Genomic DNA, 57671 nt, shown 5'->3' with positions numbered 1-57671 from the left:
TGCCGCGCGCCATGGCGCTGGTCGGGCAGTTTCCGCAGCGCTTTGCCGGGCTGAACCGCGCAGGGGCACCAGCGGCGGCTGTGCTGCTGTCGGGCGGGCTGGCGGCGGCGCTGGTGCTGATGAACACCGACCGCAGCCTCTCTGGCCTGTTTGAATTCACCATCCTGGTGGCAACCGCGGCGATGCTGGTCGGCTATATGGCGGTTGGGCTGGCCGGGCTGAAACTGCTCTCCGGCCCGATGCGCTTCGTGGGCCTGGCCGGCACGCTCTATTCGCTGTTCGCGCTCTATGCCTCCGGGCTGGAAGCCACCTTGTGGTGTTTCGCGCTTATCGCCGCCGGTTGGCCAGGGCTGCTCTACGCCCGCGCAAAACCGTAAAGCCGGTCTGACAAGATGGCCTTGGCCGCATTGTGGCCGGGCGCGCCGGTGACGCCGCCGCCGGGATGGGCACCGCTGCCGCACAGATACAGGCCCTTCACCGGCATGCGGTGATTGCCGTGGCCCAGCACCGGGCGCGCCGCCCACAACTGATCCAGGCTCATGCGGCCGTGGAAGATATCGCCGCCGATCAGCCCGAACTTGCGTTCCAGATCGAGCGGCGAATGGATCTGCCGCGCGATGATGCTGCGTTTGAAATTGGGGGCATGCGCCGTGACGGTATCGATGATCAGATCGGCCACTTTTTCGCGCACATCGTCCCAGCTCTGGCCGTCGGGCAATCTGGGCGCGAATTGCTGGCAGAACAGGCTGGCGACATGGCGGCCGGGCGGCGCCAGCGTGTCATCCAGCGTCGATGGGATCAGCATCTCCACGATCGGCTTGGCCGACCAGCCATAGGCCTTGGCGCCGGTATAGGCCCGGTCCATGTAATCAAGGCTGGGCGCGATGATGATGCCGGCGCCGTGGTGCGGGCCATGGCCCTTCAGCACGCTGAATTCCGGCAGTTCCGATAGCGCCACGTTCATGCGGAACGTGCCCGATCCGGTGGCATAACCATCCATGGAGCGCGCAAACTCGGCCGGCAGTTCGGCGCGGTCCACCAGCTGGCGGAACAGCAGCGCCGGGCCGGCATTGCTGGCGACGATGGGCGCTTCCAGCACGCGGCCATCCTCCAGCGTGACGCCCTTCGCCTTGCCATTCACGATGTTCACGCGGGCCACACGCTCTTCCAGGCCGATGGAAACGCCCTTTTCGCACGCTGCTGCGGCCATGGCTTTCGTGATGGCGCCCATGCCGCCGATGGCATGGCCCCAGGCACCCTTCACCCCGTTCACCTGGCCAAACACATGGTGCAGCAGCACATAGGCCGAACCCGGCGTATCGGGGCTGGCGAAATGGCCAACGATGGAGTCGAAGCCCAGTACCGCCTTGATCGGATCGCTTTCGAACCAGCCATCCAGAAATTCGCGCGCGCTGCGGGTGAAAAGGGTGAACAGGTCGTGCTGTTCGCCCTTGCTCAACCCCAGCATCGGCCAGCCCTGCGTGGCCAGCGCCGCCATGCCCTTCAGGCCCGATCCGGGCGGGATCTTCAGCGCCAGGCGCCGCATCTGATCGGCCAGCACCTCGAGCCGGGCATCATAGGCGCCAAGCGCTTCGGCATCCTTCGCCGAAAACCGCGCCACTTCCTTCTCGGTCACGCCGGGGCCGGTTTTCAGATAATCATTGGCCAGCGGCAGGAAATTGTTCAGCGGCCGGTTAACAATGGTCAGGCCATGCTCGCCCAGGTTCATGTCGGATGCGACCCGGTCCTGCAGCAGCGAGACCGTGTAGCTGGCGGTGCTGTTGCGGAATCCCGGCGCGAACTCCTCGGTCACGCAGGCGCCGCCCACGATATCGCGCGCCTCGCAGATATGCACCTTCAGCCCGGCGCGGGCGAGATAGAAGGCCGTGACCAGGCCATTATGGCCCCCGCCGATGATGATCGCGTCATACTGCATGGGCAGATGCCATGCCCGGCTGCCGGCAGCGGGTCAATTCGCGCCATCATTATGCCCTCCCCACATAGGGGAGGGCGGTGCCTCCCCCCGTTGCAACCTGCGCCGCATCCGCTATGCCGGGGGCAAGAAACAGGCGGGGAGGCCGGGGTTTTGGGCGCGGATGTTGAGACTGTCGAAGACGTGATCGATCCCAAGCGGGATCGGCTGGTGATCGTGGCCAGCTCGCTGGGCACCGTGTTCGAATGGTATGATTTCTTCCTCTACGGCATCCTCGCCAGCCTGCTGGGCAAATTGTTCTTTGCCACTGGCAACCCCACAACCGAGCTTCTTTTCAGCCTGTTCGCCTTTGCCATCGGCTTCTTCTTCCGGCCGCTGGGCGCGCTGGTGTTCGGCTGGTTCGGGGACAAGGTGGGCCGCAAATATACGTTCCTGATCACCATCGCGATGATGGGCGGCGCGACCGCCTGCATCGGCTTGCTGCCCACCTTCGAACAGGCCGGCATCGCCGCGCCGATCATGCTGCTGGCGCTGCGCACGCTGCAGGGCCTGGCGCTGGGCGGCGAATATGGCGGCGCGGCAATCTATGTTGCCGAACATGCCCCGCCCGGCAAGCGCGGGGCCTACACCAGCTGGATCCAGGCGGCGGCGGCCGGCGGCTTCATGCTCACGCTCGGCGTGGTTCTGGGCACCAAGGCGTTGATCGCGGAACCCGAATTTGTTGCCTGGGGCTGGCGGGTGCCGTTCCTGATGTCGATCCTGCTGCTGGGCATTTCGCTGTGGGTGCGACTCAAACTGTCGGAAAGCCCGGTGTTCCAGAAGATGAAATCAGCCGGGACCACGTCGAAAAACCCCTTCAAGGATGCACTGTCGGCCCCCGGCAACAAGGGCCGGCTGCTGGTGGCGCTCGCTGTTTCGGCCGGTTTCACGGTGATTTTCTATACCAGCCAATTCGGTACGCTGTATTTCCTGCAGAACACCGCGCGCCTGCCGGAGCGAGAGGCGCTGCTCTATCTCGCCTTTGGCGTGCTGGTCTCGGCCCCGGCCTATATCTATTTCGGCGGGCTTTCCGATCGTTTCGGGCGCAAGCAGGTGCTCAGCGTCGGCTTTGCCATCACGCTGGCGGCGCTGTTCCCAATCTTCCAACTGATGGCCAGCGGCGCCAATCCGGCGCTGTATCAAGCCATGGCGACGGCGCCCGTCACTGTCGAGCTTCCGGCGTGCGAATACAATATCTTCCTCAAGCAGGAAGCCGAATGCGGCAAGGCACTGGAATGGCTGACAAAACGCGGTGTGTCTTATGAAAAGACTGACGCGCCGGTGCTGGCGATGAATGTGGCCGGCGTCCGGCTGGAAGGCTTTGACAAGGACGCCTGGGGCGTCGCGCTCAACGCCGCTGGCTGGCCCGAAAAGGCCGATCCCGATCGCATCGTTGCCTGGAAACTGCTGCTGGCGGTGATGGCAATCGGGCTGCTTTCGGGGTGGACTTATGCGCCAATCGCCGCCGTGCTGGTCGAAATGTTCCCGGCCCGGGTGCGCTATACTAGCATGTCGGTGCCCTATCACATCGGCACTGGGTATTTCGGCGGCTTCCTGCCGGTGATTTCCCAGTACATCGTGGTTTCAACCGGCGATGTGTTTGCCGGCCTGTGGTACACGATCGTGGTGGTGGCGGTGGGCCTGGTGGTGATGCTGCTGTTCCTCAAGGATTCGCGCCACATCAACATCAATGATTGAGGAGCGAAGGCCGATGACCGGACCGCTGGCGGGCATCCGCATCGTCGATTGCTCGCAGATCGTCTCGGGCCCGATGGCTTGCCAGATGCTGGGCGATCAGGGCGCCGAAGTCATCAAGGTCGAAAGTCCCGGCGGCGATCCGGTGCGCAGCCTGGGCCCGCGCAAGGCCGATCTTTCCAGCATGTTCATTGCCGTCAACCGCGGCAAGCAGGGCCTGTGCCTTGATCTGAAATCGCCCGATGGCATCGCCGTGCTTGAAACGCTTGTGAAAACGGCGGACGTGCTGGTGGAAAACTTCCGCCCTGGCGTGCTGGCGCGGCTTGGGCTGGATTGGGAACGGTTGCACGCCCTCAATTCGCGCCTGATCTATTGCAGCATCACCGGCTTTGGCCCCGATGGCCCGTATCAGAATGTGCGCGTTTATGATCCGGTGATCCAGGCGGTTTCCGGCATCGCAGCGAGCCAGGTGGACAAGGAAGGCACGCCCGGCCTCGTGCGCCATCTGGTGGCGGACAAGGTAACGGCGTTGACAGCGGCGCAGGCCATCACGGCAGCCCTGTTCCGCCGCGAGCGGTCAGGCGGGCAGGGCGAGCGTATCGAAGTCGCCATGCTCGATGCCGCCATCGCCTTCAACTGGCCGGAAGGCATGTACAATTACAGCTTCATCGATGATGCGCCGGCGGCCTGGCCCGAATATGGCGCGCAGATGCGGCTGTGGAAGGCAGCCGATGGGCAGGTGGCGATCGGCGCCCTGCAGGATGCCGAATTCGTTGCGCTCACCCGCAGCCTTGGCCGCGAGGATCTGGCCGCCGATGAACGCTTCCGCTCCTCCGCCGGGCGCATCAAGCATCAGCGCGAATGGGCGCCGCAGGTCTCCGCCGAAATCGCCCGCCGCAGCCGTGCCGAATTGATGGAGGGTTTCGTCGAACAGGGCGCTGTCGGCGGCCCGGTTGTTCATCTCGCCGATGTGCCGGATGATGCGCAGGTCCAGCACAACGGCATCTGTATCGAAGTGGCGCACAGCGACGCCGTGGGCCGCGTGCGCCAGGCCCGGCCACCGGCCCGTTTTGGCCAGCCGCTTGATCCGGTGGGCTCGGCGCCGCATCTGGGTGAACATAGCCGGCAAATCCTTGCCGCGCTGGGCTATGACGCTGCCGCCATTGCCACACTTGTGGATAAGGGCGTCCTAAAGGGCTGAAGCCCCTATCGCGGCCGGCACGGCTCTTGCACCATCTGCGACAAGGTTGACGTGGGCTTGCGCTGATTCCGCCATTGCGTCTCCAACAGGTGCTACCCATATCAGCAGGAACAAAGTGAGGCTCAGGGCCCCACGACGGAGATGACATGACCAACCAGACCCTGCCCGTGTTGCCGCTGCGCGATATCGTGGTGTTCCCGCAGATGATCGTGCCGCTGTTCGTGGGCCGCGAAAAATCGGTGGCCGCGCTCGAAGCCGCCATGAACGACGGCCGCACCGTTTTCCTGCTCAGCCAGAAGAACCCCGGCGATGAAGATCCCGGTGCTGATGAACTGTATGACGTCGGCACGCTCGCCAATGTGCTGCAGCTGCTGAAACTGCCCGACGGCACAGTTAAGGTGCTTGTGGAAGGCCAGGGCCGCGCGTCGTTGGTCAAGCTGGATGCCAGTGGCCCCTATCTGATGGCCGAAGTTGAAGACCGGCCGGACGTGGAGCGCAACGAAACCGAGGTCGCCGCCCTGCTGCGTTCGGCGCAGAACCAGTTCGAACAGTTCATCAAGCTGAACCGCAAGGTCGCTCCGGAAGTCGCCAGCCAGATTTCGGCCGTTGAAGAACCGGGCCGCTTTGCCGACACTGTTGCCGCCAACCTGGGCCTGAAGATTGCTGACAAGCAGGCGCTGCTGGCCGAGCCCGATGTGGGCCTGCGGCTGGAAAAGATCTTCGCCTTCATGGAAGGCGAGATGGGCGTGCTGCAGGTGGAAAAGAAGATCCGCAACCGCGTGAAGCGGCAGATGGAGAAGACCCAGCGCGAATATTATCTGAACGAACAGATGAAGGCGATCCAGCGCGAGCTGGGCGATGCCGACGAGGAAAAGGACGAGCTCGCCGAGCTGGAAGAGAAGATCAAGACGGTCAAACTCTCCAAGGAAGCCCGTGAAAAGGCGCTGGGCGAACTGAAGAAGCTGAAGGCGATGGCGCCGCAGTCCGCCGAAGCAACGGTGGTTCGCAACTATCTCGACACGCTGCTCGGCCTGCCGTGGGGCAAGCGCAGCAAGGTGAAGAAGGACATCATCGCAGCGCAGGCCGTGCTCGACGCCGATCATTTCGGCCTGGAAAAGGTGAAGGACCGGATCATCGAGTATCTGGCCGTGCAGGCGCGTACCAACAAGCTGAAGGGGCCGATCCTGTGCCTCGTTGGCCCGCCCGGCGTCGGCAAGACCAGCCTTGGCCGCAGCATCGCCAAGGCGACGGGGCGTGAATTCATCCGCCACAGCCTGGGCGGCGTGCGCGATGAAGCCGAAATCCGCGGCCACCGCCGCACCTACATCGGCTCCATGCCTGGCAAGATCATCCAGAACCTGAAAAAGGCTGGCACCTCCAACCCGCTGTTCCTGCTCGATGAAATCGACAAGCTGGGCCAGGATTTCCGCGGCGATCCCTCAAGCGCGCTGCTGGAAGTGCTCGATCCGGAACAGAACAAGGCGTTCAACGACCATTATCTGGAGGTCGATTACGACCTGTCGGACGTGATGTTCGTGACCACCGCCAACAGCTACAACATGCCCCAGCCGCTGCTGGACCGCATGGAGATCATCAGTCTGTCGGGTTACACCGAGGATGAAAAGCTGGAGATCGCCAAGCGCCACCTGATCGAGAAGCAGTATGAAGCGCACGGGCTGAAGAAGGATGAGTTCACGGTCACCGACGACGCGATCCGTGATCTGATCCGTTATTACACCCGTGAAGCCGGCGTGCGCAAACTGGAGCGCGAGATCGCCAAGCTGGCCCGCAAGGCCCTGCGCCGCATCCTGGAAGGCAAGGACACCAGCGTTACCGTGAGTTCGGAAAACCTCGCCGATTTCTCTGGCGTGCGCAAATTCCGCTATGGCCTCGCTGACACTGAAGACCAGATCGGCGCTGTCACCGGCCTGGCGTGGACGGAAGTGGGCGGCGATCTGCTCACCATCGAAGCTGTCACCAGCCCCGGCAAGGGCAACATCAAGACCACCGGCAAGCTTGGCAGCGTGATGACCGAATCGATTTCGGCGGCACTCAGCTTCGTGCGCGCCCGCGCCACGCACTATGGCATCAAGCCGAGCGTGTTTGAAAAGAAGGACATTCACGTGCACGTGCCAGAAGGCGCGACGCCCAAGGATGGCCCGTCGGCCGGTATCGCCATGGTCACTGCCATCATCTCCACGCTCACCGGCGTGGCCGTGAAGCGCGATGTGGCGATGACCGGCGAAGTGACGCTGCGCGGCCGCGTGCTGCCCATCGGCGGCCTGAAGGAAAAGCTGCTGGCGGCGCTGCGTGGCGGCATCACCATGGTGCTGATCCCGGCCGAGAACGAGAAGGACCTGGCCGACATTCCCGACAATGTGAAGCAGGGGATGACGATCGTGCCGGTTTCCCACGTTGATGAAGTGCTGGCGCTGGCGTTGATCCAGCCGCTGGTGCCGATCGAATGGACCGAGGCCGATGAAAAGGCCGCCATGCCACCGGCAGCGGTGGCCACCGAGCCGGCGGTGCGGCACTAAAAATCTTGCGGTGAACGGGCGGGCGGGGCTTTACAGCGCCGCCCGTCTCGCCTAATCCGCCCGCTCGCCAAGCAAGTGGGCGCGTAGCTCAGCGGTAGAGCACTGCTTTCACACGGCAGGGGTCACAGGTTCAATCCCTGTCGCGCCCACCACTTGCATCCCCCCTTGATCTCGATCCTGATCACGCTAACCAGGCGTGCCGTTGCCGCCATCGTTGCGACGGACCGGTGCTTGCCGCACGTCCAGCCTGCGGTGCAGCAAGCAGGCCGAGCACTGCACGACGCGCTGACCAGCATCGGCATGGTTCGCCGGCTGGCTAATGGGCGGCACGCAGTCTGGATTGGCCGTTTTCTCAGGCAGATCCCTAAATTTTCCCGTCGCCCCGGAGCAAGTCTGGGGTGACGATAACGAAAGCGGTTGGCCCGCTCAGGCCGGGAAGCGACAGGCCTGATCGCGCCCCACGATGTGCAGATCAGCAAACCAGCTCCGCGTGGCTCCGCCGGTCTGATCCGTGTCCACCGCCACCGCGATGGAGGTGGCCTTGGCCGTCGTGCCGGGGAAGGCGCGGGCATAATCGCCGGCCAGATCGGCGCGCTGCTCCACCCAGCGGCCGGCATTCGCGGCGCCGCTTTGCGCCACCACCATGCGGGCGCGATCGGTATAGGCGTTGGGCGCAGTGGTGCCGATGGGGTGCACATTGTCCCACACATAATTTACCGCCGCATCGGGGATGGGACCGGGGAACAGCCGGCGGGCAAGGCCAAGCTTCATCTTGGTGCCAAGGCCCAATTGCCCATCGGGAATATCGAAGCCCACATACACACGGGCAGCATAATCATCGCCGGCCCTGGTCTTCATGTTGGCGCCCGCCACCGGCGCTGCGATGCGCCAGCGCCAGCACAGGATCGGCGTTGCATTGAGATCAACCGTGATTGGCCGGGCGAGCAACGCCATGCTGGCTTCGGCACTGCCTTCGATGGCCATGACGCCATCGATGCGGGTGACGCGGTAGCGGGTGGGCGGCACCTTTTTGGAAACGAGAGCGACCTGCCAAGGCGGCGGCACCGGGCCTTCGGCGCTGAACTGGCCCACCACGACCGCGGCAATCAGGGCGGCGATCATAGCTTGAACGCCGCCCATGCGGCCGCCGTGCGTTGGATGACGGTGACGATGCACAGGCCAGCATAGATGAAAGCGATGGCGGGAAAATGCGCTGGCCACAGGCAGAACAGGATGAAGACGATGATGGTCTCTGTCCCTTCGGCCAGGCCGGTGTTGTAGAAGAAGCTCTTTCGGCCGTGGGCGTTGGTTTCCAGGCCGCGCTTGGCCGCGATGGCGGCAAAGGCCAGGAAGCTGATGCCGGTGAGGCCGAAGCAACTGGCCAGCACAAGCGCCGGAATCAAATTGGCTGGCGCAGCAAGGCCAAAGCCCAGCGGCACGGCGAGATAGAAGACGAAATCGCCGACGATATCGAGATAGCCGCCAAAATCGGAAAGCCGCGTCGCGCGGGCCACAGCGCCGTCCAGCCCATCCAGCAGCCGGTTTGCGATCACCAACACCAGTCCTGCACCGGTGTGGCCCCCCGCCAGCGCAATGCCGGCAGCCACCGCCAGCACAATGCCAGCCGCCGTCACCAGATTGGCACTGATGCCCCACCGCGCGAGCCAATGGCCCAGCCGCTTCAAGGGCGGATCGATCAGCGGGCGGAGGCGAGCGTCAAGCAAGCGGAGCCACCAGGCCGATCATCGCGCCGGTCATCAATGTCGCCAGATTGCCGGCAATCCAGCTCTTGATGCCCAACCCTGCCGCTTCCGCCCGGCGCTGTGGGCACAGGCTGGCGATGGTGGAAACCAGCAGGCCAATGCTGGCCAGATTGGCAAAGCCGGCCAGCGCATAGGTGACGATCAGGGCGCTGCGCGGGTCGAGTGTGCCAGCGGGCAGTGCCGCCAGATCCAGATAAGCGACATATTCGTTGAGGATGGCCTTGGTGCCCATCAGTGCGCCCGCCGCCGGGGCCTGATCCCACGGCACGCCGATGGCCCACATCAGGGGCGAGAAAATCCAGCCGAACATGCGCTTCAGGGTGAGGGCGGCGCCTTCGACTTGCGGCGCCAGCGCCAGGATCTGATCGGCCAGGTTTACCAGCGCGAAGATGGTGATGATGATCCCGATCACCGCCAGCATCAGCTGCACGCCTTCCATGGCGCCGCGCACCACGGCGTCCATGGCGCCGTCATAGGCGAGGTCAGGCTCGGCCGGTTCAGTGGATTGCGGCTGGCCCGGCACCATCAGCCGGGCGACTATCAAGGCGGCAGGCAGCGAAATCAGGCTGGCCACGATCAGGTGCCCGGCGGCGTTGGGGATGACCTTGCCCAACGTGCTGGCATAGAGCACCAGGATCGCGCCCGAAATCGTCGCCATGATCATCGCCATGATGGCGAACAGATCGGATCGGCTCATGGTGGCAAACCAGGCGCGCAGCACCAGCGGCGATTCAACGACACCCAAAAACAAGGTGCCCCCGCCGCCAAGCCCGACGACGCCCGACACGCCCAGCGTGCGCCGTAGTGCCCAGGACAGCCCGCGCACCAATGCCTTCAAGATGCCCCAGTGCCAGAGCAAAGCCGACAGCGCCGAGAAGACGATGATCAGCGGCAGGATCTGGAAGGCGATGATCAGCGGTGGGCTGGCGCCTTGCGCCAAGGCAAATGGCAGCGGCGCGCCGCCCAGATAGCCGAACATGTAGGAGGAACCGACCAACGTGGCCTTCTCAATGGCGGCAACGCCCTGATTGACGACGCCAACGGCCGCCCACACCGCCGGCACCCGCACCACGACCACGGCAATCGCCAGTTGCAGCAGCAGCGCCCCGCCCAGCCAGCGCCAGCCAGGGCGATTGGCGCGGTCTTCGCTGAACGCCCAAGCCAGCAGCAAAATGGCCGCCAGCCCGATCAGACCCTGAAATTGTTGCATCGCGGCTGGCATATCAGAACTTGTACGCGATACCGAACTGGAACTGCCGCGGCGGGCCGGCGTTGCGTTGCACGAAGGGTGCGCCGCCGCCGAACTGCACCTGGTTCGATGTGGTGGCCGGGTTGGCAAAGCCGGACTGGTTGTTGGCGTTGAACAGGTTGAAGACGTCGGCCGAAAGCTCGATGCGCTTCAGCAGCAGATAGCGGACGCCGAGATCGACCGTGGCTGACCACGGCAGTCGCGCCGAGTTGCGGGAGGCGCCGGGGAAACGGTCGGAGTTGCCGACGAAGTTTTCTCCGAACGAGGCGCCGTCTCCGTTCAGATCCTGGGTGCCGAAAATCCGTGCATCGGGCACCAGATTGACCGGCTGGCCCGACTGGAACAGGCCGGCGGCCGTCAACGTCAGGCCCTCGATCGGATAGAGATAGCCCACCGCCGAAATCACGTGCCGTCGATCGTTTGCCGACGGGCCATACTCGGTGCTGAAATCATTGGCATTGGCAGCGCGGAAGTTGATGTCGTCGGTGTCGTTCTTCAGCCGCGACAGCGTGTAGCTGAGGCGGAAGCCATAATCATCGGCGCCGCGCTCCTTCACGGCCTGCAGGATGAGCGCCATATATTCAGAGCGGCCTTCGGTTTCCGAAACCGTGATCTGCCGCGCCCCGCCCGCGACCAGCGCGACCGGCCGGCTGGCATCAGCGGCAGCCTGGCTGCGCACGAGGCCCAGCGTCTGCGCCAGCGCTGCCCGCGTTGCATTGTCGGGCGCGGCCTGCAGCAGGGCGATATTGGCCGACGTGAGCGCGGCGGCGTTGGGCGTGAAGGCCGCCGGCGCATTCAGATCGCGCAGGCGCATCAGATTGTGGCTGCGGCTGTAGATGGCATCCACACTCAGCGTAAGCGAAGATGTCGCCTGATATTGATAGCCGCCACTCAATTGAAGGCTCCACGGGCTGTCATAGCCAGTGGGCGACAGGATGCGGGCTTCGCCCAGTGTGGCGGTGTCGCGCAGCGCCTGCACCTGCGTCGGGGTAGGGCAGGCAGCGACTGTCGCGCATGGCGGCGACGCGGTGAGATTGCCGGCGAAGGTAACATCGCTGAGGTCCACGCCGGCGGGGATGAGGCCGCGCGATTGCAACTGGCTCAACTGGTTCAGGAATCCGGTTGCAGTGGTGTTGCGCTGCAAGGCGTCGGAGATGACTGCATAGCCAAGCTTGCCGGTGAAGATACCGGCCCCGAAGCGCACCGACGAGCGGGCATCCGGCCGCCAGTTCAGCGCCAGCCGCGGTGCGATATTGTCGAAGTCACCGCCACCGGCACCCTTGGCGGTGAGGCTGTCATAATCCCAGCGCACGCCCAGCGTGGCGGTGAAGCGCGGGCTGATCTGCCATTCGTCTTCCAGATAGAAGGCCAGCAAGGTCTGATCGGTGCCGAAGGATTGCGGTCGCAATTCAACGGCATAATTGGCCACCACCGGGTTCAGCGCCAGCACGTCAGAGGCGGTCAGTCCCAGCCCGCGGCCGCCTGCGCGCAGCGCAGCTAGTTGCGGCGCGGTCAGATCGACGACGAAATTGCCATCCTGATTGCCGCCGCCCAACAGGGTGAAGTTGCTGTGGATGACGTCGGCGCCCAGCCGCAGCCTATGCGCGCCCAGTTTGCGTTGCAGGCGGTGGGTGGTCTGGATCGTCTCTTCCAGGCTGTCGAACAGATAACCGGGGTGGCCGACGACGCCGGCGGTCAGGCCCGACGGATCGCGGATCACCACCTGCGGCCCCGGGCCGGCCAGCGCTTCGCCATAATCCCAGCGGAAGTGCGCATATTGCACCGCCCCATCATAGCTCCAATCGTCGCCGGCATAGCTTGCCGTGGCAGCAAACAGCGTCGAATGGCGATCCTGGTTGGAGCCGGCCGAGGGCAAGCTGTTGTTGCCGCCGCCCAGCCCGCCGCCGGGCCGTTCGATAGTGACGCGGCCGATATTGGCGCGCAGGCCCAGGGTCCAGTCATCGGTCAGCCGATGATCGAGCCGCAGCGAAGCGAGGTGGAACTGGTTGTTGCCGGTCACCGTGTCGGTGATGCCGAGCAGCGGCGCATCGACGACCTGGGTGTTGCGATCACGGGTGAACTCGTAGTTGATGTAGAAGAAGGTCTTGTCCTTTGCGATCGCCCCGCCCAGCGCGAAACCGGCCTGATAACGTTCGAAACTTTCACCTACCGCGTTGCCCGACAGGTCGCGGCGCGGGAAGGGTGAGGCGGCGTCCAGCGGCCGGCCGGGGCGGACCAGCGCATAGGCTTCGCCGTGCAGCACGTTGGTGCCCGATGGCGTCGTATAGTTTACGATGCCGTTGGCGGTGCGCCCGTAGGCAACCGAATAGCTGTTGGCGAGCACGGTGACGCTGCGGGTGAAGCCCAGCGGCACCGGGAACTTGATGCCGCCCAGGAAATTCTCGTTATTGTCGAGGCCGTCGATCAGATAATTGCTGTCCAAGCCATTGCTGCCGTTGATCGAGATCGACGGCGCTTCCGGGAAGAAGCCGGTGCTGGCCACCACGTTCGGCAGCCGGATCAGCGAACCGATCACGTCGCGGCCTTCGATGGGCAGGGCAGTCAACTGCTCACGGCCCAGCGAGGCGGAGACTTCGGCGTTGAGGGCGTTGAGGCCCAGCACGGTGCGGGTGCCGGTCACCGTGACGGTCTGGCCAACGGGGGTCAGCCGCAGGGTGATGCTGCTGGAAAAATTGCTGCGCAAGGTGAGCGCCTGCTGTTCGGCAGCATCATAGGCGGCGCTGGCAGCGGTGCTGATGCGGAACTGGCCGCTGGTGGTCAGGCCTTCCAGTCGCAGCAGGCCTTGCGAATCGGTGCGGGCCACGCGGCGGAAACCGGTGCCGGGATTTTCGATGACCACTTCAACATCGGCTGCCGGTGCGCCGCTTAACGCATCCACCACCGAAATCTGGATGCCGGCCTGTTGCGCCTGTGCCGGCATCGTCACCGTCGCTGCGCCCGCCAGAAAGACAGCCGCAGCCCGGTTCAAACCCTTCATTCCATTCCCCCAAGTGCTCCGCCACCCACGGGCGTGCAGGCAGTTTCATGACTGTTGCCATTCAAATACGCAACAGGCCGGCAATTGGTTACCCCCTCTCCACTACCGCAATCGCCATGCGTGATAGCGGCCCACCCACGTCAGCAGGCCCTGCGGCGCGTGCGCCTTCTTCCAGTTGCCGGCGGCAAACTTGTTGGCTTCGGCCATCGTAGGATAGGTGTGAATGGTACCTAGCAGCTTGTTGAGGCCCAGGCCGTGCTTCATCGCGAGCACATATTCGGCCAGCAGCTCGCCGGCATGGTCACCCACGATGGTGGCGCCCAGTATCTTGTCCTTGCCGGGCGGGGTGAGGACTTTCACGAAACCGGTGGTTGCGCTGTCGGCGATGGCGCGGTCCAGTTCGTGCAATTGGTAGGTTGTGACTTCCACCGCAACGCCCTTGGCCTTGGCCTCATCCTCTGAAAGCCCGACGCGGGCGATTTCGGGATCGAGGAAGGTCGTCCACGGAATGACGCGATAATCGGCCTTGAACCGGCGGAACTGGCCGAACAGCGCGTTCACGGCCGCATACCAGGCCTGATGCGAGGCGACATGGGTGAACTGGTAGGGGCCAGCCACATCCCCGCAGGCGTAGATGTTGGGATAGAGCGTCGCCAGATAATCGTCGGTCACCACTTTGCGGTCGGTTTCGATGCCCAGCTCTTCCAGGCCATAGCCGGTGAGGCGCGCCTTGCGGCCAACCGCGACGATCAGCGCGTCATAGGGCAGGGCGCGTTCCTGCCCGTCGTGGCTGACGATCAGCGTCTGCTCCCCCTCAACCCGCAGCGCAGCATGGCCGGTGAGCACCTCCACGCCGGAACCGATCAGTGATGCATGAGCGATGGCGGCGAAATCGTCATCCTCGCGCGGCAAGACGCGCGGTCCCATTTCGACCTGTTGCACCTGCGCGCCCAGCCGGGCCAGCGCCTGCGCTAGTTCACAACCGATCGGGCCGCCGCCGAGCACGATGATGCGTTTGGGAATGGCATCGAGCGCGGAGAAGGCGTCCCACAGCGTGTCGCTGGTCAGGTGATTGGTGGACTTCAGGCCGGGCAGCGGCGGCACCAGCGGTGCGGCGCCGGCCGCGATGACGATGCTGCGCGTGGTGAGGCGCTGGGTGGTGCCGTCGTGACGGATGATCTCCACCGTCCAGGGGTCAACGATACGGGCGTGACCCAATTCCATGTCCACCCCCAGCCCGGTGTAGCGCTCCACGCTGTCGTTGGGTTCGATGGTGGCAATTACATTCCTGATGCGGGCCATGACGGCGCGGAAATCAAACTGGGCTTCGTGCGGGGTCAGGCCATAGGCATCGGCGTGGCGCATCTGGTGGGCGATGCGGGCAGACTTGATCAAGGCTTTCGAGGGCACGCAGCCATAGTTGAGGCAATCGCCGCCCAGCTTGTGCGATTCAACCAGAGTTACCTTGGCCTTTACCGTGGCGGCGATATAGGCGCTCACCAGTCCCGCCGCGCCGCCGCCGATGACGACCATGTTGCGGTCAAACCGGCTTGGGCGGCTCCAGCGGGCATAGACGCGGCGGCGTTTCAGCGCGCTCATCACGGCTTTCCCGATCCACGGCAGCAGGCCCAGCGCAGCGAAACTGGCCAGCAGGCCGGGCGAGGCGACATCGCGCAAACTGGAAATGCCGGCCAGCTGCGTGCCGGCGTTCACATAGACCGCGGTGCCCAGCAACATGCCGATCTGGCTGACCCAGAAATAGGTGAGCGTGCGAATGGGGGTGAGGCCCATCAGCAGATTGACGACGAAGAAGGGAAACACCGGCACCAGCCGCAACGAGAAGAGGTAGAAGGCGCCATCGCGCTCAATCCCGGTGTTGATGGCGCCAAGCCGCGCCCCGAACTTGCCCTGCACCCAGTCGCGCAGCAGGTAACGGGACGTAAGGCAGGCCAAAGTCGCGCCGATGGTGGAGGCGAAGGAGACGATGAGCAGGCCCAGCCCCAAGCCGAAGATCGCCCCACCGGCCAGCGTCATGATCGCAGCGCCGGGGAAGGACAGGGCGGTGAGCGCCAAATAGGCTGCGAAATAGCCGCCGATCACCACAGCCGGGTTGGCGGCATAGAGCGCGGCGATATCGCCCTGCCGGGCTTTCAGCGCATCGAGCGTGAGATACTGGCCAAGGTCGAACTGAAACCATGCGAAGATCGCCGCCACGAACAGCAAGATGATGGGCAAACGTTTCATCGGGCGAGGTTCCGTTTCATCAGGCCAAGGTGGACGTAAAGCGCAGGGCACGCAAATCTGTTGTTCGCACGAGCGGCGGCAAAGGATGCAGTGTTTCCCTTTGCCGGCGCACTCCGCTATGCGCCGCCGGCATGTCCCCCGTTGTTGACCTTGCCCTGCCACCTGCCGAAGACTGGCAGGCCCAGGCCCGTGCTGCTCGGATCAGTACCGCCGATCTGTTGGCCCATGTAGGCCTAAAGGCGGCGGATTTTGCCGTGGGCGTGATCGCACAGCCGGATTTCCCGCTTTCCGTGCTGCCGCATTATTTGTCGCTGATCCGCCGCGGCGATCCGGCTGATCCGCTGCTGCTGCAAGTGCTGGCGCGCGGCGAGGAAGCCTTGCCGCAGCCGGGCCGCCTCACCGATCCTCTGGAGGAGGCCGATTATCGCGCCGCGCCCGGCGTCTTGCGCAAATATCGCAGCCGGGCGCTGCTGATCGCTTCGGGTGCCTGCGCCATCCACTGCCGTTACTGTTTTCGTCGACACACGGATTATGGCACCGTCATGCTAACCCGTTCGGGTGAGGCCGAAGCGCTGGCGCTGATTGCCGGCGATGCGGCCATTGAGGAAGTGATCTTGTCGGGGGGTGATCCGGTCAGCCTGACGGATGCCAGGCTGACCGCGCTGGTGTCGGCCATCGCTGCCATCCCGCACGTCACCACGGTGTGTCTGCACAGCCGGACGGTTCTGGCCATTCCGGACCGGGTAACACCGGCGCTGGTCGATCTGCTGGCCGGCATACGGCTGAACGTCGTGATCGTCACCCACAGCAATCATGAACGGGAAATCTCCCACGACGTGGCGGCAGCACTGGGCCGGCTGCGGGCGGCGGGGGTGACCCTGCTCAACCAGTCGGTGCTGCTGGCCCAAGTGAACGATGATGCGGCCACCATTGCCGCCCATTGTCGCCGGCTGTTCGCGGCCGGCGTGTTGCCTTATTATCTCCACCTCACCGATCCGGTGGATGGCGCCGCGCATTTCGATGTGGATGAAGCCCGTGCCCGCGTCATCGAAATTGAACTGCGGGCGGCGCTGCCCGGCTATCTGGTACCGCGTATCGTGCGCGAAGTGCCGGGTGAAGCGGGCAAGACGCTGCTGTGGGCGCTGCCCACATGAACGGGCGATAACAAGTCCGTTCAGACAGTTCACATGTGATCTGTGCGAATCAGTCTTCATCAACACCAGCCGGAGACGGTCCATGAAGACAACGCTGACCATCGCACTCCTCGCCATGCTCGGCCTGGGCATCGCCGCCCGGCGGCAGCGCATTGGCACGAACCTGTGCAGCAGGCCGGCTGGAACGGCGGCTATCAGGGCGGTTGGGACGATGGCTATCGCGGCGATACCCGGCGCAATGGCAACTGGAATGGCGGCTATAACGCCGGCCACCGCGGTGACTATTATGGCGACGGTTATTGCCGGCGCAGCAGCGGCGGCACCGGCACGGTTGTTGGTGCAATTGCTGGCGGCGTGATCGGCAATCAGGTGGCGCTGCGCAATGATTGCACTGAGGCCACCGTGGCTGGCGCCGTTGTGGGTGGCCTTTTGGGCCGCACCATCGATCGCGGCCGCACCGTTTGCCGCTGAAAAAGATTTCAAGGAGAGCGACCATGAACAGCCTGAAGATCAGTTCGTTTCTGATGTTCTTTGAAAATTCGCAAGATTTCGTTCCCAGACCGGCTCTTTTAGCCTTTGGAACCTAAAGGGGGTGAAAATCCGCGTCATCGGTTACGCAACACCAGCATGCCCAGCACGGCGGAAAACAAACTGCCGGCGATGATGCCCAGCTTGGCCGCTTCTTCCTGGGCGCTGCCGGTGCCGAAGGCCAACGCGGCGATGAACAGGCTCATGGTGAAGCCGATGCCGCACAGCAGGGACAGGCCCCAGATCTGGCGCGGGGAGGCATTGGCCGGCATGTCGACAGTGTTCAGTTTCACCAGCGCCATGATCGCACCGAAAATGCCGATCTGCTTGCCCAGCAGCAGCGCGGCGGCGATGCCCAGCACCAGCGGATCCAGCGCCGCCGCCAGTGTCAGATCGCGCAGATCCACCCCGGCGTTTGCAAAGCCGAAGATCGGCACGATGGCAAAGGCCACGATGGATGCCAGTGCGTGTTCGACGCGCAGCAACGGGCTGTCGCGGATTTCCGGAACCCCGGGGCTGGGATGAATGGGCAGCGCCAGGGCCGTGATGACGCCCGCCAGCGTGGCGTGGATGCCACTGGCGTGGACTGCCACCCAAAGCGCCGCCCCCACCAGCAGATAGGGCCAGACCACCTGCACCCGCCGCCAGTTCAGCAATGCCAGCAGGCCGCACAGCCCGCCGGCCGCTGCCAGTGCTGTCAGATCAACGCCCTCGGTGTAAACGGCGGCAATCACCACGATCGCCCCCAGATCGTCGATTACGGCGATGGCAGTGAGCAGCAGCTTAAGGCTGGCGGGCACCCGATTGCCGAGAAGGGCCATCACCCCCAGCGCAAAGGCTATATCGGTGGCAGTCGGGATGGCCCAGCCATTGAGGTTTGCCGGCGCGGCGTGGTTGATCGCCAGATAGACCAGCGCCGGCACCGCCATCCCGGCGGCTGCCGCCACGCCGGGCAGGATACGGTTGGGCCAGGTCGCCATTTCGCCATCGACGAACTCGCGCTTTATTTCGCAGCCGACGAGCAGAAAAAACACCGCCATCAGGCCATCGTTGATCCAGTGTAGCAGGCTCATGGGCCCCAGTTCGATGTGGAGCAGATGAAAATACTGCTCCGACAGAACGGAGTTGGCCGCAAACATCGCCGCTGCTGCCGCCATCATCAGCACTTGGCCGCCGCTGGCCTGGCTGGCCAGCAGTTCGCGGATCACCGTGAACCGGATACGGGGCAGGGGCGGGCGCATGGCCTTGGATTAACAGGCCAGGCCGGCTGGCGAAACCAAAACCGGTCAGCGGGTGTAGTTGGTGGCCACCCAGTCGCGGTAGCTGCCGTCGATCACCGCCCGCCACCAGCCTTCATTGGCCAAATACCAATGCAGGGTTTCGGCAAAGCCCTGATCAAAGGTCCGCGCCGGGGCATAGCCTAGTTCGGCGCGTGCCTTGGTTTCATCGATGGCATAGCGCCGATCATGGCCAGGACGATCGGTGACGAAGGTTTTCAGGCTGGCGGTGGGCAGGCCCTTGGCTGCCGGCGAGTCCGGGAAGCGCGCGGCAAGCCCCGGATCGGCCGCAAAGGCGGCGTCTACGGCAGCCCAGGGTCTGATCGATCAGGTGGTGGTGGCGCTGCCGTGGGCAGCCGAGCGCCGCTTGCAGGATGTGATGGCGCGTCTGGTGCTCACGCCCGTGAAGGTCCGTTTGGCGCCCGATCTGGTTAGCTTCACCTTTGCCCGCCGCCCGGTGGTGATCCTGGGCGACGTGCCGGTGATGACCCTGTTCGATCGGCCAATTTCCGGCCTGTCATCCATCATAAAAGCCATTGAAGACAAACTGTTGACAGCGCTCATCCTGGTTGCCGCCTCTCCGATCGTGGCACTGGCGGCTTTGGCTGTCCGGCTGGATTCTCCCGGGCCGATCCTGTTCCGGCAGCCGCGTGAAGGCTTCAACAACCGCAGTTTCCACTGTTTCAAGTTCCGCACGATGTATGACGAGCGGTTGGAGTACAGGGACATTACTCAGGCCAGCCGCGATGATCCACGCATCACCCGGGTGGGGCGTCTCCTGCGTCGCACGAGCATCGATGAACTGCCGCAGCTTTTCAATGTGTTGATGGGAGACATGTCGCTCGTGGGCCCGCGCCCCCATGCTGCGTCCACGCGGGCCGGAGGGCGGCTGTTTTCCGATGTCGTGCAAAGCTATGCTGCCCGCCACAAGGTGAAGCCCGGCATCACCGGCTTGGCCCAAGTGTGTGGCTGGCGCGGCGAAACCGATACCGAGGAAAAGCTGATCAAGCGGTTCTAGCATGATCTCTATTACATCGAGAACTGATCGATCTGGCTCGATCTCTATATATTGGTGCGTACCGTGGGTGCTGTTTTGCTGCCCAGGAATGCCTTCTGATGCGGTTGGCCGAGGGTGAGGTGCGGCCTGTCGCATGCCTGGCCTAGCCAGAGCGGACAGAATGTCGCATGGGAAGCAAAATTACCTTTCACTACTTGTCGGCGACATAATCTTACCCTAAGCGCGGCTTCTATCACAGTTTCCTGTCCGTTGGCCGGCCTTCGCCGTGCCAGCGGCAATGGTTGGGCAGAATGAACATGGTTGATCCCACCGCTGCTGCGCGTGTCCAGATGCTGGTCCCTGGTGTCAATCCGGTGCGCACCCGTGCCGATTGGGAGACCATGCGTGCCGACGTGCTGGCGGATCCGGGTGCGTTCCACGGTAAGATCGCTGTAGGAAACCTGCATTGGCTGGTCGATGTCGCGGGCCGACCGGCCTGGCTGAGCAAATCGGAGACGGGCTGGGCTGGCTGGGACGCCGAAAGCGCAGCGCCGGTCGCCGCCGACCTGCCCGCCGGTTTCGTGCCGTGGGCCCGCGCCTTCAACGCCGATGATGCGCCCAACTTCCGTTGGTTCGAAGGCGGGCGCACCAATGCCGCCTTCAACGAGCTCGATCGCCACGTGCTCTCAGGCCATGGCGCCGAAGCCGCCTTCATATTCGAGGGCGACCGCTGGGATCTCGCCGCCAACAACGGCCGCGGCGCGCCGGTCGATTGCGTCACCGTTTCGCGCCGCCAGTTGCTGCTGGAAGCCGCCAAGTGCGCCGTCGCCCTCCAGAAGCTCGGTCTCAAGGCCGGCGACCGCATCGCGCTCAACATGCCCAATGTTCCTGCCCAGCTTTACTGGACGGAAGCGGCCAAGCGCATTGGCGTCATCTACACGCCGGTGTTCGGCGGCTTTTCGGACAAGACATTGTCTGACCGCATCCACGATGCCGGCGCCCGTATCGTCATCACCGCAGACGGCGGCTATCGCAATGCCCAGATCGTGCCGTTCAAGACGGCTTACACCGATCCGGCGCTGGACAATTATGTGCCGGTCAACGTCGCGCTGCGGATGCTGGAGGACCGCCTGGGCGGCACCGATCTTAGCCTGACCGACAGCACCCGCACCGCCATGGCCGACATCGTCACGGCGGCGCTGAAGGGTGAAGTCACCGTCGAGCGTGGCGATGTCATGCGCGGTCTGGGCCGGGCGCTGGCCGAACTGGGCAAGGAAGGCCTGGTCGATGCCGCGCAGTCGGCGCGTATCCGCATCGCCATCGCCGAAACGCTGGTCAGCACCCCGCCGCGCGTCGATGCGGTGATCGTTGCCAATCATGCCCATGTGCCCGATATCGTCTGGCGTGATCGCGATGTGTGGGGCCATGATCTCACCAACGCCGCGCTGGTTGATATCCTGGCCGCCGCCGGCCTGCCCGACGAAGCCGCGCTGCACGCGCTCGACGATCAGGCGTTTGTCGCCGCCATCTGGAAGGCATCGAAGCCGCTGCCGGTTGATGCCGAATATCCGCTGTTCTTCATCTACACCTCGGGCTCCACCGGCAAGCCCAAGGGCGTCGTCCATGTTCATGGCGGCTATGCCAGCGGCATCATGGAGACCATGAAAGTGGCCTTCGATGCCCGCCCCGGCGATACCATCTTCGTCGTCGCCGATCCGGGCTGGATCACCGGCCAGAGCTACATGATCGCCGCCGCGCTGCTGAGCCGCGTCACCACCGTGCTGGCCGAAGGCTCGCCGGTGTTCCCGCACGCCGGCCGCTTTGCCGCCATGATCGAGAATCACGGCGTCACCATCTTCAAGGCCGGCGTCACCTTCCTCAAGGCGGTGATGACCGATCCGCAGAATCTGAAGGACATCCAGGCCTACGACCTCAGCGGCTTGCGCGTCGCCACCTTCTGTGCCGAGCCCTGCTCGCCGCCGGTGCAGGCCTTCGGCATGGAGAATATCACGCCGCAGTACATCAACAGCTATTGGGCGACCGAGCATGGCGGCATCGCCTGGACGCATTTCTATGGCAACGGTGATTTCCCGCTGGCGGCCGATGCGCGCACTTTCCCGCTGCCGTGGATCGTCGGCGATGTGTGGGTGGAAGACGAAACCGGCGAAAAGAATGCCCGCGTGCTGCTGACCCGTGAGGGCAGCGATGGCGTGACCTGGCGCAAGGCCGGCCGCGGCGAGAAGGGCGAGATCATCATCGCCGCGCCCTATCCCTATCTGGCGCGCACCGTGTGGGGCGATTCCGAGAACTTCCGCGTTGAAGATGGTGCCGTCGCCCCTGGCTGGGCCGGTGATGCCGGCCGCTGGCGCGATGGTTACTGGAGCCGCTGGCAGGGTGTGTGGGCCTATACCCAGGGCGATTTCGCCGTGCAGGGCGATGACGACGGCTTCTCGCTGCATGGCCGTTCGGACGACGTGATCAACGTTTCCGGTCACCGCATGGGTACCGAGGAAATCGAAGGCGCCATCCTGCGTGACAAGGCGCTGAACCCGGAAAGCCCGGTCGGCAACGTGCTCGTGGTCGGCGCGCCGCACCGCGAGAAGGGGCTGACCCCGCTCGCCTTCATCACCCCGGCGCCGGGCCAGATCATCACCCGTGATGACGAACGCCGGCTTTCCGATCTGGTGCGCACCGAAAAGGGCGCGGTGGCGGTGCCGGGCGATTTCCTGGTGGTGAGCCAGTTCCCGGAAACACGCAGTGGCAAGTACATGCGCCGCATGGTGCGCGCGCTGGTGGAAGGCACCCCCATCGGTGACGTCACCACGCTGAAGAACCCGGAGAGCCTTGACGAGCTCAAGCGCGTCATCACCGCCTGGGAGCGCAAGCAGCGCCTGTCCGAAGATCAGGATATCTTCGATCGCTATCGCTATTTCCGCATCCAGTACAACACGGTCGCGCCCGGCAAGAAGGTGGCGACGGTGTTCATCGCCAACCCGCCTGTCAACGCGCTCAACGAACGCGCCATCGACGAACTGGTGATCGTGGTGGAGCATCTGTCGCGCCGCGATGATGTGGCGGCGGTGGTGTTCACCGGCGACGGCACCGCCAGCTTCGTCGCGGGTGCCGACATTCGCCAGTTCCTGGAAGAAATCCACACGGTTGAAGAAGCCCGCGTGCTGCCGGCCAACGCCCAGCTGGCGTTCGGCAAGATCGAGCAAATGGGCAAGCCCTGCGTTGCGGCCATCCAGGGTGTGGCGCTGGGCGGCGGCATGGAGTTCGCGCTGGCCTGCCATTATCGCGTCGCCGAAAGCCACGCCCGTTTCGGCCAGCCGGAAATCCGCCTGCGCCTGCTGCCGGGCTATGGCGGTACTCAGCGCCTGCCGCGCCTGCTCACCGATCGGCGCGGGCCGGAAGGGATGCTGGACGCGCTCGATCTGATCCTCGGTGGCCGCAGCGTGGAAGCGCAGGCCGCGCTCGATATGGGTGCCATTGATGCAATCGCCGACGGTTCGAACGATGCGCTCAGCCTAGCTCATGCCGCCGTGCGTGAATTCGTGCGCCTTGGTGACACTAGCCACCTGGGCCGCGCCTGGGCGGAACGCCGCAAGGCTGCCAAGAGCGCCTGGCAACATGAAGGCCATGTCGATCTGGATCACGCGCTGGCCGATCCGTTTGTGCAGCGCATCCTGAAGCAGCTCGATTGGGCCGGCCGCGGCAAAGCCGGCGAGCGCGCCATCGATGCGATCCGCACGGGCTGGACGCAGGGCATGGCCGCCGGCCTCGCACGTGAAGCCGAATTGTTCAGCGAAGCCGTGGTCGATCCCGAAGGCGGCAAGACCGGCATTCGCCTGTTCATGGACAAGAAGGCACCGCCGCTGCCGGTGCGCCGCAACGGCGTGCACATTGAAGCTGAGTTCGACGCCAAGGCTGAGCGGCTGGAAGCGGCCGGCGACCTGCTGCCGGTGGGCGCGCCCTTCTTCCCCGGCGTCACCCCGATTCCGGGCCATCAATATGGCTTCGGCATCGCCCGCAGCCCAGATACCGGCGCGCCGCAGTTCGGTCCGCCGGAAACCCATGAAAAGCAGCTGATCGTGCCAACGCCGCAGCCAGAGCCGAACGAGGCGCTGGTCTATCTGCTCAGCAGCGAAGTGAACTTCAACGATATCTGGGCCTTGACCGGCATTCCCGTTTCCCCGTTCGACAATCACGAGGAAGATGTGCAGCTCACCGGTTCTGGCGGTCTGGCGCTGGTCGCGGCGTTGGGCAGCGAAGTGCGCGGGCAGGGCCGGCTGAAGGTGGGCGACATGGTGGCGGTCTATTCCGGCACCTCCGATCTGCTCTCGCCGCAGGCCGGGCGCGACCCGATGTATGCCGATTTCTCCATCCAGGGCTATGAAACCAAGTCGGGCAGCCACGCTCAGTTCCTCACCGTGCAGGCACCGCAGCTCCACCCGGTGCCCGGTGATCTGACGCTGGAACAGGCCGGCAGCTACATCCTCAACCTCGGCACCATCTGGCGCTGCCTTTATACCACGCTGGAAATCATCGGCGGCAAGACCATCTTCATCGAAGGGTCGGCCACCGGTACTGGGCTTGATGCGCTGAAATCGGCCAAGGCCAGCGGATTGCAGGTGACGGGCCTGGTTTCCAGCCCGGCCCGCGCCGAGTTCGTGAAGTCCAAGGGCGCCGTGGGCGCGCTGGATCGCACCGATCCGCGCTTCAAGTCGCTGTTCACCTCCGTGCCTGACGGCACCAAGGCCGATTGGGCGGCGTGGGAAGCGGCCGGCGAGGCGCTGGTGGCCGAATACAAGGCGCTCAACGGCGGCAAGCTGGCGGATTATGCGGTCAGCCACGCCGGTGAAACCGCTTTCCCGCGCAGCTTCCAGCTGCTGGGCGATGGTGGCGTGCTGGCCTTTTATGGCGCCTCGTCGGGCTATCACCTCAGCTTCATGGGCAAGAAGGGCGGTTCTGATCCGGTCACCATGCTGGCTCGCGCCGGCGCGCGTGGCGGTGAGGCGGTGCTGATCTTCTATGGCCCCGGCACCACGCAATTGGCGGACGAGACCGGCCTGGAGATGATCGAGGCGGCGCGCGGGCTGGGTTGCCGCATCGTCGTCGTCACCAACACAGATGGCCAGCGCGAGTTCATCCTGTCGCTGGGTTTTGAAGACGCGGTGGCCGGTGTGGTCAGCCTGGAAGGCATCAAGCGGCGGGAGGGCGCCAATTTCGATTGGCCCGACACCATGCCGCGCCTGCCGGTGGCGCGCGAGGATATCGAGAATTTCCGCGAAGCCGTGCGCCAGTTCCAGGACAAGACTCTGAAGCCCTTCGGCAATGCTGTTGGCAAGCTGCTGCGTTCGCCGGACAATCCGCGCGGCAACCCGGATATCGTGCTGGAACGCGCCGGCCAGGACACGCTGGGCGTGACCACGGCGCTGGTGAAGCCGTTCACGGGCCGGGTGGTCTATTGCGAAGACATGGCCGGGCAGCGTTACAACTTCTACGCCCCGCAGGTGTGGACGCGCCAGCGCCGCATCGTGATGCCGATGGCGGAAATCCGCGGCACCCACCTGTGCAACGCCTATGAAGTCACCCGCATGAACGACATGATCGCCGCCGGCATCCTGGACGTGACCGAGCCGACGGTGGTGCCTTGGGAATGCTTGCCGGAAGCACACCAGAGCATGTGGGACAATCGCCACACGGGGGCGACCTATATCGTTAACCACGCGCTGCCGGCGATGGGCCTGCGCGGCAAGGATGAGCTGTACGAAGCTTGGGCGTCGTTGAAGGGGCAGGGGGAATGAGCGCGATGACCAAGACCGAAACACAGGGCCGCCTTGCCGGCAAGGTGGCGCTGATCACCGGGGCCGCCGGCAATCTGGGCGGCAGCATCGTGCGCCGCTACCTGGCCGAAGGCGCCACCGTGGTGATGAGCGGCCGCGATGCCGCCCGCACGCAGGCCGCGCTGGATGCGGCTGTTGCCGATGTGGGCGGCACCGCCAGCATCGTGACGATGGACGGCGCCAACATCGAATCCGTGCGCGCCGGCATTGCCGAGGTGGTGGCTCGCCATGGCCGCATCGATGTGCTGGTCAACAACGCCGGTTCGGCGGGGCCGAAGCAGGTGCTGGGCGATCTGCCGCTGCTGCCCGAAGAGCTGGACGGCACGCCCGACAGCGAGACGGTGGGCGACGCTGCCCGCAACATCATGGTGGTGGCCTGGAACCTGGTGCGCGCTGCCGCTTCGGCGATGGGCGAGGGCGGCAGCATCATCAATGTTTCTACCATCTTCAGCCGCACCGATTATTTCGGCCGGGCGGCCTACACGGTGCCCAAGGCGGCGCTGAACATTCTTTCGAAGGGCCTTGCGCGCGAGCTTGGCACGCGCGGCATCCGGGTGAACCAACTGTATCCCGGCCCGATTGCTTCCGAACGCATCCGCACCGTGTTCGCTGCGATGGACAAGTTGAAGGGTGACGACGCCGGCAGCACGGCCAATCACTTCTTCAACCTGATGGCGCTGGAACGCAGCGTGGGCGATGAAGCCAAGGCCAAGACGTTCCCGACGCCGGCTGATATCGCCAACACTTGCGTGTTCCTGGGCAGCGATGAAAGCGCGGCGTTTGCGGCGCATGATTTTGAAGTGACGCATGGCATGGCGGTGCCGCTGGAATCCAGGAGCGAATTCCTGCACCGACCCGATCTGCGCGCCATCGATGGCGATGGCCACGGCATCCTGATCAGCGCCGGCAACCAGCTCGACGACGCGCTGGCCATGGCTGGGCTGTTTGCCGCGCAAGGCTCAAAGGTGCTGCTGGGCTTCCACGCCCAGGCGGCGCTTGATGATGCCGCTGATCGGCTGCCGGCCGGCGTGAAGGCGGTGCGCTTCCCGCGCCACGATCACATGGCGATGGATGCCGAACTGGCGCGCTTCACCGCGCACGTGGCGGCCATCGATGGGGCCATCATCCTGCCAACGCGCGGCCCGGGCTATTTCAACGGGGCGCTGAACGAAGCCAGCGATGCGGCGGTGGAACGCTTTGTCGATGATGAACTGGAAGGCGCCATCGCGGTGGCGCGCACGCTCGATCGCTATTGGCAGCAGGGCCAGGATCTGCCCGGTGATCCGCGCGTGCTGTTCATCACCAACCCGGATGATGGCGCCGGCAACGGCTGGGCCGATGTGGGCCGCGCTGCCATCGAGGAACTGCTGCGCGTGTGGCGCGACGAAGCCCGCGTCGCCGCCGCGCAGGGCAAGACGCCTCGCCCGGTGTGGGGCAACCAGATCGTTCGCTTTGGCAATACCGAGCCGGAGAACCGCGATTTCGCTGCCGGCCATGCCGCCCGTCTGCTGCTGGGCGCCCGCCAGATCGAACCGATCAACCTCTATATCCCGGCCAGCATCGCCAAGGCTACCGGCGCCCGCCGCGCGCTGGCTGGCATGGCGGAAAACATCACCGGGCTGCATTTGGGCAAGGTGGCGCTGATCACCGGTGGTTCGGCTGGCATCGGCGGCGCCCTGGCGCGTCTGCTGGCTCTGGCCGGGGCCAAAGTGATGATGGTTGCCCGCCGCGAATCCGAGCTCGATGCAGCGCGCGAGCGCATCGTGGGCGAATTGCAGGATATCGGCTTTGCCGGCGTGGAGCGCCGCGTGCGCACGCTGGCCGGCATCGATGTGGCCGACATGAAATCGCTGAAGCATGCCGTTGACGAAACGGTGCGCGCCTTTGGCCGCATCGATTATCTGATCAACAATGCCGGCGTGTCGGGCGCGGAGGAGATGGCGGTGGACATGGGGGTGGAGAATTTCCGCCACACCCAGTTTGCCAACCTCATTTCCAACTATGCCCTGATGCACATGGTGGTGCCGATGATGCGCAAGCAGGGTTCCGGCTATATTCTCAATGTTTCCAGTTATTTCGGCGGCGAGAAGTATCTGGCGGTGTCCTACCCCAACCGCACCGATTATGCGGTTTCCAAGTCGGGCCAGCGGGCGATGGTGGAATCCATGGCCCGCCACCTCGGCCCGGAAATCCAGATCAACGCCATCGCGCCTGGCCCGGTAGATGGTGATCGCCTTGCCGGCCTGGGCGGCAAACCCGGCCTGTTCGAGCGGCGCGGGCGGCTTATCCTAGAGAACAAGCGGCTGAACGCCGTCCACTCCGCCGTGATCAAGGCAGTGCGCGGCGGGGCGTCGGTGGCGCAGATCCTCTCGCGCCTGTCCCGCAACGACAGCGTGCAACTCTCCCACGATAAGTCCAACCCGCAGCCGCTGCGCGATCTGGCCTTGGCCTGCGCGCGCGAAGGCGATGAAAGCTGCTGCTGGGATCGTTTCATCCTCACGCCCGTGCTGGCGGCCAAGCTGCTGAAGCGGCTGCGGCTGGGCGGCTGGCTGATCGGCACCGACTGGCAGGCGCGCGATGAAGCCGGCTGGCTGGTTCGCGTGCCGCCCGACGACATGCCGTGGCTACCCGTCGCCCAGATCGGCCGCGAAGCCGCCAAGGTGCGCGGCGGCGTGCTTTCCCAGCTCCACCTCGGCAAGATGCCGACGGAGACGGAAGTGGCGCAGGCCACGGTGTTCTTCCTGGCTGACCGTGCGGTGTCGGGTGAAACCTTCATGCCGTCGGGCGGCCTCAACGTCGAACGCTCGGCCACCGAACGCGAATTGTTCGGCAGTCCCAAGGCCGAACGACTGGCCCAGATGGGTGGCAAGACGGTGTGGCTGGTGGGCGAGCATCTCGCCGATTACCTCGGTGCTGCGGCCCAAGGCTTCCTCGATTGCGACGTGGCGCGCGTGGTGCTGGTCACCGCCAGTGCCGCCGGTGCTGCTGCCATAAAGGGCCACATCGGCCAGGGGGCAGATAGGGTCGAAAGCTTGGTGATCGAAGGCGACATTGAAACCGCGATGGACGCGGCGCTGGCCAAGTGGGGTCACCCCGCCACCATCGTCTCGACGCCGCTGAAAGCGCTGCCGGATCAGTTGTTCGGTTCTGACAACCCGCTGGATGGCGATGGTTTTGCCGGCGTGGTGGAGCATAACCTGACCCACCATTTCCGCATCGCCCGCAAGGTTTCGCTGTTCGATAACTGCCAGTTGGTGCTGGTCTCGCCGGACGTGCCGATGGGTGAGGGGGCCAAGGGCGCCTTTGCGCTGGCCAACTTCGTCAAGACGACGCTGCACGCCTTTACGGCAACGATTGCCGTTGAGAATGAGCGTCTAGTGCACGAAGTGGCTGTAAATCAGATCAACCTCACCCGCCGCGTGCGATCCGAAGAGCCAAAGAACGCGGCCGAGCATGAGGAAGAGGTGCGCCGCTTTGCCCGTGCCGTGCTGCTGGCCGGGGCACCGCTGCCGGATGCCGAGGACAGCCGTTACCGCAGCCGCATCTATCGGGGCATGTCGCTGACGGTCTAAGCGGTCAGCCGCCGCTCGACATCGGCCCAAAGGCCGGCCAATGCGGTGGCGGCTGGGCTGCTGCGGCCGGCGAGCAGGGGCTGCCGTGTGGCGGTCATCGCTTCCACGGCGGCGGCATAGGGGATCACCGGCCACTCCGGATGGGCGGCCAGCGCTTCGCGGTGCAGCCCTTTGCGGCGATCGGCCATGGAAAACGCTGGCATCACCGGCGGCGGTGATTTCATTTCAGCAGCGAGGTGTTGCGTCAGCTGCTCCAGCGCCCGCGTGGAGAGCGGCGAGGGGATCAGCGGGACCACGATGAGATCGGCCGCGCGGAACAATTGATCGGCCAATTCAGTGAGACCAGGCGGACAATCAAGGATGATTCGATCATAGCGATCTTCCAGTGATTTCAGGGCTTTTTTCAGCCGCCTTTCACCTTCCGTGGCAAGATCGGTCTCCAGCCGGCGCAGCGAGCGATCAGCGGCCAGCACATCGAGATTGGGGAAGGCGGTAGGCTGCACCAGATCGGCGAGATTGGCCTCGGCGAGGCCCTTGCGGGCCTTGGCACCGGCGCGCGGTTCTACCTTCAGCAGCCAGCTGGCTGCACCCTGGGCGTCCAGATCCCACAGCAGCGTGCGCCGACCCGACAGCGTGGCCGCAGCATGGGCCAAGTTGACGGCCAGTGCAGTCTTGCCCACCCCGCCCTTCACGCTGAACAGGGCGATGCAGCGCATGTGGGGTTCAGGCCGCCAGAGCGGCGGCGAGGCGATTTCGGATGACGATGAGGGCCTGGCGATCCGGACCTGGCCTGCTGGCAGCGGGCATCGTGGCAGGGGACGGTGCAGGTGGCGCCGGCTCTTTCGCCGCTGCACCCTTTCCGGCCAGGGCCAGCTGCGCGCCGCGGATGGTCATGCCACAATCGTGCAGCAACACCTTGATCTGGCGCAGCAAACTCATGTCCACCGGGCGGTAGTAGCGGCGCCCGCCGGCGCGCTTCAGCGGCTGCAGCATGGAAAAGCGGGTTTCCCAGAAGCGCAGCACATGCGCTGGAACGCCAATTTCGTCAGCAGCTTCGGAGATGGTGCGGAACGCTGTATCAGATTTTTCAGTCACGCTCCGCCTACTCGCTTACTTGTTAATCGCTTCGCGCAGCAGCTGGCTGGGCCGGAAGGTCAACACGGTGCGCGGCTCGATCGACACTTCCACCCCGGTCTTGGGATTGCGGCCAATGCGCAAGCCCTTGCTTCGCAATACGAGACTGCCGAAACTGGAAATCTTGACGTTGCCGCCCGCAATCAGGGCATCGCTGATGCGATCCAGAACCTGTTCGACCAGTTGCGTCGATTCGGTGCGCGACAGGCCAATTTCACGATGAACCGCGTCTGCCAGATCGGCACGTGTGACGCTTCCTGCTGCTGTGGTGGCCATGACTTCCCCCCATTTTGCTGCCTGTCCAGCAGCGATTGACCCGATTGGTAAGGCAAAACGGCAAACCTCCGTTATTATTGCGTGATTTTACGCGATTCGCTATACCTATTGTCGCACCACCGATTTCGGGGGCGATCCGGCTACCAGCGGACGGCCGCGGCACCCCAGGTGAAGCCGCCGCCCATTGCCTCCAACAGCAGCAAATCGCCGGGCTGGATGCGGCCATCGCGCACGGCTGTGTCCAACGCCAGCGGCACCGAAGCGGCCGACGTGTTGGCGTGGCTGTCGACCGTCACCACCACCTGATCGGGTGAAATGTTCAGCTTCTTCGCGGTGGCTTCCAGGATGCGAAGATTGGCTTGGTGCGGCACCACCCATGCGACATCGCTGGCTTGCAGAGACGCCGCCTCAAGAACTTCGCCCATCACGCTGGAAAGATTGTTGACGGCGTGGCGGAATACTTCCTTGCCCTTCATCCGGAGCTTGCCGGTGGTGCCGGTTGAACCCGGTCCGCCATCAACATAGAGCAGATCGTTGTAACGCCCGTCGCTGTGCAGGCGGCAGGCGATGACGCCGCGATCGCTGGCATTGTCGCCGGGCTGCGCCTGCGCTTCCAACACGATTGCGCCGGCGCCATCGCCGAACAGCACGGCGGTGGTGCGGTCGTCCCAATCAAGGATGTGGCTGAAGGTTTCGGCACCGATCACCAGCGCGCGATTATGGGCACCGGTGGCAAGCAGCGAATCCGCCACGGTCAGGGCATAGAGAAAGCCCGAACACACCGCGGCCACATCAAAGGCGACGCCGTGCATCATGCCCAGCTTGTGCTGCACCACGGTGGCGACGGCGGGAAAGGTTTGATCCGGCGTGGCGGTGGCGACAATGATCAGATCAATGTCTGCCGGGGACTTGCCGGCGGCGTCCAGCGCGCGCTGCGCGGCAGCGACGGCGAGATCGGAGGTGAATTCCCCCTGTGCCGCGATATGGCGGCGACGGATGCCAGTGCGTTCGATGATCCATTCATCCGACGTGTCGAGCCGGGCGGCCAGATCCGCATTGCTCAGCACGGTTTGCGGCAGATAGCTGCCGGTGCCGATGATGACGGAACGGCGCTTGCTCATGCCGCGTCGGGCTCCAGGGTGGTCGCCAGCGCCATGTTAACGCCGGCGAGATCGTCGCGAATGCTGCGGTTGACGTCGTCGGTCACCAAATCATGCGCCACGCCGATAGCATTGGCGAGGCCCCGGGCATTGGCGCTGCCGTGGCTTTTGACCACGATGCCGTTGAGGCCCAGGAACACCGCGCCATTGTGGGCGTTGGGATCGAGATGGGCACGCAGCGATTCGAGAGCGCCGCGGGCGATGAAATAACCCAACTTCCCCCAGATCGACGAGCGGAAGGCATTGCCGAGCAGGCCGGTGACCAGACGACTGGTGCCTTCGGCCGTCTTCAAGGCAATGTTGCCGGAAAAGCCATCGGTGACCACCACATCGACATCGCCGGAACCGATCTTGTCCCCTTCGACAAAGCCGAGGAACTGCATCGGCAGGCGCGCGCCTTTCAGCACGGTCGCCGCCGCACGGATCTCGCCGGTGCCCTTCAATTCTTCCTCGCCGATGTTGAGCAGGGCAACTTTGGGGCGTTCCAGCCCCAGCACGGTGCGTGCAAACGCCGCGCCCATTACCGCGAACTGCACGAGGTTGGTGGCATCGCATTCGGTGTTGGCGCCCAGATCGAGCATCACCGATTCGGATTTCAGCGTTGGCAGCACCGCCGCCAGGGCCGGGCGATCAATGCCCGGCATGGTGCGCAGCGAGAACAGCGACATCGCCATCAGGGCGCCAGTGTTGCCGGCCGAAACGGCGGCATTGGCCTTGCCCTGCTTCACGGCATCGATGGCCATGCCCATTGATGTGGTGCGGGCCCGGCGCAGGGCCTGGCTGGGCTTGTCGCTCATGGCGACAACATCTTCGCTGTGGATGACCTCTGCGCGCGCGGCGAGGCGCGGCCAGCGCGCCAGTTCTGCAGCGATCACCGGTTGGTGGCCGAACAGCAGGAAGGAAAGGCGCGGATAGCGTTCGGCAGCAATATCAGCCGCAGCAACGGCTTCGGCGGCGCCGGCCTCGCCGCTCATCACATCAAGCGCAATGACCGGGTCCCGGTTTGGCGTGCCTGTCATAGGAAACCGGGCCAGCCTGCCGGGCACCAGGATCAGGCTTCGACGGCGACGACTTCGCGGCCGTTGTAGAAGCCGCAGGCCCCGCACAGGTTGTGCGGCAGCTTGAGCTCACCGCAGTTCGGGCATTCCTGGAACTGGGTCGCGGTCAGCGCGTGATGGCTGCGACGCATGTTGCGGCGGGAAGGCGAGGTCTTGCGCTTGGGAACGGCCATGAGGCACCTGTATCCATCAATCTGAAAGCGGTCGTTAGTGCCCCAACCCGGCGCGTCCTGAATGCCAACGGCCACAGCAAATGGCCGGGCCAGATGCCCCGGATTAACGGCGAAGGATGCGGCTATATTCGATTCTGCCTGAAGTGCAAGCAGGAATGGCATGAGGGGATGTTGCGGGCCTGTGAAAATGCCTCTCGCGCCCGCGCAGTGGGATGGGCTAACACAGCGCCGTGTTGACCGCGCTTGCCATCCAGAATGTCGTGCTGATCGAGGCGTTGGCCATCGAGTTCGCGCCGGGCCTTGTTGTGCTTACGGGCGAGACAGGGGCGGGCAAATCCATCCTGCTTGATGCGCTGGGGCTCGTGCTGGGCAGCCGTGCCGATGCGGGGCTGGTGCGGGCTGGCAGCGATACGGCGCGGGTGGTGGCAGAATTTGATGTGGGCGCAGGTCATCCGGCTCGCGCGCTGCTGGCGGAAAACGAGCTGGAAGCCGATGGCGCCATCATCCTGCGCCGCCAATTGAAGGCTGATGGCGGCAGCCGGGCGTTCGTGAACGATCAGCCGGTTTCGGCGACGCTGCTGCGCGAACTGGGCGCGGCACTGGTGGAAATCCACGGCCAGCATGACGAACGCGGGCTGTTGAGCCCGAAGGGGCATCGGGCGCTGCTGGATCAGTTTGCGGGTCTTGGTGACCATCTGCTGGCGGCTCGTGACAGTTGGGAGGCGGCACGGGCGGCGCGGGCGGCGGCGGCTGGCGCACGCGCGAAATTGGCTGCTGACCAACGTGATCGCGAGTGGCTGGGGCATGCCGTGGCCGAGCTGGACGCGCTGGACATGCAGCCAGGCGAGGAGGAAGAACTCGCGCTCGCTCGCGCCGCCATGCAGAAGGGCGCGCGGCTGACCGACGACCTGGCGACGATCTCGGAACTGTTTGGGCAGGGTAGCACCACCTTGGCGCAGGGCGCCCGCCGGCTCGACCGGATTTCGGGTGAGCATCCGCTGCTCACTGCCGCACTGGAGGCTTTGGACCGGGCGCTGGTGGAGGCTGGCGAGGCAGAGACAAAGCTGGCCGAGGCCGTGCAGGCGCTGGATGCCGACCCGGCCCGGCTGGAGCAGGTGGAAAGCCGGCTGTTTGAACTGCGCGGCCTGGCCCGCAAGCACAAGGTGACGGCCGAGGCGCTGCCAGTGCTGGCGGCGGAACTGAAGGCGCGCGCAGCCGCGCTGGTGGCGGGCGAGGAAGGGCTGGCGGCGCTGGATGCAGCGGTGGTGAAGGCCGAGGCGGACTATGCCCGCGCGGCGGCAGCCCTGAGCAAGGCCCGGGCTGCCGCCGCCTCCCGGCTGGATGCGGCGGTCGCGGCCGAACTCAAGCCGCTGAAGCTCGACGCCGCCCGTTTCCGCACCCGCATCACCCCGCTGCCCCAGAGCGAATGGGGGCCGGAGGGGCAGGAGCGGGTGGAATATGAGATCGCCACCAACCCCGGCGCCGATTTCGCCCCGCTGATCAAAATTGCGTCGGGCGGGGAGCTTTCGCGTTTCATCCTGGCGCTGAAGGTGGCGCTGGCCAGCACCGGCAGCGCCGGCACCATGATTTTCGACGAGATTGATCGCGGCGTTGGCGGCGCGGTGGCATCGGCCATTGGAGACCGGCTGGCGCGGCTGGCCGGCGAGGCGCAGGTGCTGGTTGTCACCCACAGCCCGCAGGTGGCGGCGCGTGGCCACAGCCAGTGGCGGATCGAAAAATCGGTGGAAGACGGCAGCACCCGCACCAGCCTTGCCCAGCTGGCGCCGACCGAGCGCCAGGAAGAAATTGCCCGCATGTTGTCGGGCGCCGATGTTACCCCCGAAGCCCGCGCGCAGGCGGCCCGGCTGTTAGAAGGAGTTTGATCCATGGTTGCTTTTGATCGCCGCCAACTGCTTTCGGCTATCGCACTGGCGGCCGCTGGGCCGGCGGCCGCGCAACTGCCGCTGCATCGCCAGGCCCCGCTGAGGCATGATGCGGTGCAGTCGCTGATCGATGCCTATGTCGCCAAGGGCGCGGTGCCCGGCGCCGTGGTGGCGCTGGTGGAGCCAGGCAAGCACAAGCCGGTGTTCGTCTCGGCTGGGGTGACGGCCTTTGGCGGCAGCGAAAAGGCCACGCCTGATACGCTGTGGCGGATCTATTCGATGTCCAAGCCGATCACGGCGATGGCCATCATGCAGCGCGTGGCCACCGGCGAGTTGAAGTTGGATCAGCCGATTGCCGATATCATGCCGGAATTCCGCGACATGAAGGTGCTGGTCGACCCCGACAAGGGCCTCGAATCGCGACCGGCGGCCCGCCCGATCACCGTGCGTCACCTTCTCACCCACACGGCGGGTTTTTCCTATACGATCAACGGCAACGGCCCGCTGGAAAAGGAATACAAGCGCCTGGGCATCCAGCCCGGCAGCGTGCCGGCCTTCCTGCAGCCCGGCGACGGCGCGCTGCCCGATTTGCAGGTGATGGCACAATCTTTGGCCGGCCTGCCGCTGGCGCTCGATCCCGGCACGGCGTGGAAATATTCGATCAGCCTCGATGTCGCTGGCGCGCTGCTGGAACGGCTGACCGGCATGACGTTTGACAAGGTGCTGGAACAGCAGATCCTGGGGCCGCTGGGCATGAAGGACACCGGCTTCTGGGCGAAGGACAAGGCGCGGCTGGCCGCCAATTATCTGTGGACGGCGCCGGGCACCACCAAGGTGCTGGACAAGCCCATCCCGATCTCCGTGATGGAAAAGGATGGCTTCACCACGCGGCCGCGCCTGCTGTCGGGCGGCGGCGGCATGGTCGGTTCGGCGCGGGATTATGCCCGCTTTGCCCAGATGGTGCTGAACGAGGGCGTGTTCGAAGGCCGCACCATCCTGCCGCGCGGCACCGCCCGGCTGGCAACCAGCAACCTGATGCCGCCCGGCGTGTTCTTCGATGGCCAGCATGGCTTTGGGGCGGGCGGGCGGGTGACCCTGTTTGATACCCGCCAGGGCGCTGGCCTGAGCCGCGCCGGCTGGGCCGGCAGCACGGCCGATGCCTTTGGCTGGGGCGGCGCCGCCGGCACATTGTTCATGGCCGACAGCGTTCGCCAGTTTGGCATCGTGCTGATGCTGCAGACCATGGGCGACAGCCGGTTGCAGCGTGATGCTGATCTGGCGTCGGCGCTGGCCAGGGATGCGGCCGGTCGGTGAACGAGCGCCAGAGGATATCCGCTGAAGGCCTGGTTCGCCGGCTGGCGCGGCTTGTGCTGGCGCTGGCCTATGGCTTTGTGGGCTATGTCCATCTGAAAAGCCCTGAAGGCTTTCTGCCGATCGTGCCCGAATTCGTGCTGTTTCCGCGCGAAGTGGTGCTGGCCACCGGCGTGGCGGAAATTGCCGGCGCCATCGGCCTGATGATCCCGCGCCTGCGTGTCGCGGCGGCATGGGGCCTCGCGGCCTATGCGGTGTGCGTATTTCCGGCCAACATCAAGCACGCCGTAGAAGGCATTGCTCTGGGCGGACAAGTGGCCGGCATGGGCTATCACGTGCCACGTCTGCTGGCTCAACCGGTGATCGTCTGGTGGGCGCTGTGGGCCGGCGGCATCACCGATTGGCCTTTCAGGCGGAGGACGCACTGATGTTCATCGGGCATTTCGCGGCAACGATGAGGCTGGCCAGCGCTTGGGCAAGGATACGCATGAACAACGCCCCACCTGTGCCGGCTGTCGCGGGCACCCAAGGTGGGGAGGCACTCGCGACCCGGCGGCGAGCGGGTCCTGGGGGGATTGAGCGCGCAACCGGTGCCGGCTGTATCTGACAATAATTACATTCGCGTAATGTTCAAGGGGCGGTAGCGAAAAATGTCCCGTTCTCAGGCGCGCGGCGCCAGGGGCAGGTTCCTTGAAGGCCGCGTCTACCTGTCGGGCACCGTGTTCTACAGCGATTTCCGCGATTTCTAGGCGCGTGCGGGTGGCGGCTCGGTGGCGGCCTTACCGGTGCTGAGCGCTGTTTGGCTCTCGATTTGGGGCGTCGAGCTGTAAGCGGCGCTGAAGCCGACGGAGTACTGGGATCTGCGGATGAACGCTGAGCAAGTTTGAGTTGCGAAAGGGCGGGGGGCTTCTCCCGCCCTTTTTGCATGATATGGCAGCACGCATGACTGATGCGCTGCCCGTTACCGAGCCTGACGCCGCCGCTGAACTGTCGCGGCTGGCAGAAGCCATCGCCCACCACAGTGAGGCCTATTACCAGAAAGACGCGCCCAAGATCTCGGACGCGGATTACGATGCGCTGGTGCAGCGCAATGCCGCCATCGAAGCGGCCTTTCCGCACCTGGTGCGAAGCGACAGCCCGAGTTTCCGGGTGGGATCGAAGCCGGCGGCGGGCTTTGCCAAGATTACCCATTCAAAGCCGATGCTGAGCCTGGATAATGTGTTCAGCAATGAGGAAGCCTGCGAGTTCGTGGCGCGGGTGCGGCGGTTTCTGAACCTGCCCGACGATGCCGACGTGTGGCTGCGCGCCGAAGCCAAGATTGACGGGCTGTCTTGCGCGATGCGGTTTGAAAATGGCCGGCTGGTGAACGGTGCCACCCGCGGCGATGGCGCGGTGGGGGAGGAGGTGACGGCCAATCTCGCCCATGTCACCGGGCTGGCGCACGCGCTGCCGGCCGGCGCGCCGCAGGTGGCGGAGGTGCGCGGCGAAATCTACATGTCCAAGGCTGGTTTTGCCGCGTTGAACGCGCGGCAGGCTGAGGCTGGTGCCAAGATCTTTGCCAATCCACGCAATGCGGCCGCAGGCTCGCTGCGCCAGCTTGATCCGGCGATCAGCGCCAGCCGGCCGCTGGCCTTCATCGTCCACGGCTGGGGCGAGATGAGTGCGACGCCGGGCGCCACCCAGAGCGAAGTGACGGCGGCGATTGCAAGCTGGGGCTTCGACACCGGCAGTCTGGCGGTGGGCGATGCCACGCTGGAGCAATGTCTCGCCTTCACCGCTGATCTGGAGCGCCGGCGGGCGGACTTGCCCTTCGATATCGATGGTGTTGTCTACAAGGTGGAGCGGCTGGATTGGCAGGAGCGGCTGGGCCAGGTGGCGCGCTCGCCGCGTTGGGCCGTGGCGCACAAATTCCCGGCGGAGAAGGCCGAAACCTTGCTGGAGGCGATCGATATCCAGGTCGGCCGTACCGGCGCGCTCACGCCCGTCGCGCGGCTGGCGCCTGTTACCGTTGGCGGGGTCGTTGTCACCAACGCCACGTTGCACAATGAAGACGAGATTGCCCGGCTCGACATGCGGGTGGGGGACCGGGTGCAGGTGCAGCGAGCCGGCGACGTGATCCCGCAGGTGCTGGGTGTGGTGCTGTCTGATGCGCCGCGTGGGCCCGCGTTCGTCTTCCCCGATCATTGCCCGGCCTGCGGTTCCACGGCGGTGCGCGAAGAGGATGGCGCCGTGAAGCGTTGCACCGGTGGCCTGACCTGCCTGGCGCAGCGGCAAGAGCGGCTGCGGCACTTCGTGTCGCGCAATGCCTTCGATATCGAAGGGCTGGGCACCGAGCGGCTGGAGCTGTTTGCCAGCGCCGGCTTGATCAACGGGCCGGCCGCGCTATTCCGGCTGGATCGCGACGCGCTGCTGGCGCTGCCCGGTTTCAAGGAAAAGTCGGTCGACAAGTTGCTCGCCGCCATCGACGAGAGGCGGACGGTGAGCCTGGATCGCTTCCTGTTCGCGCTCGGCATCCGCCATGTTGGCGAGGTGACGGCGCGCGATCTCGCCCGCGCCTTCCGTTCGGCCGAGGCGGTGCAGGACGCAGCGATGGCCGATGATGCGGTCAATCGGCTGACGGCGGTGAACGGCATCGGCGCCATTGTCGCCGAAGCCCTGATCGATTTCTTCGCCGAACCGCACAATCGCGACACACTGGCCGCCCTGTTGGCTGAAGTGACGCCTCAGCCGTTGCCGGAGGTGAAACAGACCGGACTTTCGGGCAAGACCATCGTGTTCACCGGCGCGCTGGAGAAATGCACCCGCGAGGAAGCCGAGGCCCAGGCCGAACTGCTCGGCGCCAAGACGTCCGGCAGCGTGTCTGCCAAGACCAGCCTGCTGGTCGCCGGACCGGGGGCGGGATCGAAGCTGGCCAAGGCGCAAGCGCTTGGCATCCAGGTTGTTGATGAGGATGGCTGGCTGGCGCTGGTGGCGCAGGCGCAAACTGAGTCCTGATTAGATGTAATCTATGTTCTCAGTGCATGGCTGATGCCCAAACTGCTGCACTGCACAATGGCGTGTGACAGTCTTATTACAGCCCTTGTCAGCCGGGAATTGGCCCGGCTCATCAACAGGAGCGTACCAATGAAAGTCGTATCGACTGAATTTGAACCGCAGGTGCGCGCTGTTCCGGTGTCCGAAGTTCTGGCCCCGGTCCGCCCCCTGCCGATCCGCAAGCGTCGCATCATGCTGACGCCAGCTGCGGTCGAAGCCCGTCTGTTCCACGCGCTCTAAGGCCCGTTGAACAGGCGCAAGCCTTTAGGTTTGAGTCCTTTTTTCGTCAGAACCAGGCAGGACCATTCGGCCCTGCGGTCCATCGGCCACGCCGGCACCAACCCGTGCCGGCGATAGGCGTTGGCGACGGCGCGTTGCTGGTGGTGGAGAAGTCCCGCCATCACCAGCACGCCGCCGGGCGCGATCACCCGCGCCATGTCCCGCGCCAGCGCGATCAGCGGCGGTGCCAATATATTGGCCAGCACCAGATCATAGGGCGCGCGGTTGCGCAGCGACGGGGCGGCAAGCCCAGGGCAAACCGCCAGAGCCATGCGCCCTGCACATGCGCCTGCGACAAAATGGTTCAACGCCAGATTTTCCGCCGCCACGTCGATGGCGATCGGATCGATATCGCTGGCAATGGCCCGCGCGCTGCGATTGGCCTGCAGGGCCGCCATGGCCAGCACACCGGTGCCGGTGCCGATATCGGCGATATTGCGAAAATCCCGCATTTTTTTCAGGCGCGCGATCGCCGCCATGCAGCCGTGCGTGGTGGCATGCTGGCCGGTGCCGAAGGCGAGGCCGGCTTCGATACGAAAAGCCCAATCGCCGATCCGCACTGCATCGGTATGATCGGCGGTGTGGATGATGAAGCGCCCGGCCCGCACCGGGGCCAGGTCGCGCTGCGACATGGTGGTCCAGTCGGCTTCCGGCAGCTCTTCCAGCACCGGCTTGGCGGCAGATTCGAACAGACCGACAATCAGATCGACCGACGTGGCATCCGGTTGATCAGCGAAATAGGCGGTCAACACCCAGTCATCGGGCTTGGACGGGTCGGGTTCCTCAACATTCAGCGTTGGTGGCTCGTCCATCAACTCGAACAGGTCGGGCAGGGTTTCGGCTTCGGCGCGGTTCACCGCGAAACGCAGCGCCCAGCTCATGCGGGCCGCACCGCGCCGTCGGCAAATATGTGGCTGCAACTCAGGGCCTTGGCCTCTGCATCCGCTTCCAGCGCCGTCACCGTGATCCAGCCCTGCTGGCGCAATTCGGCCCCGATATCGGCCGAGGTGCCGACGGGCAGCAACACGCGGGTGCGGGCTTCCTGGCCCAGACCGAGATCAACCAGTCCATCGACATAGAGCGAGAAGCCGATCGCGGCCTCCTGCCGGCCATCGCTGTGCGCGACCGTGTAGGCGCCGCCGCGGCCGACTTCGGCCATCAGGCCGGCGCCGAACAACGAGAAGCCCAGCCAGGTCTGATATTCAAAGCCGTGGCGCTCGGTGGGGTCGAGTGTCACGGAGACGCCGTTCAGTCCATCAGCCAGCGCGGCAATCGCATCCAGTCGCGCCAGCACAGCATTGGGCAGATCAAGCTGCTTCAGCGCCGCCAGTGCACTGTTTACCGGGCCAGCAGCGGCGATCAGCGGCACATATTGATCGGCACCGGCGGCGCGCAGGGCGCCGACATCCTTGCCGTCCAGCCAGGCCTGCACGTCGCTGAGCGACGCATTGCCCAGCGACCAGCCGGCAGCAGCGAGATCGGCAACCAGCGTTGGCATGGTGAGATCGACCGAAAGCCCGGTGAGGCCCGTGGCGGTCAGCGCTTCCACGGCGACGGCCAGCACTTCGACAGCGGCGGCCGGGCTGTCGCTGCCGATCAGTTCGGCGCCAGCCTGGGTGCGTGCGCGTTCGGGCGAAAGCTGATCACCGCGCACGCGCGCCACTTGCCCGGCATACATCAGCCGCAGCGGGCGCGCCTGCCCGGCAAGGCGGGTGACGGCGATACGGCCAACCTGGCCGGTGATGTCGGAACGCAGCGCCAGCGTCATCTGGCTGACCGGATCGGTGAAGCGCAGGCGTTCGCGGCTGCTGCCACTGGCCAGGCTGGCTTCATATTCGATCAGCGGTGGCGCCACCCGTTCATAGCCATGGGCGGCGCACACATCGGTGAGGGTGCGCACCAGGCTGGCAAGGGCTTGGGCTTGCGGCGGCAGCCGATCGCGCAACCCTTCGGGGAGGAGGCCGAAACTTGTCATGGGGAGGCGGTTAGCGGCAAGCGGGGAGGGCAGCAAGCGCTTCCTCCCCGCCAGCCATCACACGAAGCGCAGGGCGCTGGCCACCTTCACGCCGGGCAGGGCGCGGATGGTGGTGAGCAGCGCGTTGGGGATGTCGTTGTCGACGGAGAGCAGCAGCACAGCCTCGTCACCGGCATCGCAGCGGCCAAGGTGGAAGGTGCCGATGTTCACGTCAGACCCGCCCAGCGCGGTGCCGAGGCGGCCGATGAAGCCCGGCTTGTCCTCGTTGACGATGTACAGCATGTCGCCGGCGAGATCGGCTTCGACGGTGATGCCGAAAATCTCGGTGAGGCGCGGTTTGCTGTTGCCGAACAAGGTGCCCGCAACTGTTCGCGGACCGCTGGCGGTCATTACCGTCACGCGCAGTAGCGTGTGATAATCAGTTTCGCGGTCGTGGCGCACTTCGGCGATCTCGATCTCGCGCTCGCGCGCCAGATAGGGCGCGTTGACCATGTTGACCGTGTCTGAGTGCGTGCGCATCAGGCCGGCCAGCACGGCCGCCGTGATCGGCTTTAGGTTCAGCTGGGCCGCGGCACCTTCCACTTCAACGCGGACCGATTTGATGCCTTCGTTGTCGAGCTGGCCGACCAGGCTGCCGAGCCGTTCGGCCAGCGCCATGTAGGGCTTGAGGCGTGGTGCTTCCTCGGCGGAGAGCGACGGCATGTTGAGCGCATTGGTGACGCCGCCAGTTAGCAGGAAATCGCTGAGTTGCTCCGCCACCTGGATGGCGACGTTGACCTGGGCTTCGTCGGTCGACGCGCCAAGGTGCGGGGTGGAGACGAAGTTGGGCGTGCCGAACAGCGGTGAGGCCTTGGCCGGTTCTTCCAGGAACACGTCGAGCGCGGCGCCGGCGATGTGGCCGGAATCGAGCAGTTCCTTCAGCGCCACTTCGTCGATCAGGCCGCCGCGCGCGCAGTTGACGATGCGGATGCCTGGCTTGCACTTCAGCAGGTTTTCGCGGCTCAGGATGTTGCGGGTGCTGTCGGTGAGCGGCGTGTGCAGGCTGATGAAATCGGCACCGGCCAGCAGTTCATCCAGCGTCACCTTGGTCACGCCAATATGCTCGGCACGTTCCGGGGTGAGGAACGGATCGAAGGCGATCACCTTCATCTTCAGGCCCAGGGCGCGATCGGCGACGATGCTGCCGATGTTGCCGGCGCCAATCAGGCCCAGCGTCTTGGCGGTCACTTCGACGCCCATGAAGCGGTTCTTTTCCCATTTGCCGGCCTGGGTGGAGGCGTCAGCCTCGGGCAGCTGGCGGGCGAGCGCGAACATCAGGGCGATGGCGTGTTCGGCGGTGGTGATCGAGTTACCGAACGGCGTGTTCATCACCACGACGCCGAGCGCCGAGGCGGCCGGGATATCGACATTGTCCACACCGATGCCGGCGCGGCCCACCACCTTCAGATTGGTGGCGGCGGCGAGCACCTCCTTGGTGACCTTGGTGGAGGAACGGATGGCTAGGCCATCATAGTTGCCGATGATCTTGATCAGCTCGTCCTTCGACAGGCCGGTGATTTCGTCCACTTCGATACCGCGGGCGCGGAAGATCTCGGCGGCCTTGGGGGACATCTGATCGGAGATTAGGACTTTGGGGGTACGGGTGGTGGGCATGGGTGTTGCTCCGGGAATGTGAGTCCGGCGTCGGGGCCGGGAAGGGGCGGAAGGGACGGCAGCCGCTCAGGCCGCCGTCACCTCGGCGTGGGCCCAGTCGAGCCAGTGGGTCAGCGCGACCACATCGGCGGTGTCGACGGTTGCGCCGCACCAGATGCGCAGGCCGGCCGGGGCGTCGCGATAGGCGCCGGTGTCATAGGCGGCCTTCTCCTTTTCGAGGAGCGACACGATCGCCTTCACCTGCTCTTCGGCAAGGCCGGGCAGGACAAGGCAGACCGACGTGTTGGAGCGCGAGGCGGCATCCTTGGCCAGATGTTCGACCCACGGGCGCGACTGCACCCAGGCGTCGAGCGCCGCAGCATTGGCATCGGCGCGGGCCTTCAGGGCGTCGAGGCCACCCAGGCCATCGGCCCATTCCAGCGCGTCGATATAATCTTCCACGGCCAGCATGGAGGGAGTGTTGATGGTTTCGCCAACGAAGATGCCTTCGGTCAGCTTGCCCTTGGAGACGAGGCGGAAGATCTTGGGCAGCGGCCAGGCCGGGGTGTAGCTTTCCAGCCGCTCGACGGCGCGCGGGCCGAGGATGAGCATGCCGTGGCCGCCTTCGCCGCCCAGCACCTTCTGCCAGCTGTACGTCAGCACATCGACTTTGTCCCAATCGACGTCCTGCGCGAACACGGCGGAGGTGGCGTCGGCGAAGGTCAGGCCTTCGCGGTTGGCCGGCACCCAATCATAATTGGGGACGCGCACGCCGGACGTGGTGCCGTTGGCGGTGAACAGCACGTCGGTGCTGAAGTCGACAGCGGCCAGATCGGGCAGTTCGCCATAGGGGGCTATGATGATGGTGGGGTTCAGTTTCAGCTGCTTGGCGGCATCGGTCACCCAGCCTTCGCCAAAGCTTTCCCAGGCGATTGCGGTGACCGGGCGGGCGCCCAGCATGGTCCACATCGCCATTTCATAGGCGCCGGTATCGCTGGCCGGCACGATGCCGATGCGGTGCGTGTCGGGGATGCCGAGCAGCTTGCGGGTCAGATCGATGGCGTGCTTCAGTCGCGCCTTGCCAAGCTTGGACCGATGCGAGCGACCAAGCGACTCAATCGCAAGATTTTGGGGGCTCCATCCGGGACGCTTGGCGCAGGGACCGGACGAAAAATGCGGACGCGCCGGAAGCGCGGTTGGTTTGGCAGTCATGTTCTCTCCTCACAGAGAGCGCGCGCCGCGTTGGGACGGCGTGGCCCGCCGCCGGGGATAGGGATTTGGCCGGCGGGGTCAAGCGGTTTCGGATCTACCGTGGATGCGCGGGCCCCGCCCTAGTTCACCGACTCGACGATGGCGCGACCCAGCGGCACGAACTGGCGGTTGCGTTCGGCCAGTTCGGATTTGGCCGCGAACAGATAGGCGGCGACCCAGGTCGGCTTGCGCCCCGGTGGGGTGATCACCGAAACGATGTTGCGGGCGCGCCATGAACCGGCGCCGGTCTTGTTGGCTTCCTGCCACCCCAGCGGCAGCGCGGCACGGATCATGGTGTCGGCGGTCTTGCTGGCCTGCATCCAGCCGAACAGCGTGCGGCGCGCGGCAGGTGAGAGAATGCGGCCCTCCACCAATGCCCGCGACGTGGCCAGCATGGCGGTCGGCGTGGTGGTGTCGCGCGGGTCGCCGGGAGTTTCGTTGTTCATTTCAGGCTCGTTGCGGTCGATCCGGGTGGTCTGATCGGCGATGGACCGCAACCAGGCCGTGAGCGCCGCCGGGCCGCCCACCTTCGCCAATGCGATATTGGCGGCGGGATTGTCGGAGAGCACGGCCATCGCCTCGGCCAGTTCCAGCAGGCTGGCCGTGCCGCCGATGCGTTTTTCGGTGAAGGGCGCGTTGAACAGCATGTCCGCCTTGGTCACCGGCAAGCGTTCGGCCATCGCCCATTGGCCCTTATCCGCCCCATGCAGCAGCCGGGCAGCAAGCAGCAGCTTGAAGGTGGAGCACAATGGGAAGCGATCGTTGGCGCGGTGGCCGAAGCGTTCGCCGGTGTGGGTGTCGAGCAGCGATATGCCGATCGGACCGCCAGCGCTGCGCTCAACAGCCGTGATGGCGCGGCGCAGCGGGGCGAAGCGGTCCGGCGCGGCGGCGGCAAGGAGCGGCAGGCCGGTCATGAGCATGCGGCGGTCGATCATGCATTCTCCCTCGTGTCGGCCGGGCATTGACCTCGCACCGGCGATGGCGTCTCGTCAATCCAACCGCAAAGAGGAAACTGGGGATGATCGACTGGACCGGGCAACGCGTGCTGATCACCGGAGCGGCCAGCGGCATCGGGCGGGCGCTTGCGGTGCAGTTGGCGCAGCGTGGGGCACTGGTGACGGCGGCCGATATCAATGCGGAAGGCGTCGCCGAAACGGCGGCGCTTTGCGACGGCGAAGCGCTTGTGCTCGATCTGGCCGATGGTGCGGCCGGTCCGGCGGCCGTGGCGCAACTCGTCGCCAGCCATGGCCGGCTGGATGCAGTGTTCGCCAATGCCGGCATCGGTTATCGGCGCCGGCTACTAAAGGCCGATCTGGATGATGCCGACCTGGCGCGGCTGTGGGAAATCAACATGTTGGGGCCAACGCGGCTGGCGCAGGCGCTGTGCACGGCGGCGGAGGCCGGCGGCTGGCGCGCGCGGATCGTCATCACCGGATCGGAAAACAGCCTGTCGCTGCCACCGTCGGTGCAGAACAACGGCATCGGCCTTTATGCGGCGTCCAAACATGGCGTGCTGATCCTGGCCGAATGGCTGGCCACCGAAAGCCGCAACGCCGGCAAGCCGCTGGATGTTCATGTGCTGCTGCCCGGCGGGGTTTATACGGGCATGACGGCGCCGGGGCTGGGCGACGATCCGGCGCGCTGGCCGGCGGATATGGGCATCATTTTGCCCGAACGCGCCGCCGAATTGTGCCTGAAGGGCCTCGATCTCGGCCTGTTTCACATTCCCACCCACGCCCATCTGCAAAACGACATGGCGTGGCGCACCAACAGCGTGGTCGAAGCCACCGCAGTGCTGGGCCTCAACGAACAGGCGTGACAAGCCCGGCCGGCTGCCTTATGGGCCTCAGCCGTTTTGTGAAGAAAGAAGAAGATGATGAACCCTCCGGTTCCCCCTAGTGTCCCACAAAGCATTTTCCCGACCGCCGAAGAAGATGCGAAGTTGGGCAACACGCCCACCGCTGTGCCGCAAACAGAGCATCCCGCCTATCGACTGGCCTTTCAGGATGCCGATTTCCTGCTGCGCGAGGATCTGCGCCCGGTGCGCTTCCAATTGGAACTGATGAAACCGGAAGTGTTGCTGGCCGAAGCCGATATCCACAGCACGTTCGTGTTTTACGGATCGGCTCGCATCCCGTCACCGGAAGAAGCCCCGGCGCTGATCGCCGCAGCCGAAACCCCGGAACGCAAGGCCGTCGCTGCGCGCCTGGCCCGCAATGCCCGTTATTACGACGTGGCCCGCGAACTGGCCGTGATGGTCTCCACCTTCTGCAAGGAAGGCGAACGCTGCTTCACCGTCTGCTCGGGCGGTGGGCCATCGATCATGGAAGCCGCCAACCGCGGCGCCTGGGAAAGCGGCGCACCATCAGTGGGCATGAATATCGTGCTGCCGCACGAACAGGTGCCCAATCCCTATGTGACGCCGGGTCTGTCGTTCCAGTTCCACTATTTCGCGCTGCGCAAGATGCACTTCCTGATGCGCGCCAAGGCGGTGGCGGTGTTCCCCGGCGGCTTCGGCACGTTCGATGAGTTCTTCGAACTGCTCACCCTGGTGCAAACCGGCAAGGTCGCTCCGCTGCCGATCCTGCTCTATGGCCGCGAATTCTGGAACCGTGTGGTGAATTTCGAAGCCCTGGCCGAGGAAGGCGTGATCGCACCGGATGACCTGAAGCTGTTCCACTTCGTCGAAACGGCGGAAGAAGGCTGGGCGATCGTGAAGGCGCATTACGGGCTGTAAGGGAAGCGGCCAGAATCGCCCTCTGGTCGTCCCCATCCGCCTCATGCCGGCTTGCGGTTGACCACGTCCCCGCGCTTCGGCGCTTCCAGGTACATGCGGTCTGGCCCCCTCGCCTGACGCTCCGCTTTGAGTGACGCCATGTCGATGACATGACGAAAGCGCACGTCGTTGTTCCTGATGCTGTCGAACGCATCGTTGATGTCGGCAATTTCGATCATCTTTATTTCGGGCCCGATGCCGTGTTCTGCGCACAGGTCCAGCACCTCCCTTGTATCCGCAACGCCGCCGATCAGCGAGCCGGCGACGCTGATCCGGTTGAACACCATCGGTCCCGGGTTGAAGGCTTCGAACTGCATCATGTTGCCCACGACGACCAAGGTCGATCCCGGCTTCATGAAACCGAGATAATCGGCAAGATCATGCGGATAGGGAATGGTGTCGATCATGATGTCGAGCGACTGTGTGGCTGCCTCGACTGCTGCCGCATCATCCATGACCACGACCTTGTGGGCGCCCAGTGCCATGATGGCATCAACCTTGTCGGCCGACGTCGTGAACGCGACCACGGTCGCTCCCATCGCCTTGCCGATCTGCACGGCCATATGGCCGTGCCCACCAACACCGGCGACGCCCAGCGTCTGGCCCTTCTTGAGGCCGAAATGCTTCATCGGCGAATAGGTCGTCACCCCGGCACACAGGATCGGCGCGGCTTTGGCGGGTTCGATCACTGCGGGTATGGAGACCACGAACTCCTCGCGCACGGTGATGCTGTCGCTGTAGCCGCCATAGCTGTTGGATCCGTTCGGCAGCTTGGGGCCGTTGTAGGTGAAGGTGGCGCTTTTCGGACCGGAGCAATATTGCTCTTCACCCGCGACGCAGGCAGCGCACAATTGGCAGCTGTTGACCATGCAGCCGACGCCAACCGTGTCGCCAATTGCGAATTTCGACACGCCATCCCCGATCTTGGTAACGGTGCCGACGATTTCATGACCCGGAACGCCGGGCCAGACCGTGTTCTCCCAATCATCAGCGCATTGGTGGATATCGGAATGGCAGACCCCGCAGAAGGCGATGTCGATCTCGATCTCGCCGGCCCGCAGCGGCTCGCGATCGAAGCTGACTGGTTGAAGCTTTTGATGGGCGCTCTGGGCGCCATAGCCGATGACGGTCATGGAGATTCTTTCTGCTGTTCTGGTTGACAGCAGGAGAACGCCCCGGTGCGGCTTTGGATGCCGGAAGGTCGAAATAAAGGCCCAAATCCAGACGGGGATCATTTCCGCCGAACCGACATGCAAGCGCAGACCTGCATCGATGATGGTGTGTGGGCAAGGGTGGCCACGCAGGCCCACGTTCCCCGCTGGATGCTGGCCTGCGCCAGCATGACAGGCCATCTTGGGAATCGGTTTCCCGAAATCTAACGGGTGCAGGGGCCTCGCCCCTGCCCGCCGGAGGCCCGTTTTCTCTGATCAGCACGCACGAAAAAGGGGCGGCGGCCTTCCCGGCCACCGCCCCTGAATTCGTGGTGAGTCGCCTTACTTGGCGGCCGCGTCGGCAGCCGGAGCGGCTTCTTCCGCAGCCGGGGCTTCTTCAGCCGGGGCTGCGGGGAGCGGCAGCGGGCTGGCGCTCTTGGAGTTCAGATAGGCGATGACGGCGGCGCGGTCTTCCGGCTTGCTGATGCCGGCAAAGCTCATCTTGTTGCCGGCCATGAAGGCCTTCGGGCTCTTGAGCCAGCCCCACAGATTGTCCCAATCCCAATTCTTGCCCTTCATACCCGACAGGGCATCGGAATAGCTGAAGCCACCGGCGGCAGCGATCGGTCGGCCGACAATGCCGTGCAGTGCCGGGCCGGTGCCGTTGGCGCCGCCGGGATCGACATTGTGACAGGCCGCGCACTTCTTGAACACGGCTTCGCCCTTGGCGATATCGGCGGATGCCAGATAGAAAGCAGCCGGCTTTTCGACTTCGGCGGCGGCAGCGCCTGCGGCCGGGGCTTCTTCGGCGCCGGCAACTTCATAGCCGGGCTTTTCAGGCAGGTGGCGAGCGAACATCATGTCGCTGGTGATCGACACGCCGAGCACGGCCACCAGGCCTGCCAGCACGCCACCGAAAATCTTGTTCCACTCAAAGCTGTCCACGTCGAAGCTCCAATGTGCGCGCGGCTGCCCACGGGATGAACCCGGCCTGCGCCTTCCTGACTTAGCGATTAGGCAATTGCGCGCCGCCTCGCAAGCATTTGCTTGTTGCAGCGCACTATCATAACGAACGGACATGACGAGCAGCTATCCGCACATGGCCCAGATACTGGTTGATCGCATGGCGGCCGCCGCGGCCGCGGCGCCTCAACAGGCCGTGGCGTTTCAGGGGGCGCCCGGTGCCTACAGCCACCAGGCGGTGCGGGAAGCGTTCCCGGATCGGTTGCCCTTGCCCTGCGCCAGCTTTGAAGATGCCATAGAAGCCGTACAGTCCGGCCGCGCCGGCGTGGCGATGATTCCGATTGAAAACAGCCTGCACGGCCGGGTGGCCGATATCCACTTCCTGCTGCCTGAATCCGGCCTGTCCATCATTGGCGAGCATTTCGTGCGGGTGCGCCATTGCCTGCTGGGGCTGGGCGAAAAGGCGGCGCTGCGCGAGGTGAAGAGCCATCCTCAGGCACTGGGCCAAGTGCGCCGCCACCTGCGGGCGTGGGGCATCGCACCGGTGCAGTTTTTTGATACGGCGGCCGGTGCCGCCGCCGTGGCAGGCGAAGGCGATGCCAGTGTGGGCGCGATTGCCAGCCGGCTGGCGGGTGAGCTTTATGGGCTGAATATCCTGGCCGAAGGCGTGGAGGATGAAGATCACAACACCACGCGTTTCGTGGTGTTGAGCCGAGAGCCCGTGGTGCCGCCGCTGGGGCTGCCGGCGATGACCAGTTTCAATTTCGAGGTGCGTTCGGTGCCGGCGGCGCTGTTCAAGGCGCTGGGCGGCTTTGCCACCAATGGCGTGAACATGACGAAGCTGGAATCATACCTGCGCGACGGCAAGTTTTCTCAGGCGGAGTTCTATGCCGAGATCGATGGATCCCCGCTGGAACCGCCGGTGGCACGGGCGCTGGAGGAACTGGCCTTCTTCACCAACTGGGTGAAGATTATTGGCACCTATCCCCGCGCACGAGATCGGGCAGATTAATCAGGCGGGTGCGCGCAGCAGGCGCACCAGCGCCTTGCCGAAGCGGCGTTCGACGACGCGCTCCCAATCGCAGGTGAGGGGATCGGCCGCGGCCGTCTCGACGCTGACCAGCGCGCCCGGCGCGATCCAGCCGCGTTCGTGGAGATGGCTGAGCGCCGGATCGGCAAGGCCAAGGCCATAGGGCGGATCAAGGAAAACAAGGTGATGCGCGCGCGGTGCGCCGCCGATGCTGGCAACAGGGCTTTGCCGCACATCGCCGGTGGCGCCCATGGCGGCGAGATTGGCGCGGATGGCCTTCACGGCGGCGGCGTCATTGTCGATGAAGCAGGCCGTGCCGGCGCCGCGCGACAGCGCTTCGATCCCCAGTGCGCCGGTGCCGGCGAACAGGTCGAGCACGTCCAGGTCTTCAAAGGTGCCGAGCCGGCTGGTCAGCATTGAAAAGATTGCTTCGCGGGCGCGGTCGCTGGTCGGCCTGGTCGATTCCCCGGCGGGGGCTTTCAGGGCGCGGCCCCGCCATTTGCCAGAGATCACGCGCATCAGCGCGGCTCCGTTTTGGTGGCCTTCAGCATCGCTTTCAGCAGGGCCACATCGGAATCCGGGATTTCATCGGCCATGCGCGGCGGCAGATCATCCAGGCCGATCGGGCCATAGGCAACGCGGATCAGCCGGTTCACCTGCAACCCGACATGTTCGAGCACGCGGCGCACTTCGCGGTTCTTGCCTTCGCGTATGGTGACGATCAGCCAGAGATTATGGCCGGTCTTGCGCTCGATATCGGCGAGGATGGGGCCGTAATGGACCCCCTCGATGCTGATGCCATCAGCCAGCGCCTCCAGCACCTTCTGCGTCACTTCGCCGAACGCGCGGACGCGGTAGACGCGCGGCACGCCCGAAGAGGGCAACTCTAGCGCGCGCTTGAGCTCGCCATCGGTGGTGAGCAGCAGCAGGCCTTCGGTGTTCATGTCGAGCCTGCCCACCGGCACCACGCGCGGCAGGCTGGGCGGCAGGATATCCATGATGGTCGGGCGGCCGGCGGGGTCGCGCGCGGCGGTCAGGAAGCCGGCAGGCTTGTGGAAACGATAGAGCTTGGCCGGCGCGATGCCGGCAACGGGCTCACCATCCACGGTGACATTGGCAAGATTGGTGATGTTGAGCGCCGGCGAGGTGAGCACTTCGCCATCGATGGCGATGCGGCCTTCGGCGATCATGCGTTCGATATCGCGGCGCGAACCGACGCCGGCACGGGCCAGCGCCTTGGCGATGCGCTGCGCAGCCACTTCGGTTTGCCGTACGGGGGCCGGGCCCCGCCTGATGCGCGGTTGTTCGGCGCGCGGCGCCGGCTTGCCGGGGCCAGCGGCGGGGCGGGCAGGGCGTTCGCCGCGCTGCGCACGTTCGGTGCGGGCCGGACGGTCGCGCAGGTCTGGCCTTGCACCCCTGGGTGGGCCTTCAGCCCGGTCAGGGCGCTCAGCGCGTTGCGGGCGTTCGGAACGGGCCGGCCGCGGCGAGCGATCATCACGCTGGGGGCGGTCGCCGCGTGGCGGGCGCTCGTTGGTTTCGGCGCGTTCGCGGCGGTCGCTCCAGCCCGCAGCGCGTTGGTCACGGCGCGATAGCGGCGGGGCTCCAGGCGGACGCTGGCCAGAGTGGGAGCCAGAGCGGACAGGCGAGCGCTGACCCGTTTTGGGGTCGGAGGGGCTGGCCGGGCGTTTGCCCCCGGTTGGTTTGCGTGGTGGTCGCATGGCGCATCCCATGCGGCCGGGCTGCCGGATTGTCAAAAAGAGAAGGGGGCAAAAAAGGGGGGTGGTGTTGCCACCGTCCCCCCAACTCAGTTCGGTTGATCAGGCGATCAGAATTTCACCTGGACACCGCCGTAGAAGAAGCGGCCGGTGTTGGTGAAGATTGCATCCCCGCCGGTGCCCAACAGGTCCAATGGTGGCAGTTGGTCGAAGATGTTGTCCACACCTACGTAGGCCGAAATACCTTTGTACACCTTGGCCGTCAAACGCACGTCCGAATAAGTGATGGCCGGGTAATAGACTAACGGCGTGGCATCGAGGTTCGTCGGCGGACGGCCCTGTTCCTCGTTCTGAGCTCCCCAGCTGTTAAGGGTTTGCTTGCTCAGGTAGCGGAAGCTGTAGAGCAAGTCGAAGCCTTTATAACCTACGGTCACGTTCAGCTGGCCGTTTAGCTCCGGACTGCCCAGCGTGCTACGCTCACGTGTCAGGCGGTCCGGCTCGGTGATCGAGGTGAAGACGTTCCGCTCCAGCAGCAGCGACACCAAGGCACGAACATTCAGGCGCCAGTCTTCACCGAACTTGTGGGTGTAAGCAGCATCAAAGTCGATGCCCTTGGTCAGCTGACGGGCAAAGTTGAAGGGACCCTGGATAAATGACTGGCCTGTGGTGGCAATGGCCACAGTCTGGCCGGCGTGCAGCACGCTGGACTGGCCACGGAAGGTACCATCCGGGTTGCGGAAGATCGCCGCGCAGAAGGAGTTGTTAATGCCGCCCGGATCGTCATAGCACTGGTTGATGACGGTCTGCGCGCCCACCGTGTTGATAGCATCGGTGAGGCTGATGCGATAGAAGTCAACACTGGCCACGAACCCCGGCAGGTAGGACGGGGTGTAGACCATGCCCACCGTCCAGCTATCCGAGTTTTCAGCGAACAGGCCGGGGTTGCCGCCGCCAAGGCCGGAGATACCTGAAGCCGGACGGTTGGTGAACGGCTCGGTCACGCCCACGAAGGTCTGCGTGGTCGGCACACCGCCCGCACGGCAGTTGGCAACGCGGTTCGGGTTGTTGTTGATGTTCTGCTGACCGCAGGGATCCGACAGACCATTCAGGAACGTCTGCGACTGCGCAGCGAACAGATCGCTCTGCGTCGGTGCTCGGATGGCGCGGCCATAGTTGGCGCGGAAGCGCACATCTTCTACCGGACGCCACACACCGCCAACGTTGTACGAATAGACGGTACCTGTATTTCCGCTGCTGTAATTGGAAATGCGACTGGCGGCTTCAACCGTCAGTTCCTTGAAAAATGGCACGTCCTTAAGGATCGGCAGGCGGACTTCGCCAAAGGCTTCCCAGACGTCCAGACGCGGCGGGTTGAAGTTGGCGATCGAGTTCAGGAAGGTCTGGCCGCCGCGGGTCACATCATCGAACGACGAGAAGCTGCGCTCCTGACGCCATTCGCCGCCGACCGAGAAGCCAACCGGACCGCCGGGCAGTTCGAACAGCTTAGCTGAATCGCCGGTAACGGTGGCGATTGCATTGAACTGTTCCGACCACTGGTTGCGGCTTGAAACCTGACCGATGTAGGCCAGTGCTTCTGCAGACGGTGCGCCAAGGCCGAACAGGTTGAGCGGACGGCAAGCCGGATCATCGTTGGTGGTGATGGCATCGTTGTTAACCGAGCAGACGATCGTGCCGGCTGTATTGCGCACCGCGTTCACCGCGTTGGTGAAACGGGCCAGGTGAACGTTGCCGCGGGTTTGATAGAAGGTTTCAACCCGCCCGTAGTTGAGGGCGACATTGTAGCTCCAGGTGTCCATGAAGCTGCCCTGTGCGCCCACCACGGCGCGGAATAATTCACGGCTGTGGTTTTCGCCGCGGCCACCGAAATCGATGTTGAAGCGCTGGATCTGGAAATTGCCGCTTGCAGGCAGTGATGTGGTCAGCAGGTCACGCGCCTGCGCGGTGAGGAACGGGTTGCTGACGTTCAGGGTGGGGTTCAGTGCGCCCGATGAGAAGGTCGGCTGTCCTTCCTGCAGCGATTCCGTGCGCACCCACTTGGCTTCGAAGTAGGGGCGGAACGCATCAGACACTTCGAAGCTGCCGATCAGGTTGGCGGCATAGCGCGTGTTGCCGATCTGCATCAGGCCGGTTTCACGCAGGGTCGAACCAAGGCCGCCCTGGCCATTGCCCGAACCGAACGGACGGAAATCGCGCGTCACCACGTTTTTCACGAGGCTGCCATCCGGGTTGAACACGAACACGTTGCCGAACTGCGAGGTGCCGAGCGCGTTGAACAGGCCCGAGCAATTCAGCGTGGCACGCGCACCGGGGACAACGCCCTGGCAGACCGAGGTGAAGGCGCCGCCGGTCGAAATTCCGATGTTCTTGAGCCCGCTGATGAACTGGGTGTCGAATACCCCGTCGCCAGCCGCCGGTTCGGGAGTGCCGTTCGGGCCCGAAGTGGCGGTGTCTTGCACCAACTGGAACTGTGAACGGCCGGTGATAGCGCCTGTTTCCGGACGATCGGCAAAGAACAGAGGATCGCTCTTGTTATACTCGACCGACAGGGCGATGTTCCCACGACCGTCGGCGAAATTCTTGCCGGCGGTGATGGTGGCCAAATATTGGGTCGAGTCGCCACGTGACGATATGCCGGCTTGGGCGCGGCCCATAATGCCCTCGAAGTCACGTTTCAGCACGAAGTTGACGACACCGGCGATGGCGTCTGAGCCGTAAACCGACGAGTTGCCGCCGGTGACGATGTCGACGCGCTCGATCAGGTCAACCGGTATGGTAGACACGTCAACCGTGGCAGCCCCCGGTTGCGAGGTGACGTGGCGGAGGCCATTTTGCAGCACCAGCGTGCGGTTGGTGCCCTGGCCACGCAAATCGAGGATCGACAGACCGGCGGTGCCGATGAAGCGGCCGCTGTTCTGGCTGGTGAAGGACGGGCGGAATTGCGGCAGCAGCGCTAGGCGGTCACCAACGTTGACGGTGCCGTTCTGCAGCAATTCAGCCGCGCTCAGCGAAGTGATCGGCACGGTAGCATCGATGTTCTCACGCGCGATGCGCGAACCCGTGACAACCATCATTTCGGCGGCGGCCTCTTCGGCGGCACCCTGCGCGACCTTGGTTTCCTGGTCTTCGGCAGCGAAGGTCGGTGATGCAGCGATGGCCAGGGCGGATGCCCCCATTAGGATCAATGAACGCATGAAAGCCCCTCAATTGCTGTTTAAAAGATGATGTATGGCGAAATTGTTACGCTGCGAAAAGGGCGGAACCGCCATTTTGCGCTGTGCTGCGAAAAAGGAGCGCAAAACTGTTGCGCGAATGCATCATTTTTGCGACGCCTGAAGCCCGCATCGACTGCCTGCTGCCTGTTGCTCTTGACCACGCCTTGCGCTAACCGGCCCGGCAATGCCCCTGTGGTGAAATTGGTAGACGCGCTCGACTCAAAATCGAGTGGAGAAATCCGTGCTGGTTCGAGTCCGGCCAGGGGCACCAAATCGCAGCGCCGCGAGCGCCGTCCGACGTCGCGGCTTTGCCGCGCACTTGCTTCCTTCCCTTGACCCTCCAGCAGTCGCGGCGGCTGCGCCCCCATGCGCGCCCTGTGATTACTGGCAAGGGTGACGCCCCCACCGCCCACTGATAGCCTCACCGCCATGGCTCACGCAAAATACCCACTCACCTTCTCCCCGCTCGACCTGGGCTTTACCAGTCTCAAGAATCGCATCCTGATGGGATCGATGCACACCGGCCTTGAGGATATCGAAGGCGGGTTCGAGCGCATGGCGGCCTTCTTTGCCGAGCGCGCGCGCGGCGGAGTTGGCATGATCATCACCGGCGGCATCGCGCCCAATCATGAAGCCGGCGGTGGCGGCAAGCTTTCGACGCCCGAGGAAGCGGCGCAGCACAGCATCGTGACCAATGCTGTTCACGCCGCTGCGCCGGATGTGAAGATCGTCATGCAGATCCTTCACGCTGGGCCGCTCGCCGGCACAGCGGCGTGCGTGGCGCCATCGGCCATCCGATCCCGCATCGGCCGTTTCGTGCCCAATGAACTGGATGCGGACGGGATCGAGAAGCAGCTCAATGATTTCGCCAATTGCGCCGCGCAGGCGAAGGCGGCGGGCTATGATGGCGTCGAAATCATCGGCTCGGCTGGCTATCTCCTCTCCACCTTCCTGGTCGAAAAGACCAACACCCGCACTGATGAATGGGGCGGCAGTTTCGAAAACCGCATGCGCTTCCCTGTCGAAGTGATCCGCCGCACCCGCGAAGCTGTGGGCAATGATTTCATCCTGATCTTCCGCATCCCGGCCATGGACATGCTGGAAGGCGGCATGTCGGGCGAGGAGGTGATCCAACTGGCGCAAGCCGTGGAGGCTGCCGGCGCGACCATCATCAGCACGCACTTCACCTGGCACGAAGCCCAGGTGCCGACCATCGCCACCATGGTGCCGCGCGCCGCCTTTGCCGAAGTGACGGGGCGCATCAGGAAGCATGTTGGCGTGCCGATGATCACGTCGAACCGCATCAATATGCCGGATGTGGCGGAACAGGTGCTGACCGCCGGCCACGCCGATCTCGTCTCGATGGCCCGGCCGATGCTGGCTGATGCCGATCTGGTCAACAAGGCGTTCGAAGGCCGCGAGGACGAGATCAACACCTGCATCGCCTGCAACCAGGCCTGCCTTGATCACACGTTCACGGGCAAGCTCACCTCGTGCCTGGTCAATCCGCGCGCCTGCAATGAAACGCTGATGCCGGTGGTGCCTGCCGCCACGCCGCGCGATCTGGCCGTGGTTGGCGCCGGGCCGGCGGGGCTGGCCTTTGCCGTGGAAGCGGCCCAGCGCGGCCACAAGCTGACGATCTATGATGCCGGATCCGAAATCGGCGGCCAGTTCAACCTGGCCAAGCGAGTACCGGGCAAGGAGGAGTTCCACGAAACGCTGCGCTATTTCAGCCGGATGATCGAGAAGCTGGGCATTTCGCTTCGCCTCAACACCCGTGTGGATGCTGACATGCTGGCGGCGGCCGGCCATGACGAGGTGATCGTCGCCACCGGAATTCGTCCGCGTACGCCCAACATTCCCGGCATCGATCACCCCAAGGCCGTGCCCTATATCGATGCGATCCTGGGCCGCAAACCGATCGGGCGCACCGTGGCGATCATGGGGGCGGGCGGCATCGGTTTCGATGTGGCGACGCTGATCACCCATGCCGGACCGTCGGCGGCGGTGGATATCCCGACCTTTTGCCGAGAATGGGGCGTCGATTTCCTCAACCACCCGCGCGGCGGTGTGACCGGGCTGGTGCCGCAGATCGAAAAGGCCGACCGCGAGGTGGTGATCCTGCAACGCCGCGACGGCGCGCCTGGCAAGTCGCTGGGGCGTACCACCGGCTGGACCCACAGGCTGAGCCTGGTGCGGCGCGGCGTAAAGATGATGGGCGGGGTTACCTATCTGAAGATCGATGATGACGGCCTGCACGCCCTCGTGAATAGTGAGCCCCGCCTGTTTGAGGTGGACACGGTGATCATCTGCGCTGGGCAGGAGCCGGAACGGGCGCTGTATGATGCACTGGTGGCGCGGGGTTTGCCGGCGAAGCTGATTGGCGGCGCCAGCGATGCGACGGAGCTCGACGCAAAGCGCGCCATTGCCGAAGCGACGGAACTGGCGCTGGCCAGCTAGAGCATTTTTCGACCTGTCTGAATCGAAAGGGGATTCCCTCGGGCGGCGTTTTCTGGTTCAGAATCCGTGCTGGTGAAGGAGGCCGGCATGGATGGGCCTACCACTATCGATGGATCTGCGTCGGCGGCTTTTGGCGGCGATTGAT

At 64.7% G+C, this 57671-nt stretch carries 41 protein-coding genes, 2 tRNA genes and 1 pseudogene (1 of these 44 running past the window's edge); 20 read left to right on the top strand and 24 right to left on the bottom strand.

All coding sequences use genetic code 11. The features are described from left to right. Nucleotides 1–377, top strand: the end of a protein-coding gene (locus Q7O19_RS00700) for an amino acid permease (protein WP_303808040.1). Its footprint begins 895 nt before the window's first position; only the last 377 of its 1272 coding nucleotides appear in the window; its start codon lies beyond the left edge, outside the window; the stop codon is at nt 375–377. Here the strand turns inward: Q7O19_RS00700 and Q7O19_RS00695 are convergent. Continuing rightward, nucleotides 356–1936: an NAD(P)/FAD-dependent oxidoreductase gene (locus Q7O19_RS00695; protein WP_303808038.1), complete on the bottom strand. Its 1581-nt coding sequence runs from the start codon at nt 1934–1936 to the stop codon at nt 356–358. The two genes, Q7O19_RS00700 and Q7O19_RS00695, sit on opposite strands and share 22 nt — an antisense overlap. 150 nt (nt 1937–2086) lie before the next feature. Between Q7O19_RS00695 and Q7O19_RS00690 the strand changes: the two genes are divergently transcribed. The 4 genes from Q7O19_RS00690 (at nt 2087) to Q7O19_RS00675 (ending at nt 7557) form a co-directional block, all read left to right on the top strand. Beyond that, on the top strand, nt 2087–3670 hold the full coding sequence (locus tag Q7O19_RS00690) for an MFS transporter (protein ID WP_303808036.1): 1584 nt from the start codon (nt 2087–2089) through the stop codon (nt 3668–3670). 13 nt (nt 3671–3683) lie between these two features. Further along, complete coding sequence (locus tag Q7O19_RS00685; protein ID WP_303808035.1) at nt 3684–4868, top strand: CaiB/BaiF CoA-transferase family protein; 1185 nt, start codon at nt 3684–3686, stop codon at nt 4866–4868. Nucleotides 4869–5014: 146 nt separating this feature from the next. Next, nucleotides 5015–7405 (top strand): endopeptidase La, encoded by a 2391-nt coding sequence (gene lon / locus Q7O19_RS00680; RefSeq protein ID WP_303808034.1) that lies wholly within the window; start codon nt 5015–5017, stop codon nt 7403–7405. Nucleotides 7406–7482: 77 nt separating this feature from the next. After that, nucleotides 7483–7557: transfer RNA gene (locus tag Q7O19_RS00675), tRNA-Val, on the top strand. 274 nt (nt 7558–7831) lie between these two features. On the opposite strand, the gene Q7O19_RS00670 is transcribed toward Q7O19_RS00675, so the two are convergent. The 5 genes from Q7O19_RS00670 to Q7O19_RS00650 all read right to left on the bottom strand — a co-directional run bounded on the left by Q7O19_RS00670 (nt 7832) and on the right by Q7O19_RS00650 (nt 15659). Next, nucleotides 7832–8527 carry a DUF3047 domain-containing protein gene (locus Q7O19_RS00670; RefSeq protein ID WP_303808033.1) on the bottom strand — a complete coding sequence of 232 codons (696 nt, stop codon included), beginning with the start codon at nt 8525–8527 and terminating at the stop codon, nt 7832–7834. Further along, the gene (locus Q7O19_RS00665; RefSeq protein ID WP_303808032.1) at nt 8524–9129 is read right to left on the bottom strand and encodes a CDP-alcohol phosphatidyltransferase family protein; all 606 of its coding nucleotides are present in this window, start codon (nt 9127–9129) and stop codon (nt 8524–8526) included. Before Q7O19_RS00665 ends, Q7O19_RS00670 begins: the two co-directional genes overlap by 4 nt. After that, on the bottom strand, nt 9122–10378 hold the full coding sequence (locus Q7O19_RS00660; RefSeq protein ID WP_303808031.1) for a NupC/NupG family nucleoside CNT transporter: 1257 nt from the start codon (nt 10376–10378) through the stop codon (nt 9122–9124). The genes Q7O19_RS00665 and Q7O19_RS00660 overlap by 8 nt, the downstream gene beginning before the upstream one ends. A gap of 13 nt (nt 10379–10391) precedes the next feature. Then, on the bottom strand, nt 10392–13415 hold the full coding sequence (locus Q7O19_RS00655) for a TonB-dependent receptor (RefSeq protein WP_303808030.1): 3024 nt from the start codon (nt 13413–13415) through the stop codon (nt 10392–10394). A gap of 102 nt (nt 13416–13517) precedes the next feature. Next, nucleotides 13518–15659: an FAD-dependent oxidoreductase gene (locus Q7O19_RS00650; protein ID WP_303808029.1), complete on the bottom strand. Its 2142-nt coding sequence runs from the start codon at nt 15657–15659 to the stop codon at nt 13518–13520. A gap of 131 nt (nt 15660–15790) precedes the next feature. On the opposite strand from Q7O19_RS00650, the gene epmB reads away from it, so the two are divergent. Further along, entirely contained in the window at nt 15791–16813 is a 1023-nt protein-coding gene (gene epmB / locus Q7O19_RS00645; protein ID WP_303808028.1) for an EF-P beta-lysylation protein EpmB, read from the top strand. 165 nt (nt 16814–16978) lie between these two features. Continuing rightward, entirely contained in the window at nt 16979–17284 is a 306-nt protein-coding gene (locus tag Q7O19_RS00640; RefSeq protein WP_303808026.1) for a glycine zipper 2TM domain-containing protein, read from the top strand. Between the two features lie 134 nt (nt 17285–17418). Here the strand turns inward: Q7O19_RS00640 and nhaA are convergent, their stop codons facing one another. Together nhaA and Q7O19_RS00630 are read right to left on the bottom strand one after the other, a co-directional pair. Beyond that, the gene (gene nhaA, locus Q7O19_RS00635) at nt 17419–18582 is read right to left on the bottom strand and encodes a Na+/H+ antiporter NhaA (protein ID WP_303808024.1); all 1164 of its coding nucleotides are present in this window, start codon (nt 18580–18582) and stop codon (nt 17419–17421) included. Nucleotides 18583–18627: 45 nt separating this feature from the next. Beyond that, a pseudogene (locus tag Q7O19_RS00630) lies at nt 18628–18930 on the bottom strand (dTDP-glucose 4,6-dehydratase); the annotation flags it as partial. Between Q7O19_RS00630 and Q7O19_RS00625 the strand changes: the two are divergent. From Q7O19_RS00625 to Q7O19_RS00615, 3 genes are all read left to right on the top strand, one after another. Beyond that, nucleotides 18824–19636, top strand: a complete 813-nt coding sequence (locus Q7O19_RS00625) for an exopolysaccharide biosynthesis polyprenyl glycosylphosphotransferase (RefSeq protein ID WP_369692394.1) — start codon at nt 18824–18826, stop codon at nt 19634–19636. The pseudogene Q7O19_RS00630 and the gene Q7O19_RS00625 overlap by 107 nt on opposite strands. A gap of 296 nt (nt 19637–19932) precedes the next feature. Then, a complete protein-coding gene (locus Q7O19_RS00620) occupies nt 19933–25422 on the top strand; it encodes an AMP-binding protein (protein WP_303808022.1) in 5490 nt (1829 codons plus the stop codon). Further along, nucleotides 25419–29033 (top strand): SDR family NAD(P)-dependent oxidoreductase, encoded by a 3615-nt coding sequence (locus Q7O19_RS00615; RefSeq protein WP_303808020.1) that lies wholly within the window; start codon nt 25419–25421, stop codon nt 29031–29033. Before Q7O19_RS00620 ends, Q7O19_RS00615 begins: the two co-directional genes overlap by 4 nt. Here Q7O19_RS00615 and Q7O19_RS00610 read toward each other — a convergent pair. From Q7O19_RS00610 to rpmF, 6 genes are all read right to left on the bottom strand, one after another. Then, the gene (locus Q7O19_RS00610) at nt 29030–29749 is read right to left on the bottom strand and encodes a ParA family protein (protein ID WP_303808018.1); all 720 of its coding nucleotides are present in this window, start codon (nt 29747–29749) and stop codon (nt 29030–29032) included. The two genes, Q7O19_RS00615 and Q7O19_RS00610, sit on opposite strands and share 4 nt — an antisense overlap. A gap of 7 nt (nt 29750–29756) precedes the next feature. Next, a complete protein-coding gene (locus Q7O19_RS00605; protein WP_303808016.1) occupies nt 29757–30128 on the bottom strand; it encodes a MerR family transcriptional regulator in 372 nt (123 codons plus the stop codon). Nucleotides 30129–30143: 15 nt separating this feature from the next. Then, nucleotides 30144–30443 carry an integration host factor subunit alpha gene (locus Q7O19_RS00600; protein ID WP_303808014.1) on the bottom strand — a complete coding sequence of 100 codons (300 nt, stop codon included), beginning with the start codon at nt 30441–30443 and terminating at the stop codon, nt 30144–30146. Between the two features lie 140 nt (nt 30444–30583). After that, nucleotides 30584–31564 carry a beta-ketoacyl-ACP synthase III gene (locus tag Q7O19_RS00595; RefSeq protein ID WP_303808013.1) on the bottom strand — a complete coding sequence of 327 codons (981 nt, stop codon included), beginning with the start codon at nt 31562–31564 and terminating at the stop codon, nt 30584–30586. Beyond that, nucleotides 31561–32622, bottom strand: coding sequence for a phosphate acyltransferase PlsX (gene plsX, locus Q7O19_RS00590; protein ID WP_303808012.1), 1062 nt, complete (start codon nt 32620–32622; stop codon nt 31561–31563). The genes Q7O19_RS00595 and plsX overlap by 4 nt, the downstream gene beginning before the upstream one ends. 32 nt (nt 32623–32654) lie before the next feature. Then, complete coding sequence (gene rpmF, locus Q7O19_RS00585; RefSeq protein ID WP_022680619.1) at nt 32655–32834, bottom strand: 50S ribosomal protein L32; 180 nt, start codon at nt 32832–32834, stop codon at nt 32655–32657. A 230-nt stretch (nt 32835–33064) separates the two neighbouring features. Between rpmF and recN the strand changes: the two genes are divergently transcribed. The 5 genes from recN to Q7O19_RS00560 all read left to right on the top strand — a co-directional run bounded on the left by recN (nt 33065) and on the right by Q7O19_RS00560 (nt 39301). Continuing rightward, complete coding sequence (recN, locus tag Q7O19_RS00580) at nt 33065–34717, top strand: DNA repair protein RecN (RefSeq protein ID WP_303808011.1); 1653 nt, start codon at nt 33065–33067, stop codon at nt 34715–34717. 3 nt (nt 34718–34720) lie between these two features. Continuing rightward, nucleotides 34721–36031, top strand: a complete 1311-nt coding sequence (locus tag Q7O19_RS00575; RefSeq protein WP_303808009.1) for a serine hydrolase — start codon at nt 34721–34723, stop codon at nt 36029–36031. Then, complete coding sequence (locus Q7O19_RS00570; protein ID WP_303808008.1) at nt 36028–36456, top strand: DoxX family protein; 429 nt, start codon at nt 36028–36030, stop codon at nt 36454–36456. The genes Q7O19_RS00575 and Q7O19_RS00570 overlap by 4 nt, the downstream gene beginning before the upstream one ends. A gap of 514 nt (nt 36457–36970) precedes the next feature. Next, the gene (gene ligA / locus Q7O19_RS00565; protein ID WP_303808006.1) at nt 36971–39022 is read left to right on the top strand and encodes an NAD-dependent DNA ligase LigA; all 2052 of its coding nucleotides are present in this window, start codon (nt 36971–36973) and stop codon (nt 39020–39022) included. Between the two features lie 129 nt (nt 39023–39151). Further along, on the top strand, nt 39152–39301 hold the full coding sequence (locus Q7O19_RS00560) for a hypothetical protein (protein ID WP_303808004.1): 150 nt from the start codon (nt 39152–39154) through the stop codon (nt 39299–39301). Here the strand turns inward: Q7O19_RS00560 and Q7O19_RS00555 are convergent. From Q7O19_RS00555 to bla, 5 genes are all read right to left on the bottom strand, one after another. Beyond that, complete coding sequence (locus tag Q7O19_RS00555; protein WP_303808002.1) at nt 39298–40221, bottom strand: 50S ribosomal protein L11 methyltransferase; 924 nt, start codon at nt 40219–40221, stop codon at nt 39298–39300. The two genes, Q7O19_RS00560 and Q7O19_RS00555, sit on opposite strands and share 4 nt — an antisense overlap. Beyond that, a complete protein-coding gene (locus tag Q7O19_RS00550) occupies nt 40218–41315 on the bottom strand; it encodes an ATP phosphoribosyltransferase regulatory subunit (RefSeq protein WP_303808000.1) in 1098 nt (365 codons plus the stop codon). The genes Q7O19_RS00555 and Q7O19_RS00550 overlap by 4 nt, the downstream gene beginning before the upstream one ends. Nucleotides 41316–41372: 57 nt before the next feature. Then, nucleotides 41373–42968 (bottom strand): phosphoglycerate dehydrogenase, encoded by a 1596-nt coding sequence (gene serA, locus Q7O19_RS00545; protein WP_303807998.1) that lies wholly within the window; start codon nt 42966–42968, stop codon nt 41373–41375. A 66-nt stretch (nt 42969–43034) separates the two neighbouring features. Further along, nucleotides 43035–44159: a phosphoserine transaminase gene (locus Q7O19_RS00540; protein ID WP_303807996.1), complete on the bottom strand. Its 1125-nt coding sequence runs from the start codon at nt 44157–44159 to the stop codon at nt 43035–43037. Nucleotides 44160–44278: 119 nt separating this feature from the next. Then, complete coding sequence (gene bla, locus Q7O19_RS00535) at nt 44279–45133, bottom strand: class A beta-lactamase (protein ID WP_303807994.1); 855 nt, start codon at nt 45131–45133, stop codon at nt 44279–44281. A gap of 83 nt (nt 45134–45216) precedes the next feature. On the opposite strand from bla, the gene Q7O19_RS00530 reads away from it, so the two are divergent. Continuing rightward, nucleotides 45217–46017, top strand: a complete 801-nt coding sequence (locus Q7O19_RS00530; protein ID WP_303807992.1) for an SDR family oxidoreductase — start codon at nt 45217–45219, stop codon at nt 46015–46017. Nucleotides 46018–46071: 54 nt separating this feature from the next. Continuing rightward, nucleotides 46072–46935 (top strand): TIGR00730 family Rossman fold protein, encoded by an 864-nt coding sequence (locus Q7O19_RS00525; protein WP_303807990.1) that lies wholly within the window; start codon nt 46072–46074, stop codon nt 46933–46935. Between the two features lie 41 nt (nt 46936–46976). Here the strand turns inward: Q7O19_RS00525 and Q7O19_RS00520 are convergent, their stop codons facing one another. Together Q7O19_RS00520 and Q7O19_RS00515 are read right to left on the bottom strand one after the other, a co-directional pair. Continuing rightward, the gene (locus Q7O19_RS00520) at nt 46977–48284 is read right to left on the bottom strand and encodes an NAD(P)-dependent alcohol dehydrogenase (RefSeq protein WP_303807989.1); all 1308 of its coding nucleotides are present in this window, start codon (nt 48282–48284) and stop codon (nt 46977–46979) included. A 183-nt stretch (nt 48285–48467) separates the two neighbouring features. Continuing rightward, a complete protein-coding gene (locus tag Q7O19_RS00515) occupies nt 48468–49070 on the bottom strand; it encodes a cytochrome c family protein (protein WP_303807987.1) in 603 nt (200 codons plus the stop codon). Between the two features lie 133 nt (nt 49071–49203). On the opposite strand from Q7O19_RS00515, the gene Q7O19_RS00510 reads away from it, so the two are divergent. Then, nucleotides 49204–50100: a prephenate dehydratase gene (locus tag Q7O19_RS00510; protein ID WP_303807985.1), complete on the top strand. Its 897-nt coding sequence runs from the start codon at nt 49204–49206 to the stop codon at nt 50098–50100. On the opposite strand, the gene rsmD is transcribed toward Q7O19_RS00510, so the two are convergent. The 3 genes from rsmD to Q7O19_RS00495 all read right to left on the bottom strand — a co-directional run bounded on the left by rsmD (nt 50101) and on the right by Q7O19_RS00495 (nt 55045). Next, nucleotides 50101–50637 carry a 16S rRNA (guanine(966)-N(2))-methyltransferase RsmD gene (gene rsmD, locus Q7O19_RS00505; RefSeq protein ID WP_303807983.1) on the bottom strand — a complete coding sequence of 179 codons (537 nt, stop codon included), beginning with the start codon at nt 50635–50637 and terminating at the stop codon, nt 50101–50103. After that, nucleotides 50637–51848 (bottom strand): pseudouridine synthase, encoded by a 1212-nt coding sequence (locus tag Q7O19_RS00500; protein WP_303807981.1) that lies wholly within the window; start codon nt 51846–51848, stop codon nt 50637–50639. Before Q7O19_RS00500 ends, rsmD begins: the two co-directional genes overlap by 1 nt. A gap of 95 nt (nt 51849–51943) precedes the next feature. Then, the gene (locus tag Q7O19_RS00495; RefSeq protein ID WP_303807980.1) at nt 51944–55045 is read right to left on the bottom strand and encodes a TonB-dependent receptor domain-containing protein; all 3102 of its coding nucleotides are present in this window, start codon (nt 55043–55045) and stop codon (nt 51944–51946) included. A gap of 207 nt (nt 55046–55252) precedes the next feature. Here Q7O19_RS00495 and Q7O19_RS00490 point away from each other — a divergent pair. Together Q7O19_RS00490 and Q7O19_RS00485 are read left to right on the top strand one after the other, a co-directional pair. Further along, a tRNA-Leu gene (locus Q7O19_RS00490) sits at nt 55253–55337 on the top strand. Between the two features lie 158 nt (nt 55338–55495). Further along, nucleotides 55496–57526, top strand: coding sequence for an NADPH-dependent 2,4-dienoyl-CoA reductase (locus tag Q7O19_RS00485; RefSeq protein WP_303807978.1), 2031 nt, complete (start codon nt 55496–55498; stop codon nt 57524–57526). Nucleotides 57527–57671 lie beyond the last annotated feature (145 nt).

Origin of the sequence: Sandarakinorhabdus limnophila DSM 17366 (assembly GCF_945882885.1) — a bacterium.
Taxonomy (GTDB): domain Bacteria; phylum Pseudomonadota; class Alphaproteobacteria; order Sphingomonadales; family Sphingomonadaceae; genus Sandarakinorhabdus; species Sandarakinorhabdus limnophila_A.
This window is presented reverse-complemented; position numbering and strand designations above follow the sequence as displayed.

What these genes read in the sequence shown, in the direction of transcription:
- Q7O19_RS00655 (WP_303808030.1), bottom strand. Translation starts at nt 13,415, where the DNA reads ATGAAGGGTTTGAACCGGGCTGCGGCTGTCTTTCTGGCGGGCGCAGCG.
- Q7O19_RS00540 (WP_303807996.1), bottom strand. Translation starts at nt 44,159, where the DNA reads ATGACTGCCAAACCAACCGCGCTTCCGGCGCGTCCGCATTTTTCGTCC.
- Q7O19_RS00695 (WP_303808038.1), bottom strand. Translation starts at nt 1,936, where the DNA reads ATGCAGTATGACGCGATCATCATCGGCGGGGGCCATAATGGCCTGGTC.
- rsmD (WP_303807983.1), bottom strand. Translation starts at nt 50,637, where the DNA reads ATGCGCGTGATCTCTGGCAAATGGCGGGGCCGCGCCCTGAAAGCCCCC.
- Q7O19_RS00670 (WP_303808033.1), bottom strand. Translation starts at nt 8,527, where the DNA reads ATGATCGCCGCCCTGATTGCCGCGGTCGTGGTGGGCCAGTTCAGCGCC.
- Q7O19_RS00575 (WP_303808009.1), top strand. Translation starts at nt 34,721, where the DNA reads ATGGTTGCTTTTGATCGCCGCCAACTGCTTTCGGCTATCGCACTGGCG.
- Q7O19_RS00510 (WP_303807985.1), top strand. Translation starts at nt 49,204, where the DNA reads ATGACGAGCAGCTATCCGCACATGGCCCAGATACTGGTTGATCGCATG.
- Q7O19_RS00660 (WP_303808031.1), bottom strand. Translation starts at nt 10,378, where the DNA reads ATGCAACAATTTCAGGGTCTGATCGGGCTGGCGGCCATTTTGCTGCTG.
- Q7O19_RS00495 (WP_303807980.1), bottom strand. Translation starts at nt 55,045, where the DNA reads ATGCGTTCATTGATCCTAATGGGGGCATCCGCCCTGGCCATCGCTGCA.
- Q7O19_RS00595 (WP_303808013.1), bottom strand. Translation starts at nt 31,564, where the DNA reads ATGAGCAAGCGCCGTTCCGTCATCATCGGCACCGGCAGCTATCTGCCG.
- Q7O19_RS00550 (WP_303808000.1), bottom strand. Translation starts at nt 41,315, where the DNA reads ATGACAAGTTTCGGCCTCCTCCCCGAAGGGTTGCGCGATCGGCTGCCG.
- Q7O19_RS00560 (WP_303808004.1), top strand. Translation starts at nt 39,152, where the DNA reads ATGAAAGTCGTATCGACTGAATTTGAACCGCAGGTGCGCGCTGTTCCG.
- rpmF (WP_022680619.1), bottom strand. Translation starts at nt 32,834, where the DNA reads ATGGCCGTTCCCAAGCGCAAGACCTCGCCTTCCCGCCGCAACATGCGT.
- Q7O19_RS00525 (WP_303807990.1), top strand. Translation starts at nt 46,072, where the DNA reads ATGATGAACCCTCCGGTTCCCCCTAGTGTCCCACAAAGCATTTTCCCG.
- Q7O19_RS00620 (WP_303808022.1), top strand. Translation starts at nt 19,933, where the DNA reads ATGGTTGATCCCACCGCTGCTGCGCGTGTCCAGATGCTGGTCCCTGGT.
- epmB (WP_303808028.1), top strand. Translation starts at nt 15,791, where the DNA reads ATGTCCCCCGTTGTTGACCTTGCCCTGCCACCTGCCGAAGACTGGCAG.
- Q7O19_RS00530 (WP_303807992.1), top strand. Translation starts at nt 45,217, where the DNA reads ATGATCGACTGGACCGGGCAACGCGTGCTGATCACCGGAGCGGCCAGC.
- Q7O19_RS00600 (WP_303808014.1), bottom strand. Translation starts at nt 30,443, where the DNA reads ATGGCCACCACAGCAGCAGGAAGCGTCACACGTGCCGATCTGGCAGAC.
- Q7O19_RS00610 (WP_303808018.1), bottom strand. Translation starts at nt 29,749, where the DNA reads ATGCGCTGCATCGCCCTGTTCAGCGTGAAGGGCGGGGTGGGCAAGACT.
- nhaA (WP_303808024.1), bottom strand. Translation starts at nt 18,582, where the DNA reads ATGCGCCCGCCCCTGCCCCGTATCCGGTTCACGGTGATCCGCGAACTG.
- Q7O19_RS00685 (WP_303808035.1), top strand. Translation starts at nt 3,684, where the DNA reads ATGACCGGACCGCTGGCGGGCATCCGCATCGTCGATTGCTCGCAGATC.
- Q7O19_RS00555 (WP_303808002.1), bottom strand. Translation starts at nt 40,221, where the DNA reads ATGAGCTGGGCGCTGCGTTTCGCGGTGAACCGCGCCGAAGCCGAAACC.
- ligA (WP_303808006.1), top strand. Translation starts at nt 36,971, where the DNA reads ATGACTGATGCGCTGCCCGTTACCGAGCCTGACGCCGCCGCTGAACTG.
- Q7O19_RS00650 (WP_303808029.1), bottom strand. Translation starts at nt 15,659, where the DNA reads ATGAAACGTTTGCCCATCATCTTGCTGTTCGTGGCGGCGATCTTCGCA.
- lon (WP_303808034.1), top strand. Translation starts at nt 5,015, where the DNA reads ATGACCAACCAGACCCTGCCCGTGTTGCCGCTGCGCGATATCGTGGTG.
- serA (WP_303807998.1), bottom strand. Translation starts at nt 42,968, where the DNA reads ATGCCCACCACCCGTACCCCCAAAGTCCTAATCTCCGATCAGATGTCC.
- plsX (WP_303808012.1), bottom strand. Translation starts at nt 32,622, where the DNA reads ATGACAGGCACGCCAAACCGGGACCCGGTCATTGCGCTTGATGTGATG.
- Q7O19_RS00485 (WP_303807978.1), top strand. Translation starts at nt 55,496, where the DNA reads ATGGCTCACGCAAAATACCCACTCACCTTCTCCCCGCTCGACCTGGGC.
- Q7O19_RS00615 (WP_303808020.1), top strand. Translation starts at nt 25,419, where the DNA reads ATGAGCGCGATGACCAAGACCGAAACACAGGGCCGCCTTGCCGGCAAG.
- bla (WP_303807994.1), bottom strand. Translation starts at nt 45,133, where the DNA reads ATGATCGACCGCCGCATGCTCATGACCGGCCTGCCGCTCCTTGCCGCC.
- Q7O19_RS00500 (WP_303807981.1), bottom strand. Translation starts at nt 51,848, where the DNA reads ATGGGATGCGCCATGCGACCACCACGCAAACCAACCGGGGGCAAACGC.